This window comes from Apibacter sp. B2912, from assembly GCF_009827835.1.
In the GTDB taxonomy this organism is placed as follows: Bacteria; Bacteroidota; Bacteroidia; order Flavobacteriales; family Weeksellaceae; genus Apibacter.
In genome coordinates, this window is record NZ_WINV01000001.1 from 57,672 (window position 1) to 115,342 (window position 57,671).

The 57,671-nt window shown below is 31.1% G+C and carries 43 protein-coding genes and 1 riboswitch (1 of these 44 only partly in view); of the genes, 16 read left to right on the plus strand and 27 right to left on the minus strand.

Going from position 1 to position 57,671, the window contains the following annotated elements; translation table 11 throughout:
• Positions 1 to 389 precede the first annotated feature (389 nt).
• Together GFV01_RS00275 and GFV01_RS00280 are read left to right on the plus strand one after the other, a co-directional pair.
• Complete coding sequence (locus tag GFV01_RS00275; protein WP_160563966.1) at positions 390 to 1,343, plus strand: glycosyltransferase family 2 protein; 954 nt, start codon at positions 390 to 392, stop codon at positions 1,341 to 1,343.
• Positions 1,344 to 1,346: 3 nt separating this feature from the next.
• Complete coding sequence (locus GFV01_RS00280) at positions 1,347 to 2,378, plus strand: glycosyltransferase family 2 protein (RefSeq protein WP_160563968.1); 1,032 nt, start codon at positions 1,347 to 1,349, stop codon at positions 2,376 to 2,378.
• A gap of 83 nt (positions 2,379 to 2,461) precedes the next feature.
• Here GFV01_RS00280 and GFV01_RS00285 read toward each other — a convergent pair whose 3' ends face one another.
• On the minus strand, positions 2,462 to 2,698 hold the full coding sequence (locus GFV01_RS00285) for a hypothetical protein (RefSeq protein WP_160563970.1): 237 nt from the start codon (positions 2,696 to 2,698) through the stop codon (positions 2,462 to 2,464).
• Positions 2,699 to 2,717: 19 nt separating this feature from the next.
• Positions 2,718 to 3,050: a MerR family transcriptional regulator gene (locus GFV01_RS00290; protein WP_160564774.1), complete on the minus strand. Its 333-nt coding sequence runs from the start codon at positions 3,048 to 3,050 to the stop codon at positions 2,718 to 2,720.
• Positions 3,051 to 3,169: 119 nt separating this feature from the next.
• Positions 3,170 to 3,369: riboswitch (cobalamin riboswitch) on the plus strand.
• A 112-nt stretch (positions 3,370 to 3,481) separates the two neighbouring features.
• On the opposite strand from GFV01_RS00290, the gene GFV01_RS00295 reads away from it, so the two are divergent.
• From GFV01_RS00295 to GFV01_RS00305, 3 genes are all read left to right on the plus strand, one after another.
• Positions 3,482 to 5,518, plus strand: coding sequence for a TonB-dependent receptor (locus GFV01_RS00295; RefSeq protein WP_221411105.1), 2,037 nt, complete (start codon positions 3,482 to 3,484; stop codon positions 5,516 to 5,518).
• Complete coding sequence (locus GFV01_RS00300; RefSeq protein ID WP_160563972.1) at positions 5,515 to 6,645, plus strand: YncE family protein; 1,131 nt, start codon at positions 5,515 to 5,517, stop codon at positions 6,643 to 6,645. The genes GFV01_RS00295 and GFV01_RS00300 overlap by 4 nt, the downstream gene beginning before the upstream one ends.
• A gap of 320 nt (positions 6,646 to 6,965) precedes the next feature.
• Positions 6,966 to 8,360 (plus strand): NADH-quinone oxidoreductase subunit N, encoded by a 1,395-nt coding sequence (locus tag GFV01_RS00305; RefSeq protein WP_160563974.1) that lies wholly within the window; start codon positions 6,966 to 6,968, stop codon positions 8,358 to 8,360.
• 255 nt (positions 8,361 to 8,615) lie between these two features.
• Here the strand turns inward: GFV01_RS00305 and GFV01_RS00310 are convergent, their stop codons facing one another.
• Positions 8,616 to 9,704: an agmatine/peptidylarginine deiminase gene (locus tag GFV01_RS00310; RefSeq protein ID WP_160563976.1), complete on the minus strand. Its 1,089-nt coding sequence runs from the start codon at positions 9,702 to 9,704 to the stop codon at positions 8,616 to 8,618.
• 99 nt (positions 9,705 to 9,803) lie between these two features.
• Between GFV01_RS00310 and GFV01_RS00315 the strand changes: the two genes are divergently transcribed.
• The gene (locus GFV01_RS00315; RefSeq protein ID WP_303848781.1) at positions 9,804 to 10,262 is read left to right on the plus strand and encodes a GtrA family protein; all 459 of its coding nucleotides are present in this window, start codon (positions 9,804 to 9,806) and stop codon (positions 10,260 to 10,262) included.
• A 162-nt stretch (positions 10,263 to 10,424) separates the two neighbouring features.
• Here the strand turns inward: GFV01_RS00315 and GFV01_RS00320 are convergent, their stop codons facing one another.
• From GFV01_RS00320 to GFV01_RS00360, 9 genes are all read right to left on the minus strand, one after another.
• Positions 10,425 to 11,345: an LD-carboxypeptidase gene (locus GFV01_RS00320; RefSeq protein WP_160563978.1), complete on the minus strand. Its 921-nt coding sequence runs from the start codon at positions 11,343 to 11,345 to the stop codon at positions 10,425 to 10,427.
• 100 nt (positions 11,346 to 11,445) lie between these two features.
• Positions 11,446 to 11,892: a heme-binding domain-containing protein gene (locus GFV01_RS00325; protein ID WP_160563980.1), complete on the minus strand. Its 447-nt coding sequence runs from the start codon at positions 11,890 to 11,892 to the stop codon at positions 11,446 to 11,448.
• Positions 11,893 to 11,935: 43 nt separating this feature from the next.
• Positions 11,936 to 13,543 (minus strand): Ig-like domain-containing protein, encoded by a 1,608-nt coding sequence (locus GFV01_RS00330; protein ID WP_160563982.1) that lies wholly within the window; start codon positions 13,541 to 13,543, stop codon positions 11,936 to 11,938.
• Positions 13,544 to 13,830: 287 nt separating this feature from the next.
• Positions 13,831 to 14,937 carry a DUF3810 family protein gene (locus tag GFV01_RS00335; RefSeq protein WP_160563984.1) on the minus strand — a complete coding sequence of 369 codons (1,107 nt, stop codon included), beginning with the start codon at positions 14,935 to 14,937 and terminating at the stop codon, positions 13,831 to 13,833.
• 2 nt (positions 14,938 to 14,939) lie between these two features.
• A complete protein-coding gene (locus tag GFV01_RS00340) occupies positions 14,940 to 16,169 on the minus strand; it encodes an FtsX-like permease family protein (RefSeq protein WP_160564779.1) in 1,230 nt (409 codons plus the stop codon).
• A 270-nt stretch (positions 16,170 to 16,439) separates the two neighbouring features.
• A complete protein-coding gene (locus tag GFV01_RS00345; RefSeq protein ID WP_160563986.1) occupies positions 16,440 to 17,144 on the minus strand; it encodes a VIT family protein in 705 nt (234 codons plus the stop codon).
• A 40-nt stretch (positions 17,145 to 17,184) separates the two neighbouring features.
• Positions 17,185 to 17,838 carry a DUF2461 domain-containing protein gene (locus GFV01_RS00350; protein ID WP_160563988.1) on the minus strand — a complete coding sequence of 218 codons (654 nt, stop codon included), beginning with the start codon at positions 17,836 to 17,838 and terminating at the stop codon, positions 17,185 to 17,187.
• A 156-nt stretch (positions 17,839 to 17,994) separates the two neighbouring features.
• Complete coding sequence (guaA, locus tag GFV01_RS00355; RefSeq protein ID WP_160563990.1) at positions 17,995 to 19,527, minus strand: glutamine-hydrolyzing GMP synthase; 1,533 nt, start codon at positions 19,525 to 19,527, stop codon at positions 17,995 to 17,997.
• 497 nt (positions 19,528 to 20,024) lie between these two features.
• Positions 20,025 to 21,203 (minus strand): sigma-54 dependent transcriptional regulator, encoded by a 1,179-nt coding sequence (locus GFV01_RS00360; RefSeq protein ID WP_105297927.1) that lies wholly within the window; start codon positions 21,201 to 21,203, stop codon positions 20,025 to 20,027.
• Between the two features lie 157 nt (positions 21,204 to 21,360).
• Between GFV01_RS00360 and ribA the strand changes: the two genes are divergently transcribed.
• The 3 genes from ribA to GFV01_RS00375 all read left to right on the plus strand — a co-directional run bounded on the left by ribA (position 21,361) and on the right by GFV01_RS00375 (position 25,041).
• Positions 21,361 to 21,951, plus strand: a complete 591-nt coding sequence (gene ribA / locus GFV01_RS00365; RefSeq protein WP_160563992.1) for a GTP cyclohydrolase II — start codon at positions 21,361 to 21,363, stop codon at positions 21,949 to 21,951.
• Positions 21,952 to 22,217: 266 nt separating this feature from the next.
• Positions 22,218 to 23,465: a peptidase T gene (pepT, locus tag GFV01_RS00370; RefSeq protein WP_160563995.1), complete on the plus strand. Its 1,248-nt coding sequence runs from the start codon at positions 22,218 to 22,220 to the stop codon at positions 23,463 to 23,465.
• 19 nt (positions 23,466 to 23,484) lie between these two features.
• The gene (locus GFV01_RS00375; RefSeq protein ID WP_160563997.1) at positions 23,485 to 25,041 is read left to right on the plus strand and encodes a S8 family serine peptidase; all 1,557 of its coding nucleotides are present in this window, start codon (positions 23,485 to 23,487) and stop codon (positions 25,039 to 25,041) included.
• 58 nt (positions 25,042 to 25,099) lie between these two features.
• On the opposite strand, the gene GFV01_RS00380 is transcribed toward GFV01_RS00375, so the two are convergent.
• The 9 genes from GFV01_RS00380 to GFV01_RS00420 all read right to left on the minus strand — a co-directional run bounded on the left by GFV01_RS00380 (position 25,100) and on the right by GFV01_RS00420 (position 38,862).
• On the minus strand, positions 25,100 to 27,031 hold the full coding sequence (locus tag GFV01_RS00380) for a site-specific recombinase (protein ID WP_160563999.1): 1,932 nt from the start codon (positions 27,029 to 27,031) through the stop codon (positions 25,100 to 25,102).
• Positions 27,032 to 27,167: 136 nt separating this feature from the next.
• Positions 27,168 to 27,647, minus strand: a complete 480-nt coding sequence (locus GFV01_RS00385; RefSeq protein WP_160564001.1) for an ankyrin repeat domain-containing protein — start codon at positions 27,645 to 27,647, stop codon at positions 27,168 to 27,170.
• Between the two features lie 84 nt (positions 27,648 to 27,731).
• On the minus strand, positions 27,732 to 29,171 hold the full coding sequence (locus GFV01_RS00390) for a catalase (RefSeq protein WP_160564003.1): 1,440 nt from the start codon (positions 29,169 to 29,171) through the stop codon (positions 27,732 to 27,734).
• Positions 29,172 to 29,850: 679 nt separating this feature from the next.
• Complete coding sequence (locus tag GFV01_RS00395; RefSeq protein ID WP_160564005.1) at positions 29,851 to 32,172, minus strand: ATP-dependent helicase; 2,322 nt, start codon at positions 32,170 to 32,172, stop codon at positions 29,851 to 29,853.
• Between the two features lie 164 nt (positions 32,173 to 32,336).
• On the minus strand, positions 32,337 to 33,929 hold the full coding sequence (gene pckA, locus GFV01_RS00400) for a phosphoenolpyruvate carboxykinase (ATP) (RefSeq protein WP_160564007.1): 1,593 nt from the start codon (positions 33,927 to 33,929) through the stop codon (positions 32,337 to 32,339).
• A gap of 208 nt (positions 33,930 to 34,137) precedes the next feature.
• Positions 34,138 to 35,328, minus strand: coding sequence for an ABC transporter permease (locus GFV01_RS00405; RefSeq protein WP_160564009.1), 1,191 nt, complete (start codon positions 35,326 to 35,328; stop codon positions 34,138 to 34,140).
• Entirely contained in the window at positions 35,321 to 36,487 is a 1,167-nt protein-coding gene (locus GFV01_RS00410; protein ID WP_160542024.1) for an ABC transporter permease, read from the minus strand. Before GFV01_RS00410 ends, GFV01_RS00405 begins: the two co-directional genes overlap by 8 nt.
• On the minus strand, positions 36,487 to 37,479 hold the full coding sequence (locus GFV01_RS00415; RefSeq protein ID WP_160564011.1) for an HlyD family secretion protein: 993 nt from the start codon (positions 37,477 to 37,479) through the stop codon (positions 36,487 to 36,489). The genes GFV01_RS00410 and GFV01_RS00415 overlap by 1 nt, the downstream gene beginning before the upstream one ends.
• Positions 37,480 to 37,488: 9 nt before the next feature.
• The gene (locus GFV01_RS00420; protein WP_160564013.1) at positions 37,489 to 38,862 is read right to left on the minus strand and encodes a TolC family protein; all 1,374 of its coding nucleotides are present in this window, start codon (positions 38,860 to 38,862) and stop codon (positions 37,489 to 37,491) included.
• Positions 38,863 to 39,028: 166 nt separating this feature from the next.
• On the opposite strand from GFV01_RS00420, the gene GFV01_RS00425 reads away from it, so the two are divergent.
• From GFV01_RS00425 to GFV01_RS00455, 7 genes are all read left to right on the plus strand, one after another.
• The gene (locus GFV01_RS00425; RefSeq protein ID WP_160564015.1) at positions 39,029 to 40,096 is read left to right on the plus strand and encodes an NADH:flavin oxidoreductase/NADH oxidase; all 1,068 of its coding nucleotides are present in this window, start codon (positions 39,029 to 39,031) and stop codon (positions 40,094 to 40,096) included.
• A gap of 119 nt (positions 40,097 to 40,215) precedes the next feature.
• Positions 40,216 to 40,578, plus strand: coding sequence for a DUF1573 domain-containing protein (locus GFV01_RS00430; RefSeq protein ID WP_105297941.1), 363 nt, complete (start codon positions 40,216 to 40,218; stop codon positions 40,576 to 40,578).
• Positions 40,579 to 40,607: 29 nt separating this feature from the next.
• Positions 40,608 to 41,012 (plus strand): DUF1573 domain-containing protein, encoded by a 405-nt coding sequence (locus GFV01_RS00435; RefSeq protein WP_160564017.1) that lies wholly within the window; start codon positions 40,608 to 40,610, stop codon positions 41,010 to 41,012.
• Between the two features lie 158 nt (positions 41,013 to 41,170).
• Positions 41,171 to 42,211, plus strand: a complete 1,041-nt coding sequence (locus GFV01_RS00440) for a hypothetical protein (RefSeq protein WP_160564019.1) — start codon at positions 41,171 to 41,173, stop codon at positions 42,209 to 42,211.
• 16 nt (positions 42,212 to 42,227) lie between these two features.
• The gene (gene purH, locus GFV01_RS00445; protein ID WP_160564022.1) at positions 42,228 to 43,736 is read left to right on the plus strand and encodes a bifunctional phosphoribosylaminoimidazolecarboxamide formyltransferase/IMP cyclohydrolase; all 1,509 of its coding nucleotides are present in this window, start codon (positions 42,228 to 42,230) and stop codon (positions 43,734 to 43,736) included.
• Between the two features lie 70 nt (positions 43,737 to 43,806).
• A complete protein-coding gene (locus tag GFV01_RS00450) occupies positions 43,807 to 44,214 on the plus strand; it encodes a hypothetical protein (protein ID WP_160564024.1) in 408 nt (135 codons plus the stop codon).
• 126 nt (positions 44,215 to 44,340) lie between these two features.
• Positions 44,341 to 46,608, plus strand: a complete 2,268-nt coding sequence (locus GFV01_RS00455; RefSeq protein WP_160564026.1) for a TonB-dependent receptor plug domain-containing protein — start codon at positions 44,341 to 44,343, stop codon at positions 46,606 to 46,608.
• 87 nt (positions 46,609 to 46,695) lie between these two features.
• Here GFV01_RS00455 and GFV01_RS00460 read toward each other — a convergent pair whose 3' ends face one another.
• The 6 genes from GFV01_RS00460 to GFV01_RS00485 form a co-directional block, all read right to left on the minus strand.
• Positions 46,696 to 46,971, minus strand: a complete 276-nt coding sequence (locus GFV01_RS00460) for an RNA-binding protein (RefSeq protein ID WP_105297947.1) — start codon at positions 46,969 to 46,971, stop codon at positions 46,696 to 46,698.
• A gap of 396 nt (positions 46,972 to 47,367) precedes the next feature.
• A complete protein-coding gene (locus GFV01_RS00465) occupies positions 47,368 to 47,751 on the minus strand; it encodes a VanZ family protein (RefSeq protein ID WP_160564028.1) in 384 nt (127 codons plus the stop codon).
• Positions 47,720 to 48,097: a glycine cleavage system protein GcvH gene (gene gcvH / locus GFV01_RS00470; protein ID WP_160557215.1), complete on the minus strand. Its 378-nt coding sequence runs from the start codon at positions 48,095 to 48,097 to the stop codon at positions 47,720 to 47,722. Before gcvH ends, GFV01_RS00465 begins: the two co-directional genes overlap by 32 nt.
• A gap of 27 nt (positions 48,098 to 48,124) precedes the next feature.
• Complete coding sequence (gene sprA / locus GFV01_RS00475; RefSeq protein WP_370513722.1) at positions 48,125 to 55,213, minus strand: cell surface protein SprA; 7,089 nt, start codon at positions 55,211 to 55,213, stop codon at positions 48,125 to 48,127.
• Between the two features lie 9 nt (positions 55,214 to 55,222).
• Complete coding sequence (gene ruvA, locus GFV01_RS00480; protein ID WP_105297951.1) at positions 55,223 to 55,804, minus strand: Holliday junction branch migration protein RuvA; 582 nt, start codon at positions 55,802 to 55,804, stop codon at positions 55,223 to 55,225.
• A 26-nt stretch (positions 55,805 to 55,830) separates the two neighbouring features.
• Positions 55,831 to 57,671, minus strand: the 3' portion of a protein-coding gene (locus GFV01_RS00485) for an NADP-dependent malic enzyme (RefSeq protein WP_160564032.1). 439 nt of this gene lie beyond the right edge of the window; 1,841 of the gene's 2,280 nt are visible here — the last part of the coding sequence; its start codon lies off the right edge, out of view; it ends in the stop codon at positions 55,831 to 55,833.

Consider the following 57,671-nt stretch of genomic DNA (forward strand, 5'->3'; position numbering starts at 1 on the left):
ACTAACACCATCTTAAAGAGAATTTGTACCATGATCTTTTTATTTTTTTTCTGAATTAATTAAAACACTAAACTTTAAAAAAGTTATATTCAGGTGCACTACATACAGTTATAAAAACCTGAGCTTTAATTATCAGAATCTCTATTATATATGAACGCCCTAAATTTTTTGCTAAATTAAAAATTTTCTTTGAATTTAACTCAAATTATTAAATTAATTATTAATACTTTATCGAATTTTATTTACATTTTTAATAATCAATATTCATTTATTGTTCTGTTATCCTATAGTTGACGTAAGAATGAATTTCCAAAACCTTTTTATTAAAAAAAAGCCGCTATACACGGTTTAATTAAAAATATTTTACTTTTGTATTTATATATAATTTTATGACTCCCCTCGTATCAGTTATTATGGCTGCTTACAATGCAGAAAAACATATATCTGCATCAATTGAATCATTGATCAATCAAACGTATACAAATTTTGAATTGCTGGTTATTAATGATGGCTCATCCGATAGAACTCAATCAATTGTAGAAGAATTTTGTAAAAGAGATTCCCGAATCAAACTTATTAATAACGATAAAAACCTATTTGTTATAAAATCCCGTAATATCGGAATTGAAAATGCTAAAGGTAAATATTTGGCCATATTAGATGCTGATGATCTTGCATTACCCAATCGATTAGAAAAACAAGTTGAATTTCTGGAGAATAATCCGGATGTATTTTTAATAGGCAGCAGTGCTCATATAATTGATGAAAACAATACTATTTGTAATGATTTTATAGCTTTAACCGATTATCATGAATTAAAAAGAAACATTCTCAAAAACAATTTATTCTATCATTCTTCTATAATGTTTAGAAATGAAAAAGTTTTTTATCGAGAAAAAATGATTTATACGGAAGACTATGATCTCATTTTACGGTTATTTTCAGAAGGTAAAAAAATTGTAAATATACCTGATACTTTAATTTCATACAGACAAACCAATCATTCACTGTCAAAAACTAAAAACAGGCTGGTACAATGGTTGTTTATCAATAAAGCCCGTGAATTTTATCGAGAAAGTCTAGATAATGGTAAAGACAGTTATGATAGGTTTAATCCACAATCATTTATTAATATAGAAGATATAGATTTTCCAATTAATAAAAATGATTTGTTATATGCCATGAAAATTTGTTTTTACAGAAAAGATGCAGATCAATTAAAATTTTTAGTAAAAAAATATCGTAACAATTATTCTATTTCAATTAAATATTTACTTTATTTCCTTTTTTCTAAAAATAAATATATTTTTACTTTTTTATATAAATTTTATTCAAAATTATAAACCATGGATATATTAATTAAGTCTTTCAATCGTCCTTTTTACCTTGATAGATGTTTAACTAGCATTCAGAAATATGTTATAGGAGATTATACTATCAAAGTTTTAGATGATGGAACACCTGAAAAGTATCTAAACAAAATAAAAAATAAATATCCATTTATTAAAATTATAAAATCTGAAAATTATAAAGAAAAAGAAGAAGCAATTAAAGAAAATTTAAGCTCAGGAAAAGATATAAATGGTTTTAAAATTCCTACTCAACTTTGGATAAACTCAGTTAAAGAATCAACTCCTTATTTTATAATTACTGAAGAGGATGTTTGGTTTACTAAAAAAATAAATGTAAATGAATTAAATGAAATAATGAATAAAGAAAATATTTCTTTACTCAGACTTGGATGGTTGGGAAATCATAATTTTATAGAATATCATAAATTTGAACAATTTAAAATTAACTCCTACATATCTTCAATTTGTCCAAAACTTATAACGGCACCCTATTTTATTATGAAATCTTTTTTTTATAATAAATATAAATTTTACAGTATATTATATAGATTAAAATTAGCAAATAATAGTACTAGAGCAAAATATTGGATACTTAATTCAATTCTTATGGGAATGTATAAAAAAGAGTATTGGCTTAAAATATGGTATGATATAGATGGTGTTAATGAAAAAAAACAATTGTTAAATGCAGCAATGTATTTTAGAAAAAATAAACATAATAAAAATCTAATCGCTCAAATGAATGAGGAGGTTATGAAAACAACTTTCACTTCATCGGCAACTAATTCTTATCATAAATATGGATTTAATTTCGATGTAAATAAATATAACTATCTAATCAATGAAAAATGGTATAATGATGAATTTGATCCCATGCAAAACTTTCCTAAGGATTTTTCAGAAGATTACATCCTATCATTTTTGAAAAATGATAATAATCAAAAAATAAAACCGGAAGAATGGAAAAAATGGGCAGAAAAATTTAAACATCAATATCGAATTCAAGGTTGTGAAATTGATGATTAAAACAAAATAGATAAATTATAAAAAAATAAGCAGTGATTTAACTGCTTACTTTTTTTAATATCATAAATAAATCTAAGAAGTCATTACTCCTCCTCATCATTTTCGTATTTTTCGATTTCTGCATCGCAAAAATCAAATGCTTGTTGAATCAATGAATTTACTTCATTAGCTACCTCTTCTTCTTCTCCTTCCAAATCGTCGAACCATTCAACCTCTTCTTCTTCTACATTTAATATAAATCTAGGAAACTCTGTATGCACAACAAATAAATCTTCAGGAAAATCCGAATTGTCTGCCATTAAAAACTTAGGTAATTTCATATTGTCTTTATTTAAATTTTTATTCGTCTAATAATTCTTTTAACTTAATTAATTCTGCCTTCACCAACTCTAAACGAGTAATGATTTCAACTTTTTTGGATAAATTTTTTTGTGATTGTAAAACAACTTTTGCTCCTTCTAAGGTATATCCTTTTTCTTTTACTAAATGAAAAATTATTTTAAAATTTTCAATATCTTTTGGGGTAAAAAAACGGTCTCCTTTTTTATTCTTTTTGGGTGAAATACTATCAAATTCTTTTTCCCAAAACCTTATAAGTGAAGTATTAACATTAAAAGCCTGTGCTACTTCACCTATGGAATAATATAATTTTTCAGGAAGTTGTACGTTCATCATTCAAATCTAATGATTTTTTAATTCAACTTACTATAGTTCGTTTAAAAAATTGATCTTTTTTTAGAATTAATTGATACTACCCAAATAATCAATACGGATGCCCTAAAAATATTTATTTATATTTGCCTAAATTTGGTGATTGCTATTTACCGGTAAATAGGCAATCTTAAAAGGGAATTCGGTGAAAATCCGAAACAGGCCCGCTGCTGTAATCTTCTAGTACGTTTTAAGAGATATACCACTGAGGAGTTTCTTTCTTGGGAAGGTTCTTAAAATGAAGTAAGTCAGAATACCTGCCAAATTTAACTATAGTTTTACAAGCTTTCGTGGAACAAGGCTGAAACATTAAAAGCATTTCATATTCACTTTTCCTGTTTACTTTTCCGGAAACTAGTTTACTATATCTGTAATTTAAGATATTCGACTCCATGATGATGAACATCAATCATAAATATAGTGTATTTGCTTTTTTATTAAGCCTGATGAGTCCATTATCTTATTCCCAAGAAAAAAAAGACAGCATTACTGTAACAGAATTACAGGAAATACTGGCAACGGGAAAAAGAAATGATAAAGGAATAATTCCTTTCCAAGAATTGAAAGGAAAAGAATTAGAAAATCGAAACAGCTCTTCGGTAGCTGATGCCGTACGATTATTTTCAGGAATTCAACTTAAAGATTATGGAGGTGTAGGAGGAATGAAAACAGTTAACATTCGAGGAATGGGAAGCGAACACGTAGGTGTATTTTATGATGGAATAGCCATAGGAAATGCTCAAAACGGAATGGTTGATTTAGGAAAATTTTCCATGGATAATTTAGAATCAATATCAGTATACAACGGACAAAAAAGTCAAATATTCCAACCCGCTAAAGATTTCGGCTCTGCCGGAAGTATCTATTTAACCACCAAACGCCCTGTTTTTACGGGTGAAAAAAAAACTAATATAGGCGCTACTTATCGTTCCGGATCATTTCATTTAATTAACACATCCCTCCTATGGGAACAAAAATTATCCTCATTAATTTCATCTTCTCTTACTATGGAATATATTAATTCAGATGGAAAATATAAATTTCAACAAAAGAAAGGTAATTGGGATACTATCGCTGTAAGACAAAATGGTAACATAAGTGCTTTTCGAACAGAAGGAAATTTATTTGGCATCCTACCTCATGGTAAATGGAATCTGAAAGGATATTATTATGATTCAAGCAGAGGAATACCCGGTGCCGTTTTAAAAAATTCGTATAAAAGGTATCAGTTTGCTCAACAATGGGATCGTAATTTATTTTTGCAGGGATCTTTTGAAAAAATAATCAGCACAAAATACAGAATAGCATTAAACGCTAAATATGCTCATGATTTTACCCATTATAAAAATTTAGAAGTTTTTAATGACTCAATTTGGGGAAATAAATTTTCCAACCGTATTAACAATACTTATAAGCAAGATGAACTATATATTTCATCCTCACAACTGGTTACTTTATTTTCTTTTTGGGATATTTCTTTATCTGCAGATTACCAACATAACGGAATGAATGCCGATTTAAAAAATTTTGCTTCTCCTTCGAGAAATACAGAAATGATCGCTTTAGCTACAGCTTTTCATTGGGATAAACTTAAAATTCAAACAAGTGTTTTAGGTACATTTGTGCAAGATAAAACGAAACACATGAACAGCATGGGTACAGCTTCAGACAAAAATGAATTTACCCCCGCTGTTTTCTTAAATTACCAACCTTTACATTCTAAAGATATTAGCATTCATGGTTTTTACAAGAGAATTTTTAGAATGCCAACATTTAATGATTTATACTATACGGATTTTGGAAATTCAAATTTAAAACCGGAATATACTAATCAGTTCGATGCAGGTATTCGTATAAATAAAAACTTTACTTCCGGTAGTTTTACTCATTTTGATTTTACTATTGATGCCTATTATAATACGGTCAAAGATAAAATCATAGCTTATCCTAAAGGACAACAATTTCGTTGGACCATGTTAAATTTTGGTAAAGCACGTATAAAAGGGTTAGACTTATCTTCTAAGACTTCAATAGTAATAAAAAACGTTTTAGTTTCAACCTTTATAACCTATACGTATGAAGATGCACAAAATTTATCTTCTCCTATTTTAAATTATAAAAATCAACTTCCTTATATACCTTGGCACAGTGGGACACTTACTCTAGAGGCTGCTTACAGAGATTGGAATCTAAATTACAGCTTTATGTATACGGGAGAACGGTACAATTCTCCTTCTAATACTTCTGAAAATCATGTAAAAGCTTGGTATACTCATGATATACAACTTTCAAGAGAATTAATTTTTACTCATATCAAATGCAAAGCATCTTTACAAATCAATAATATTTTTAATAAATATTACGACATTGTAGCCAATTATCCCATGCCGGGTAGAAACTATACGATCATCATTAAATTAAACATATGAAAAAACTAGAAACTATGGTAGCAAGGAAATTTTTAGTACCAATTTTAATAATTATTACAGGGTTTATTGTTTCTTGTAGTAATGACGATTCATGGTATGAAGATGATTCAAACATTATATCCCAACCGGATGCCAAAAAAGGGTTATATATTTTGAATGAAGGTAATTATCAACAAAACAACTCTTCTCTATCCTATTTTGATTATGATACAGCTGATTTTTTTAATAACTATTTTACTAAAATCAACCCTGATCAAGGTGGATTGGGCGATACCGGTAATGATTTAAAAATTTATAAGGATAAAATGTATGCCTTAATCAACGGTTCCAATTATGTTGAAATTATGGATGCTAAAACAGCCAAGCATATAGGAAAAATAACAATTCCAAATTGCAGATACATTACATTTAACGGCGACTATGCGTATGTGTCTTCATATGCCGGTTCTACTCCCAACGGACAAGGATATGTTGCCAAAGTTGATATTGCTAACGGCACCATTGTAAATGAAGTTACTGTCGGACGCAATCCGGAAGAAATGACTATTGTAAATAATAAGCTTTATGTTGCTAATTCAGGAGGTTATTATTCTCCGGATTATGACACAACGGTTTCTGTAATTGACATGAACAGTTTTACAAAAATTAACGATATTGAAGTCGGTAAGAACTTACATAGAATACGTAAAGATAAGAATAATCATATATGGGTTACTTCTAGAGGCGATTATGCTAATTTAAAGCCTTTCGTTGCTGTTATTGATCCATCGACTGATCAAGTCATTAATAAACTGGATTTAGCGGTTTCAGACTTCACTTTTTATAAAGAAAAACTTTATTTTTATGGATCGGAATATTCTTCGGGAAAAACTATAAATAATTATGGTATTATAAATATAGATACGCAAAAAGTGATAAGTTCCGAATTAATCAAAGAGGGTTCAAAGTCTGAAATTATGTCTCCATATGGGATAATTGCCGATCCTGAAAATGGCAGCTTTTATATTGGAGATGCTATGGATTTTGTTTCCAATGGAAAAATATATCATTTCTCAAAAAATGGCGACTTACAATGGTGGAAATCAACCGGCGTATCTCCCGGACATTTTGCCTTAGTAAGTAAATAAATTTTTTAAACTACTATAGCTTTAAAAAAGTAAAAAGATTGATGAAAAACAATCTTTTTACTTTTTGGTACTATATCTTAATATCCTACCTATTATACTGATTAAAAATTGGTAAATAAATAATACTATTACTAAGTGTTAAGATAAAATATATAAATTGGCAAGGCATCTGAAATATAAAACAACTTATTATATTTCATAAATTTATCAAATATATAGGCGTTATTATAATACGATACTATTTTCATTTTTTAATTTCACAGTTTAATCAAAAATTGTAACTTTGGCAGCAAAACTTTACAAAAAATACTAAAAATATAATGAGCATCATCATCATTATTTTCGCAGCAGCCATTCTGAGTTTATATTCAGGTGTTTTCGGGCAAGGAAAATACTCTCAACCATTTGCAATTTTAGGATTACTTATCGCTTTGATCGTCTCTTTTTACGGAGATAGTCCTTTTTTCACACGATATGCCTCCATGTTTGCTTTTGATCAAACAGCCAAAATATTTACTCAAATATCTATTTTGACCACTTTGCTAATCGTATTCTTAGGAAAATATGCATTTCGTCTCATAGATCATCATCAGGCAGAGGTATATAGCTTAATGCTTTTTGCACTTTGTGGCGGTATAGTCCTTTTCTCCTACCAAAATTTAATTACTTTATTTCTAGGTATAGAAATTTTATCTATTCCTTTATATGTATTAGCAGGAAGCAATAAGAATGACTTACGTTCCAATGAAGCTTCCATTAAATATTTCCTATTAGGAGCATTTGCAACCGGATTTTTACTTTTCGGAATTGCATTAATATACGGTATAACCGGATCTTTTGATTTACAAACTATTCGTTTATACAGCATACAAGCGACTTACTACCCTACTATGTACATAACCGGTATAATTCTATTGTTAGTCGGGTTACTTTTTAAAATATCCATAGTTCCTTTTCATTTTTGGGCTCCGGACGTATACGAAGGCTCTCCTTCCCTAATCACGGCTTTTATGGCTTCCGTGGTAAAAATATCAGGTTTTGTTGCTTTATATAAATTGGTTGAAACAGCTTTTATCGGTCAACTAAACCAATGGCAATATATAATTTTCTATGCAGCAATTTTAACATTACTATCTGCCAATATTGTAGGTGTATTGCAAAAAAATGCTAAAAGAATGTTGGCATATTCCAGTATTTCGCATGCCGGTTATTTATTGCTAATTTATTTTAATACAGATGCTAATTCTATCTATACATTAGCATTCTATTTATTAGCTTATTCACTTTCAACTATAGGTGCTTTTATCAGCCTTATTTACATCGAAAGAATTTCAAATGGTATTACCGATATAAATGCTTTCAACGGGCTGGCCAAGAAACAACCCATCTTAGCTTTGGTAACTACAATCTCTCTATTATCTATGGCAGGTATTCCGTTAACTTCCGGATTCATTGCTAAATTTACGTTGTTTTCACAAGCATTATATACTCAACCGATATTAGTCATTATAGCTATTATAGGATCTGCAATCAGTATTGGATACTATCTTAAGCTAATCATTGCCATGTATTTTAAACCGGGTTATAAAGAATTAAATGAAGCTAAAAAAGCTCCAATTATTTACAATGTTATTGCTGTTATATTGGTAGTTTTAATAATCCTTTTGGGAGTTTATCCTGAACCTGTTTTTTCTTGTTTAGCTTTTGCTAATTAATAAACAAACAGTTTTTAATGTTGAGCATTATAAGATTAGTTCAACAATTTCATTTAAAAAAGATACGCATAATTATATCATACAAATAATTAAAGTCGCAACATAATTGCGACTTTTTTATTTACTTTAATTTGCTAAAAACTAGTATTTTTTTATCTCTTCATTTGTAAAATACAAAGTGTTCTTTGTTTCAGACGATTTGAGTTAAAATTAAATCGTTAAAGATATCCATTCCACTTTTTTAATTGATAGCTATTAAATCGCCGGTTCCTGTTGACTCAAACAATGGAAACTACCTAATCCCCAAATGATATCAGTGGAATCTATTCCTATTACATTTCTATTCGGAAAACATTTTTTTATGATATCCAACGCTCGTTTATCATTTTCACCATTAAAAATTGGTACAATCACTGATTTATTAGCTATGTAAAAATTTGCATATGAAGCAGGTAAACGACATCCATCGTAATATACCGGTTCTGGCATAGGTAATTCTATAACTTGTAAAGGAGAACCATCGGAAAGTTTCATAGCTTTTAATTGTTTTAGATTTTGTTGTAATATGTGATAGTTTTCATCATTTTTATTATCTTCTACCACAGCAAGTACGGTATTTTCATTTATAAAACGTACGGTATCATCTATATGACCATCTGTATCATCGCCAACAATTCCCTCATCGATCCAAAGGACTTGATTTACTCCATAATAATTTTTCAGATATTCTTCGATTTGACTTTGATTTAAATGAGGATTTCTGTTTTTATTAAGTAGACATGACTTAGATGTTAGTACCGTTCCTTTACCGTTAAATTCAACGGAACCACCTTCCATCACTATGCCCGGATTAAAAACAGGTAATCTTTCTTCTTTGGCTATATGAAGAGGTATTTCATTATCCAAATCATAAGGAGGATATTTATCACCCCAGGCATTATAATTCCAATTTACAACGGCTTTTTTATGTTCTAATGAATGGGGATTAATTACAAACGCGGGACCATGGTCGCGACACCAAGCATCATTAGTCGGATGAATATAAAAATTGATCATATCCAAATTAGCATTTGTTTTTTCTATATAATTCATGGCAAAGTCTTTCATCTCAACACTAACCACATTTATATTAACTTCTTCCCCATTAGATACTTCTGCAACAAATTGCGCATACGGAGCATAGATTTTTTCAATTTTACCTGGCCATGATAATTCTTTATGCGGCCAAGATAACCAAGTAGATTTATGAGGATAAAATTCAGCCGGAAAAATGAATCCCAATTCTTTAGGAGTTTTATTTAAAAATTCTTGCGGAGTATATTTCATATAATCTTTGCTTGACATATTCAGTCTATGTTTTAAATTATTATTTATTTAATCCAAAATTACAGAAATAAAAAAAATTAATCTATTTTTGTAAAAATTTTTAATAATTTCTATTAAGTGATCACTTCCATAAATAAGCACAAAAAACAATTAGTTTTGTTTTTTCTAGCAGGAGCCTTAAGTGCCGTAATTGAAATTTTTTGTATGAAATTACTAAGCTTGCCTAATATGCTGCCTCATTTTTTTTCTTTTGAAAACAAGTCCAACGCCTACCCATTATCCAATCTTTTATCTACCGGAGCGGGTATTTTGAGCAATTATTTTTTTAGCATTCGCTATGTTTTTGAACGAGGTAAACATTCCAGAAGAAAGGAATTTGTATTATTTTTTAGCCTTTCTATAATTACTATGTTTATGAGCTGGGGAGCATTTGCGTTTTTTCATTTCTTCGTTAACAAACCGATTAATTTTTACTTTTATACTATAGGAGATATAGTATTTTGTAAAGCTGCCGCTATTTTCGCAGTATCTATAATTAATTATGTAGCAAAAAAGAAAATAGTATTTTCTAATTAATAATCTTATAATCTAAATACAGTATAATATTTACTGTATTTAGGATTTTCATGCCTTGAGGTAAGTTTTAAGCTTACAGATGGTATTCCCTTTATATAGTGAAAAAAAGATCGTAATTCGATCTCATATATATATTTATTTTCTATAAACTATATCTATTGATTAAATTGTATTTCTAAGAAAAACCTTATCTTGTTGTATATCTAGAATTATTTTTCCTCCCATCATTAAGGCGCGTGTATCGAAAATATGTCCTCCGGGAAAACCAAATGCCATGGGAATATTGTATTTTTGAAATCGTAAAGAAATAATTTTATAGGCTTCTTGATCAAACGGTTCATCATAGAATTTGTTTTCATCTTTTGAATCCATTTTCGTAAAAGCTCCTACCAATAATCCTTTAATTTTATTAAGTACTCCCGCTCTTTTCAATCCGATCAGCATTCGATCAATATGATAATAATTTTCATACCAATCCTCCATAAATATAATTTTATCTTCCCAATGATCTAAGGATCTACTTCCTAACAGACTGTATAAAATGGATAGGTTGCCTCCTGTCAAAATTCCTTCAACTTTTCCTGTTTTATTAAAAGAAGTGCTTTCTATTTCATATTCAAGTTTTCTATTTTCTAAAGCATCCACAAGGGTTGTATAGGTTTCATCTGACTGTCCTTGCGGTAATGATTTACAAACGGTTGCATGTAAAGTAGGAATTCCTCTTCTATTAAAATGCTGATGAAAAACCGTATTATCCGAATATCCGATTAACCATTTAGGGTTTTCTTTAAATTTATTCAATTTTAAAAAATCCACTAGTTGCACTCCTCCATAGCCGCCTCGGGCAAACCATATAGCCTTAGCACGGGGATGATCTAATGCCCATTGCAAATCTTCCAACCTTTCTTTTACTGTTCCCGAATAATTATATCCGAAATAATAATGATTGAATGTATTTTTACCTATTTCATACTTCCAGCCTTGTTTTGTAATTAAATCTATCGCCGGTTGAATGTCCTCTTTTTTAACTGCTCCTGCCGGTGCTACAATTAAAATAGTGTCTCCTTTTTTAATAGGTTTCATAAAATTATGATATAAACTCATTACTATCCTGTTCTATTGATTGATTTAATTTTCCTTTTACATTTTACATCTAACAGGTATCTACAAAATGCATGCATTTTTAATTTTTTATGCTACATTGTGTCTGAAACCAATTGAGTAAAAGGACATATTCTTCTTCCGATAAATTCGCCTCTTTGTGCATCCAAAGATAACTGTTGAGGGGCATGGTTTTATTTTCAATTACTCGGTATAGGGATGAATTAATATGTTCTTTCTGATAACGATTATATTTACCATATTCCGAAAAATTAACGTATTCTTTCCCTTGATTTACATGTTCTTTAATAAACCAAGATATAGGAGCAATGGATGAATACCATGGATACTTTACTTCATTGGAATGACAATCGTAGCAGGCTTTTTTTAAAATTTTTTGTATTTCAGGAGTTGTATGTGTTATTTGGTTATAGTCTATTTTTTTGTCAACCGATGGATTTTCTTTATCTATTTGAATTAATTGGAAAGATAAAAAAATGATAATTCCATAAAGCAATACTTTTTTCATCAGTAATCAATTACCGTTTATAGTTTAAATATGGATACTGAATTTATAAAATCCAAACTTCATTAATATCCCATAAGGGTCTGACATCGATAACATTGGGATATAAATAGGTAGGTTCTGCCGGTTTGAAATTTTCCAGATCTGCCGGATCCCAAATTCCGTTATTATTCTCATCCACCAATATACGAATCAAATATTTTCCCGGTTTCATGTTTTGAAATACAAAAGTATCTTGTGATCCATAAATATTTTCCAATACTTCGTATTTTTCATTTACCAGTTGAAAGAAAAATTTTGAATCAGGCTTATTTTGTAATCTGATACTTAAATTTCCAAATTCATTATGCTTTTTGGTTTTAATAACATATGACAACGTATCTTTATTAGTTTGATTTAAAAAATCTTTAAATGATTGATCTTTGATGGTTACCTTGTATTCCGTATCATAAGCTACAGGAAATTTAATAGCAATATTTTTAGCATTTAAAGAATCTATTTCCGCATTAAAATTTATGGGTTCATTATTTTTACTAACTTCTATTCTGTTTTTGTCAATCCGATTAATGTAATTGGATGCTTTTAACATAAAACAGGTAGTGGGTGAAACTTCTTTTTCGATGGGTGTAATTGACAACTCAGACTTTAAGGTATTATCATATAATAAATTAAGCGTATCTACTTTTTGAAGGTATTTTAAAAGTAATTTTATTCTAAATTTCTTTTCTGTTTTTTTGAATTCTGCATTATTAAAATATACATATAAACTGTCAGCAAAGGGCTGATGTTCTATTTTATAAGAAGGAAAATCATGATCAACAGGAGTTATACTTAATTTATCGGGGTGTCCTTTAAATTTAACTTTTATTATGCCTTGACCCTCTTGTTCTGCTTTTAAAAATTTGTACGATTGCTTTACAGGAGACAATACTAATGAATAAGTTTCCGGATACAAGGGATTAATATCTTTTGCAGCAAATCCTACCATTTCTTTATCCGTGTCAGGAATTAAATTTGAATTTAGATCATTAAATGCCAATAATCTATACTTTCCTTCATGCAAATGTTTTAATTTGAAATTTCCTGCAGAATCTACTCTTGAAATGTAATAGGGTTTATTTTTTAAATTTACGGAATCTTTACCTGATTTATCTTTTTCAATCTTATACAAGGATACGATCGTCGGGTTTGCCAGTTCTTTTTTTAAACTTTGCCTAACCGTACCATTAACTTGTAGACTATCAATTGTATTTCCCGTAGAAAATGTATAGGAAAAATTGTTTAATTTATTTCCTTCGTTATTATCTTGAATGCTCGATCCAAAATTGATAGTATAGGTAGTATTCGGAAGTAACGGTTCATAAAAACGAACGGTTACGTATTTCCTTGCTGTACCAACCGGAGAAATGGTTGGGGTAATTGCAGGAGGTGGTGAAATTATAACCTGCTGTGCTATGTCTCTCAAAATCACATATTCATCAAAATTTAATACAATTTCCTTAGTATTAGGATTAACATTTGTAGCTAATGTATCCGGTTTAGAGCCTAAAAATTTAGGAGGTGTAATATCTTTAGGACCTCCGCTTGGACTCCCAACTCGTGCACATGAAATTATTAGGCTGCTTACTACAAGAATTTTAATTATTTTATACATATACAAAGTTTAGTATAGTGTTTACAAATATACTTATTGTGTCCCATTGTCAAGTATTTAATTCTTAATTTATCTTCATCGATGTAAATTTTTGTTTTATACTTGTAAATACCTGATTTTATTGACTCAATAAATCAGGATAATCTGATGTATGACCGGGCACTAAAGTAAAGGGAGGAACCGGGTATGATATCAATTATAACAGGTTGACTATATGCAAAGTTAATGAGATTAGTGAAGATAAAAATTTATATAACTATAAACTATTGCTTCTCTTAATTTTTATTTTACTGAACTAAAGGGTTTTCTTTTAAAAACAAGGAGGGATATTGTTTTTTATAATAGCTGACAATCATTTGAGATACAAGATTATAAGCAATAATTCCTTCTTTTTGCGAATTTGATTTAAGGTATATATTATTCATATAAGAAAATACATCTGATCCTAACCCTGACATTCCCAGATAATATTTTTTTTCTTTTTCTCGATCCAATTTCATTCCTTCCGAATAATTTCGTAAAAGTAAATGCACAAATGCAGAATCATTTACATAGATTTCTCGTAATAGATAACTTAATGCTTTATATTTAACACTATATTGAAAATCTTTATTGGGTGAAGATTCTCCCATATAAAAGGAATAAAAGTTTGCTTCATCTTCTCTCGCCACTCCTACCTGATGTCCCATTTCATGCGCTATGGTAAAGGGGATCGATGTATCGGGAATTCCTTTAGCAACTTGAGCTTCTCCTGTAAATGGATTATAATATCCCAGTATTCCCAATTTAATTAAAATGGAATTAAAGATTGATTTTTTAACGTTTTCACTTTGCCTCGGAATACCATAAAAAGCACTTTGTTCTTGATTAATTATTTGAATCATCTTTTCACGGTTGACCGTAAATTCTCCTTTTTTATTGTTGGAAACTTCTTCCTTTAGTTTAACACATTCATTCAACAAATGACCCGCAACAATTTTATAATCAATTAGAAATAATTTTTCTTGAGAATTTTCATATTGGGAGAAATTTCTATAGTTGTATAAAAGCCCAAACGACAACATAAACCATCCGTATAAAATGTTTAAAAGAAGTAAGATCTTTATAAAACATGCTGTTATTTTTTCTTTCTTCTTTTTTATAAAAAAAACAAATGCTTGTATCAAACATGCTAAGATAAATACGGCTAAAATTATATAAAATATATCTCCTATTGAAATTGAAATATTTCCGAATACTGAATTTAAAAAAAACTTTACTTTTATTATAAAACGATAATACCAACTATCCGTCGGATTTAAACTCAATTTTATAACTTGAAATATGAAAAATTGCAACAAAAGTGAAGATAATAAACCGCTTATACTTACTTTTATTTTCTTCTTATTTAACATATTTATTGAAATTTTATAGCTTTTATAGGAGATATTTTTGTTATTAAATAAGAAGGTAAAAGTAATACTATCCCGCTAATAACTAAAGAAACCAAAGATATAATAAAAATATAAAAGAAATTTATGTAAACCGGTACTGAACTTACATAGTAATTATCAGGATTCAGTTTTATAACCTCAAAATACTTTTGAATATATAACAATGCAATAGCAATGCAATTTCCCACCAACAATCCCGGAATCATTATGAAAAGAGTATAATTTATAAAAATTTTTCTAATTTGTTTATTTGATGCTCCCAACGTTTTTAACATTCCTATTGAATTGGTTCGCTCAATAATCAGAATAAGAAGCACCATGATAATATTTATGACAACTACAACCATCATAATCGACATGATTATGAAAATATTGGTATCAAAAATACGTATCCAATCATTGATTTGTGAAAATGTTGTTGTTGCCTTTTCTGCATAATTATTAAATCCGGCACATTCTTCAATTTTAGGGAAAACCGTGTCTAAATCTTCAATATCATTTATAAAAATATCATATCCTCCTATATCATCTCCGTTCCAATGATTTAATTTTTGGATATGTTGTATATCTCCTATCAAAAAGACATCATCAATTTGTTTTATATCTGTCCTGAAAATTCCCTTCAATGTAAATCGTCTGTAAATAGGTGTTTGATTTTCTCTTACAAAAAACATGACAAAGGTTGAATCAATATCCAGCTTCATTTCTTTGGCAATTTTTTCGGACAAAATCACCTCATTACTTATCGAATTTTTAGAATAATTGGGAATTTCACCTTTAATCATGAACTCTTTAAATCGTTTGCGGTCAAAATCTTCCGAAACTCCTTTTAAAATAACTCCGGCAAAACTTATATTTGTTCTAATTACGCCGCTTCGGGTAGCATATTCTTGAATATTGGAAACCTCAGGATTATTTTTTATTTTTTCAAGCTGTACATTTTTTCTATTTAGTTTGGAACTGTTGAATGAATTGTTACTGTCGTAACTTCTAATGGTGATATGACCGTTGAAATCGGCCATTTTTTGTTTAATGGCTTTTTTAGATCCAAGCCCTATAGCCATAGTTAAAACAGACACTACGATACCTATTGCAATAGCCGTTTGACCGATACGAATGATGGTTTGCGAAAGATTATTTTTATTACTTTTTGATAAAGCTATTTTTTTGGATATAAACCAGGTAAAATTCAACTCGGAAATTTTTTTCAAATATAATTAATTGTTTACTATTTTAACCTTTTTTACCCTATTTCGTTATATAATCGAGGATTTAAATTTATGTGCATATATATTTTCTATAAATTGAATCGTTCCATATTATTTTTAGTTAGTATTTTTTGTAATCATTAATGATTCAAAGGTTTAATCGTACCTTAACTAAAATATAGATAATACACTTAATTTCAGAAACATTCTATTAGATAAAAACAATTTAACAGATTAATTCTTATAAAATTTATACTATCCGACTTGAACGCCAAAAAGATGCCCAACGAAGGCTGCTAATCCCATCGAAAGAGTACCCCAAAAAGCAATTTTGAACATACCTTTTAGCATGCTATACCCTCCGGTCTTTGCAGATATGGCTCCAAGTATAATAAGAAAGATAATTGAAAACAAATATTGCATTAAAACCATATGATTGAGAGGTGCAAAAATCGACAAAAGTAATGGTAAAATTCCACCCGATAAAAAAGAAAATAAGGACGCTAAAGCTGCTTGCAATGGACGAGCTTTAGATATTTCATTAATTCCCAGCTCATCCCTCGCGTGGGCTGCTAACGCATTATGATTCGTAAGTTGTTCAGCTACTTTAATTGATAATTCCTTATCTAATCCCCGTTTTTGATAAATTTTAGCTAGTTCTTGTAATTCAACCTCAGGTGTCGCATCTAATTCTCTCTGTTCTCTGATTAAATCCGATTTTTCAATATCCTCCTGAGAACTTACCGAAACATATTCTCCTGAAGCCATAGACATGGCTCCGGCAATTATCCCCGATACGGCAGATAAAATAATAAATTCTCTATTGGTACTAGCTGCTGCAACTCCTATTACTAAACTGGTTGTAGAAAGTATGCCGTCATTTGCTCCTAAAACTGCTGCACGCAACCAACCGATCTTATGAACATAATGTTTTTCTGAGGTATAAGATTTTTTTTCCATCATAATGAATTAATCATCAATCATTATACCTTAATTGGATTTATTCGTGCGCGAATTCTTCTAAAAATTCATAAATCGGATGCATAATTTTATATAGATTCGTAGTATATTCTATAAAGCTATTAGAAAATAATTTTTCTTGGGCGAAGGGTTTGGTTACATAAAATCGTTTTAACTTCAAATATTCAACAGCCGGGCTTTCTATATCAAATCCTGCAGGTACTCTTTTTAAAACATCGGAATCTCTGGATAAATCGCCGATTTCTTTTTTGAATTTGCTTTCAGATAGAATCGATTTAAATTCTTCAAAATTTTCTTCAATACCTTTTCGAACGTTCTTTACTTGTTTCGAAGTTAAATCATAAAATCCGCAGCTTAGAAAATTATTATTCGGTTGTATGTGTATATAAAATCCTGATCCTTTTTTTTCATTGAATACCGCTCCAAAATGAGTTTTATATGGAGTTTTGTCTTTTGAAAATCGTATATCTCTATAAATCCTGAATATACATTTTTTAGGATTTAAATATCTAGTTTGGATATCAAATTGAGAAATTGATTGAAGCAGCTCAGTCACTAATTGCTCAAAATCTTTACGTGAATTTTCATACCGGTCTTTATTTTCAGTGAACCATTCTCTATTATTATTTTTAGTTAATTCTGATAAGAAATTTATAGATTCTTTATGTAACATGCCATTTTATTTACTATATACAAATATATCAATAAACATTATATTTAATTACAAAAATAAGAACATTTATTTATCTTGTCGTTTATGCATGAAATGTTAAAATAAAAAACGTCCTGAATTAAATTAATTCAGGACGTTTTTTTATATATTATTTTATTATTCCCATTCAATAGTAGCCGGTGGTTTAGAAGAAATATCATAGGCCACGCGATTTATACCTTTAACTTCATTGATAATACGATTAGAAACTAATTCTAAAAATTCGTAAGGAAATTTTGACCAAGTAGCCGTCATAAAGTCTACAGTATTGGCTGAGCGTATCACTGCTGTATATTCATAAGTCCTTTCATCCCCCATAACTCCAACCGATTTCACGGGCAAAAGAACTACAAATGCCTGACTTACTTTATTATATAAATCGTGTTTATTTAATTCCTCTATAAATATATCATCTGCTTCCTGTAAAATTTTTACTTTTTCTTCATCAACTTCTCCTATCACACGTATTCCTAAACCGGGTCCGGGGAATGGATGACGGTATACCAATTCTTTTGGAATGCCTAATTCAATACCCACTTTTCTAACTTCATCTTTAAATAATTCTCGCAAAGGTTCTAATAATTGGAGATTAAGTTCATCGGGTAATCCACCTACATTATGATGTGACTTGATTACTGCTGAAGGTCCTTTTATAGATTTGGATTCTATTACATCGGGATATATAGTTCCTTGAGCAAGGAAATCTATATTTTCCATCTTAAAAGCTTCTTCTTCAAAAACTCGTATAAATTCATTGCCTATAATTTTTCTTTTTCTTTCCGGCTCATCTACACCTTTAAGTTTAAAGAAAAACCTTTCTTCTGCATTTACTCTTTTTATATTCATATGGAAATGCTCTCCGTACACTTTCATCACTTTGTCTCCTTCATTTTTACGCAATAAGCCCGTATCTACAAAAATACAGGTAAGCTGATTTCCTATGGCTTTATGTATTAAAACAGCTGCAACAGAAGAATCTACCCCTCCGGAAAGTCCGAGCATTACTTTTTTGCTGCCAACTATCTCTCTGATCTTTCTGACTTCTGTTTCTATAAAATCAGAAATCTCCCAGTTTTTACTGCATTGACAAATATCAAAAACAAAATTTCTTAATATATGCTCTCCATAGTCACTGTGGGAAACCTCAGGATGAAATTGAACAGCATATATTTTTTTATTTTCATGAGCAATACATGCTATAGAATTAGTGGATGTTCCAATAAGTTCAAAACCCTCGGGTAATTTAGTTACTTCATCAAAATGACTCATCCATACTGTAGAGTTTTCAGGTAAATTAGTCAGTAACGGAGTATTCTTAACAATTTTAAAATCAGACTTCCCATACTCTCCTTTTATTCCTTCCGATACTTCACCTCCTAAAATTTTAGCCGTAACCTGCATACCGTAGCAAATTCCCAAAACGGGTATATTTTGCTCGTATAATTCCTTTTCAACCAGATGAGCATCCTTTGAATTAACGGACGAAGGTCCTCCGGAAAGTATAATTCCTTTAGGCTTGTGTGATAATATTTCTTCTAATGGAGTATAATAGGGTAAAATTTCAGAGTATACACCAAATTCGCGGATTCGACGTCCAATCAATTGATTATATTGGGAACCGAAATCCAAAATGATAATTCCATTTTTCATTAAGTATCGTATAAATATATTTTTAATGCCACCGATGAACTTTATTTAAATTAAAAACCTTATGATATGTATGTGTACTTAAAATCAGTTTATACTAAACTGAAATTAATGTATATATTTTTGAATCATTGGTTTAAATATTTCAAAATGAGTTCCGGCTGAATTTTAAATTAAACAGAGTTTTATTTTTAAAATTTTGCAAATTTAAAAAATTTATAATTGATCTCTACATTCAGCATTTATGGCTTTATAACATATTTACTCCATATAATAAATATATGTTAAATTATGGTAAAATGCATTTAATTAATAGTACTATTATTTACAATTAATTAAAACCAAATAATTATTTAAAATAACATAAATAATTCAATATTCAGCCCTATTAAATATATTTATATAAATATATTTTAATTTATATTATACAATTTAAAATTAGTAAAAGAAAATAAAATTATAGATTTTATAAAATAAAAGTCTTTTTAGCTTGATTAGTATTAACAAAAATTTATAACATCTTGTTTAGTGATTGTATCTCCTCCCAAAATAATTAATCTCTCCACAACATTCCTTAATTCTCGGATATTTCCGGTCCATTCAAAAGTTTTTAATAATTCAATAGCTTCTTTATCAAACTTTTTAACTTTAGAACCCTGTTCTTCTGCAATAATTCCTGAAAAATGTTCAATTAACAGAGGGATGTCTTCAATTCTGTCTTTCAATGCAGGAACTTTTAGTTCAATAACAGACAATCTATGATATAAATCTTCTCTGAATCTGCCTTGTTTAATTTCTTCTTTTAAATTTTTGTTCGTTGCAGCAATTACACGAACATCTACAGAAATTTCATTATCACTACCGACTCTGCTAACTTTTCCCTCTTGTAAAGCTCTTAAAACTTTTGCCTGAGCTGATAAACTCATATCACCTATTTCATCCAAAAACAGGGTTCCTTTGTCAGCTAATTCAAATTTACCTTGCTTATCTTTTACTGCTCCCGTAAAAGATCCTTTCATATGACCGAAAAGTTCGCTTTCAATTAATTCAGAAGGGATAGCAGCGCAATTTACTTCGACGATAGTCATTGCGGCTCGATCACTTTTTTCATGTATGGAATGAGCTACCAATTCTTTACCTGTACCATTGGGACCGGTAATTAATACCTTGGCATCTTTTGCAGCTATTTTATCAATTATTTCTTTAATTTCGTTTAGCTTTTTAGAATTTCCGATCATTTCATACTTCTTGCTTACTTTCTTCTTTAGTATTTTATTCTGAGAAAATAACTTTTGGTTTTCAGTGATCAAATTTTTCTTATCCAATGCGTTTCTTACTGCACTTAATAACCTGCCTAAATCCGGGGGTTTAGGAATATAATCAAAAGCCCCTTTTTTAATACAATCAACTGCAATTTCAATAGTACCGTGTCCCGAAATCATAATAAAGGGCAATAAAGGTTTTTCTTTCATGACCTGACATAATAATTCCTCACCGTCCATCTTTGGCATTTTGATATCACAAATTACGAGGTCATATTCATTCTTGTCAATTAATTGCTTAGCTTCCAATCCATCTTTAGCCTCATCAATCTCAAATTTTTTATTTTCTTCAAGCAGTATGTTTTTTAAAACTCTTCGTATAGTTTCCTCATCCTCAACAATTAAAATTTTTGTCATAAATTAATTTATTTGTACATACAAAGATACTGCTTTTAGGTTAAAAATTGATTGCTATATAGTTACTCATTTAGATTTATCCTAAATAATGTTAATAAATACTCTCAATTTCACATATCAATAATTGTATTAATTTTGCTATTTGTAAATAATGAAGATGAAAAGACAAGCGGAAGCTAATTTACCCACCGAATGGGGAGAATTCGAAATAATAGCATATTCGGAAAATGAGAACGATTGGATGCCTCATCTGGCAATGATCAGTAAAAATACGGATTTAAGTAAAACCGTAAATATTCGTATACATTCTGAATGCATTACAGGGGACTTATTTCATTCGAAACGATGTGATTGTGGAAAGCAATTAGATGCGGCCATGAAATATATCCATGAAAATGGAGGGGTTCTCCTTTATTTAAGACAGGAAGGTAGGAATATCGGAATTATTAACAAACTTAAAGCATACAATCTTCAAGATAAAGGTCTCAATACTGCTGAAGCTAATATTGAATTAGGATTTCCAGCCGATGCAAGAGATTTTAAAATTGCCGTGGAAATTTTGGAGGACTTAGGTATTCAATCTGTAAATTTATTAACTAATAATCCGGAAAAGATATCGTTTATAAAAGATAGTTCGATTAAATTTATCCATAGAATCCCTCTTGAAATTAATCCGGAAAAAGAAAATTTAGAATATTTAAAAACTAAAAAGGATTTCTTCGGTCATTTTCTGAATAATATTTCTTAAAAAAATATATTTACTCCATTAAAGGAAAATTATTTTCAACGTGAGTATTTATATTATTTTTTATATTTTATACTAAATTTTAGGGAATATGGGTTTTCATTCAAATTAAAATCCAAAGATTTTAATTAAAAATATAACTAATTAAATGATTAAATTCCATTAGACCCAATAAAAAGTTTAGAGTTCATCTATATCATTTATTAAATCTTTTAATAACAAATATATTTTTTTATAAATTTGATGAAATTATCACTATCTATTAAATAATGTCAACAAATTTAACCTCACATTGGGAAGATAAACTTCTTAATCGTTTTTTAAAATATGTTAGCTTTCATTCAACCAGCGAAGCAGGTATAGAAAAAATACCCAGTACTGAAAGACAATGGAATATAGCCAATTACATTTTCAATGAATTAAAATCCATAGGATTGGAAAATGTTTCCATTGATGAAAACGGTTATGTTATGGGTTTTATTCCTTCAAACAGTTCTCAAGAAATACCAACCGTGGGATTTATATCTCATTATGATACTTCACCTGATTTTTCAGGAGAAAACGTGAAACCTAAAATTTGGAAGAATTATGATGGTAATGATTTACTTTTAAATGAAGTCACCGGTTTTACATTAAAAGTTACTGAATTTCCTGAGCTTAAAGATCACATGGGAGAAACTTTGATAACTACCGATGGAACCACCTTACTAGGAGCTGATGATAAAGCCGGAATTGCAGAAATAGTTACTGCTGCGGAATATTTATTACAGCATCCCGAAATTAAACATGGAAGAATAGCCATTGGATTTACTCCCGATGAAGAAGTTGGAAAGGGTGCCGATTTATTCGATGTAAAAAAATTTGGTGCTAAATGGGCGTATACTGTAGATGGCGGTGAAGTGGGTGAACTGGAATTTGAAAATTTTAATGCCGCAGGAGCTGTCATATCAATCACCGGTAAAAGCGTTCATCCCGGATCTGCTAAAGGAAAAATGATTAACGCGGGCTTACTGGCTGTTGAATTTGCAAATGCCATGCCTTCAGAAGAAACACCGGCAAACACCGATGGCTATGAAGGATTTTATCATTTGACAAAAATTACCGGTAACGTTGAAAAAGCTCAATTGCAATATATCATTCGAGATCATGACTTTAAAAAATATGAATCAAGAAAAGCCTTTATGAAGGATGTTAGCACGAAACTTAATTCCAAATACGGCGAAGGAACTTTTAAAATTGAAATTGAAGATCAATATTTCAATATGAAGGAAAAAATTGAAGATAAAATGTACATCATTGACATTGCAAAAACCGCAATGGAAAAGGTAGGAGTTACCCCTAACATTAAAGCAATCAGAGGAGGCACGGATGGTTCTAAACTTTCCTATATGGGATTGCCTTGTCCGAATATATTTGCCGGAGGTCTTAATTTTCACGGACCTTATGAATTTGTACCTTTAGAATCTATGGTTAAAGCAACTCAAGTAATAATAGAGATTTCTCAAAATATAAAGTAAAAATTAAAATTCACTCCGTATGAAAAAAAAATATGCTGTTCTTTTTTACCTTTTTTCTCTACTTTTTATAAATGCTCAAACAGGTAACAAAATTATTGTTAAGCTGAAAGATAGTTCTCATGGAGAATTGAATCGCGCGAATAAAGTATCCGGCATAAATAGATTATTTTCGTCGAGTAAAGCAGAGAAAATCGTACTGAGCGAAAAAGACCATAATACCATTTACACCGTAGAATTTCCGGAACATTCTGATTTAAAAAAAATTATTGAAGAATATTATAAAACCGGAGAAATTGAATACGCCGAACCAGACTATATTTACACTACTCAAGTTCAATCTGTAACTGTTCACCCAAATGATCCGTATTATAAATATCAATGGGGATTACATAATGACGGATCGATTTCAACCGCTATAAATAATTATCCTTCCAAAATAGGTGCGGATATAAATATGGAAAAAGCCTGGGAAATTGAAAAAGGTAGCGATTCTATAATTGTGGCAATAATTGATACAGGATTAAATGTAAATCATCCGGAACTTAAAAACCGATTCTGGTCTAATATAGGTAAAAATTTTATCGAGAATCAAAACCCAAACGACTTATCTTCCACCAATGACCATGCAACCAATATAGCAGGTATTATCGCAGCAAATGCTAATGATGGTATGGGGTTTGCCGGAATTGATTGGTATTGTAAGCTTATGATTCTAAAAACTTTGGATAACGACGGTTCCGGGTATACAACTGCTATTGCCAATGCAATACATTACGCCGTTGATAATGGCGCAAGAGTAATAAATTTGTCATTGGGAAGTAGAAATTATTCCCAATTAATGAGCGCGGCTATTGAAAAAGCCATAAAAAATAATGTGGTCGTAGTAGCAGCTATGGGAAATGATAATAGCATTCAAGAAAACTATCCCGCAGCCTATCCCGGTGTAATTGCGGTTGGAGCTATAAATGCTGAATCTAATCGTTCTAAACCTTTTTTTCGCACATGGAATACCGGAAGTAATTATGGAAATCATATTTCTGTTGTAGCTCCCGGAGATGTTATTTGCAGTATACATGATAATTCAATATTTAATCTAAATAATTGCTTAAGTGGCACTTCACAGGCTACTCCTCATGTAGCAGGATTGGCTTCTCTACTTTTGGCTCAAGATTCACGCAGAACTCCTGCCGATATTAAAGCTATTATTGAAAATACAGCTGACGACCAAATGGGTAATCCTCTAGAAGATACACCCGGTTGGGATAAGTATTACGGATATGGAAGAATCAATGCTTATCGTGCTCTTTCAGAAAAAATTATTGATGAAAATGATGATTTAAATAAAAAAAGCGTAAAAATATATCCCAATCCGGCTAAATATAAATTTACTTGTGATTTTCCTTCAAATACTACACAAATTACCATTTTTACTAATTTGGGACAGATTATTCAATCTAAAACTATTAACGGATTGACTAGTGATAGCTTTTATATTTCCCAACCGGGAATATATTTTATACATTTTCAATTAGATGACGGTAAAAAAATTTCCAAGAAAATAAGTATTATAAAATAAATCCTAAGAGATAATGGATTTAAAAACAACTTTCGGTAGATCACTGAAAGTTGTTTTTTTATTCTATTGGTAAGAAAAAACGAGCCGGATTTTTTATAAATAATTTTAATGCTGAATAAAGTATTTTTCCCATTTCTTTAGTCGGCACATTAACGGATTTCATAGCAACCCATAATGATAACGAAAAGCTTACCAGAAAGTTAAATAATCCTATCCCGAAAATTCCTACAAATCCTAAAATAAAGTCTCCACATGAAATATCAAAGTTAAAAAATGATAACGCCATTGCATAATTACCTCCTGAAAATGTAATATGGCGAATATCGAAAGGCACGCCTAAAAAGTTACCGATCAGAAATGCGCTCCCCAAACAAAAACCTAAAAAAACATTTCCCGAAATACCTCCTATTTTTTTATTATACCAATTGGCCCAGCTCCTTCTTCTTTTTTCTTTGACAAAACGTTTTAGTAAAGGATGATTATAAAGCCTTTCCGGTATATTGTGATAACGGGTATAATTTTCTGTGATTCCTGATATTAAACCGGATATAAACAAAAATAGTCCGGCAATGGAAGCAAACCAAAAAATTTTAAAATCAAGGTGAACCACTTCATCTCTAAAATCGGTTGCTTTATGCAAGTTCAATAGCTGAATTCCTGTAAAATACGACAAAAAGTAATATAATCCTACGCCAACAATAAAAGCTGCAAAAACATTACCTATAAAAGCGATAAACTGGCTTCTGAATATTCTTGAAAATAACAATCCGAACTCTGTATAATCATTGGCAGATTTTTCATCTTGATTTAGAGCATGAGCCAATGTTGCCGCTGTCATGGCGGGTTGTTTGGTTGCTAAGGTCCAATGAATTAAATATATAGAAGCAAATCCCCAGGAATAATTTAGACTGTACAATAAGGCTTGGATAAAAGGCGTATAAGTACGCATACCTATTTGAGCTTTTATAAAACACAAGATAGCCACCAAAAAGCCTCCTCCCATTGCAGAATAAAGCATTTGGATGTATTCTTTTGATGTATTGGTTATGTATTTTTTTCCCGCTTGTCTATTGTGCCATGTTACTAAAGAAGCAACTACATAAAGTGTACTTTGAAATGAGTTTGTAACACTACTTTTTGTTGAGTATATACCCAATAATTTTTTAGTAATGTTAGCCATTGCAAGGGATAATGATTTATTATCCAGTAGATACAGAGCATTTAAAAGTATAAGTATACGATCCAATTGTTGTCTTAAACAGGTTACTTTAATCGTAATCGGTAAAGATATACCTTTACTTTCTTTTTGATCAATGATATTATCTAAGTAAATTTTACATAATTTTATTTGATCGGATAAAGTATCTATTTTTTCTTGATTTATAATTTCATGATCTTGTAATATCTTTATAAGACTGCTGGTTAATTTTTGAAATGGGTTTTCTTCAATATTTCTTATGTAACTCATTTTAAAAACTTCAGTATCCGCAGCTCCTCCTATAACCCTATCAATTAATATGAGTGCTCCTTCTCTGATTTGTTTAATTACATATCCCCTATTACAAATAATTACATCATCGTTAAATAAAACTTCATAAAATTTTTCCCATCGGTCCAGCGGAATCAATTTCATGAAATTATGGTTTACATTAGAATAAAGAACTTCATTAGCTAATGAGAGCAGCGTTTGGTCATCAGAAATTTGAGGTAAAATTTTGTTACCTATTTGTCTGAAAAATAATGATATCAGTTTATCATTAGTAAATATTCCAAAATCCGTTAAAAATTTCTGCATGTATATATTCCTGAATAAAGGAATAAGACGCCCGATAAATTTTTCTTTTATGGAATCATTAGTATATAATAAGTTGGTAATATAGTCTATAAAATCAATAGAGTTATCAAAATTTTTTCTACCGTATTTTAGTAAACTTAGTAAAAAATTACGCTCTTCTCTATTATTTAAAATCTTAATTAATTTTTCTTCCATCTTTATCTTCCGACTAACTTTAATATCTCATTTTATATATTGTATTTTTATCTGTATACTATATGAACAAGTGCATATCGTCATAAATTAATTATAACGATATACAAGTAAAAATAAATATATTGAATCTATAAAGTTAATGTATCTTTTCCAATAAAGCGGATATTTCTTTTAAACCTTGAATTTTTGCATGAATGGCAGGAGTATTTCCTCTTAAATCTGCGATCGATGGATCTGCCCCACTTTCTAATAATAATTTAACTATAGAAGGCCGATTAAACGATGCCGCATACATTAATGCAGTAGCTCCGCTATAATTAGTTTCATTAACGTTTGCGCCTGCATTTATTAATTTATCTGCAATGCTATCAAACCCCTTAAAACATACTCCCATTAATGCGGTATTACCCGAAGCATCTTTTTCATCTACCCTAGAATCAAATTCCAATAAATAATCAACGATTTCCTCATGACCATAATAAGTAGCTAAAAGTAAAGGATTATAACCGCGTCTGTCTTTATAGGTTAATAGAGATAAATCTTTTTTCAAAATTTCAGTTACAAGATCTAAATTGTTATCTCTTATTGCTTGAAATAATACTTCTGGATTTCCCATATAAAAAATATTAAAAAAAATCTGCCGAATAGTATTTCGGCAGAGTAAAAGTTTATTAGTGAATATTAATTTTTAGTGTATATTTTAAATTCCAAGTGCTTTTCTAACACCATTTCCGTATTCAGGATCTGCTTGATCAAATAATTTCAATTGTCTCTCAATTATTTCTCTGGATACACCTTGCATAGCATCTTTGATATTATTAAAAAGCCTCTGTTTTTCTTCTTCCGTAAATAATCTAAATAAGTCTCCGGGTTGCTTAAAATCACCATAAGTATCATTTTCCTCAAAACGATTTATATCACCATGGATTTTATAAGGCGGTTCTTGAAACGAGCGATCTTCAACCGGTCCATTTTTAGAATTTGGCTCATAATAGGCATCCGGATTTTCGTTTAAATTTTCAAAAAAACGCATTTGTCCGTCTTTATAATAGGGATTGTTCTCTGATAAAGGATGATTTGCAGGTAAAAACTCATAATGAGTTCCTAATCTATAACGGTGCGCATCAGCATAAGAGAAAATTCTGGCTTGTAAAACTTTGTCCGGTGAAAAGGATATTCCGGGAACTATATTAGATGGTGAAAATGCTGCATTTTCAATGTATTGAAAATAATTGCTCGGATTTTCATTTAATTCCATAACTCCAATTTCAATTAACGGATAGTCTGAATGAGGCCATACTTTAGTTAAATCAAAAGGATTATAAGGAGTTTTTAAGGCGTCTTCTTCCGGCATGATTTGAGCATAAACGGTCCATCTAGGGAAATCTCCTTTTTCGATTGCCCCGAATAATTGTTCTTGATAATATTCTCTGGTTTTACCGGTAATATCTTGTGCTTCTTGATTAGTTAAGTTTTGTATCTCTTGTTGAGTTTTGAAATGAAGTTTAAACCAAAAACGTTCTCCATTATTATTCCAAAACGAAAATGTATGTGAACTGAAACCATGCATATGCATCGGGCTTTTAGGTATACCTCGGTCTGACATCAATATAGTAACTTGATGTAAGCTTTCCGGAGTCAATGACCAGAAGTCCCACATGGCTTCACTTGATCTTAAATTTGTTTTAGGGTGTCTTTTTTGTGTGTGTATAAAATCAGGAAATTTATAACCGTCTCTAATAAAGAATACCGGTGTATTATTTCCAACCATATCCCAATTTCCTTCTTCTGTATAAAATTTCAGTGCGAAACCTCTAACATCCCTATCTAAGTCTGATGCTCCAGATTCACCTGCAACCACAGAAAAACGTGCCAACATTCTGGTTTTTTTCCCGATTTCTGAAAAGATTTTTGCCCGTGTGTAGCGGGTAATGTCATGAGTCACCGTAAAGGTCCCGAAAGCCCCCCAACCTTTAGCGTGAACTACTCGCTCCGGTATACGTTCTCTATTTTGATTGGCTAATTTTTCAATTAGTTGATAATCTTGTATTAGAACCGGACCTCTTAAGCCTGCCGTCAATGATTTTTGATTATTAGCTATCGGATTTCCAGCAGTAGTAGTCAACTTCTCGTTGCTCATTTGAATTGCTCTTTAAGTGTTAATAAAGTTTTTTTTGAGTGTTTAATAAACCTTTACATCAAATCAATTGATTGATTTTAATATAGTATAAATATTCCTCATATTATAATATTTATATGCAATATAGCTATTACTATGCCAAATTACAAATTATTATCCAATATTATTTTCACTTTTAAATTTTAACATTGTGTATATAAAAAAATATTAACAGTATAATTAACACATTAAAACACATATAACAAATATTATATTGATTATAATAATAAAACATGATATTATAGTAATTAGTAAAAATTATATGATTTTTGTTAGTAATATAAAATTTTAACGTTTAAATAAATCAATTTTTCAATTTCCTTTAAAAATTAAAAAATAATTTTTTACAATCTTACCCATTTTTATACAAGATATTTCATTTTTAATATTTTATAAAGACATAAGAATAGGTAATGTGAATAATTTAGATATGAAATTTTAAAATTAGGTAAGTCAACATTCATAGATATTTTATTGAAATCCGCAGCTTTAAATAGAGTTGAAATAATTCAAAACGATTAAACAAAAAAAACGGTTTTATCAACCGTTTTCTTTAATTACATATTATTATTAATTTTTCTTTCTTTATGGTGTGAATTTTTTATGCAAAAAGATTAAATATATTTTTGAAAATAGTTATTTATTCTAAAACCTTGAGTTTAGCAAATTTTAACAATAATTTTTTATCTCCCTCATTTTCAAAATTTATAAGTGCTTTAGCATTTTCGGGATCTCCTTCAATTGATACTACAGTACCTTTTCCGAAACGGTCATGCAAAACATGATCTCCTATTTTTAAATTGGCAACAGAACCTCCTACCGGATTTGCTAATTTTGCATTAGATATGGGCTTTAAGTTTTGTGGTGATTTGATCGGATCTTTCGACTTCTGATAAATAGGATTGGGTCCTTTAGGATATCTAGGTGCGAAATCATCGGCAAAGATATCCGAGTTCAATCCCGAATTATTTCTTATCGAATTCGTAAAACTGATATTTAAAACTTCCAAATGTTTTTCACTGATTTCTTCCAAAAATCTACTCGGCTCTCCATCCACTATTTTACCCCATCTGAAACGTGTGGTAGCGTACGTGAAATAGGCTTTTTCTTCAGCTCTGGTTAATGCTACATAAAATAATCTTCTTTCTTCTTCTAATTCCTGACGGGTGTTTAATGACATTTGAGAAGGAAATAAATTTTCTTCTAAACCAACTATAAAAACCACCGGAAATTCCAACCCTTTGGCTAAATGGATCGTCATTAATGAAACTTTATCATCGTCTTCTTCACCTGAATCTAAATCTGACGCCAAAGCTATATTTTCCAGGAAAAAATTCAAACTAGGATCCCCTTCATCCAACTGTCTTTGTTCATCTACAAAACCTTGTAAACTGTTTAATAATTCTTGTATATTTTCTACTCTTGAAATTCCTTCAGGTGTGTCGTCTTCTTTTAATGTTTTTAGAATTCCTGAGGTAACGGCAACTTTCATGGCAACTTCATATACGTCTTCTGTCTTCAATAAAACCTGAAAACTTTTAATCATAGTCCAAAAGTTGACTAATTTATCAATGGTTGGTTTATTTAATCCTAAAGAATTTCCTAAAAACTCAATCTGTTCCAGAATTTCATCCAAAGACTTTTGCTGTTGATCTGCTCCTACAATTAGCTTATTGACAGTTGTATCTCCTATACCTCTTGCAGGATAATTTATAATTCTTAATAGTGCTTCCTGATCTTTTGGGTTCACTAATATTCTTAAATAAGCCAAAAGATCCTTAATTTCTTTTCTTTGATAAAAAGAAAGTCCTCCAAATACTTTATAAGATATATTTTTCTTTCGTAAGGCTTCTTCTATAGCTCTTGATTGGGCATTGGTGCGATAAAGTACGGCAAAATTTTTATTTTTTTTCTGTTGAGACATTTTTAATGAAAATATCTCTGATGCTACATAATTTGCTTCATCCGCATCCGAAAGCGCTCTATAAACAGGAATTTTATCTCCCGAAGGATTTTGCGTCCATACATTTTTTTCAAGTTGATCCCTATTTTTGGCAATCACCTCATTCGCTGCTTCCACAATAATTTGAGTGGATCGATAATTTTGTTCCAAAGGAATTATTTTTGCATCCGGATAATCTTTTTTGAAATTTAGGATATTTCTAATATTTGCTCCCCTAAATGCATATATAGATTGCGCATCATCTCCTACCACACATATATTTTCAAATCTGGATGCAAGTGCTTTTACAATTAAATATTGAGAATGATTCGTATCTTGATACTCATCCACCATAATATAGCGAAAACGGTCTTGGTATTTTGCTAAGGATTCAGGAAAACGGGTAAGCAATTCATTGGTTCGAAGCAAAAGGTCATCAAAATCCATTGCTCCCGATTTGAAACAACGATCTACATAGGCTTGATAAATGTGACCAATTTTTGGTCGCATAGCAGCAGTATCTGCTTCAATTAATTCCGGGTTATTAAAATATGCCCGAACCGTGATTAAATTATTTTTATAACTTGATATGCGTCCTAAAACCTGTTTGGGTTTATATATATCAGTATCAAGCTGTAGTTCATTTATTATTTTTTTTATAACATTAAGACAATCCTGTTGATCATAAATAGTAAAATTAGAAGGAAACCCTAATTTATTTGCTTCTGCACGTAAAATTCTAGCAAAAACGGAATGAAATGTTCCCATCCATAAATTTTTAGCTTCAGTTCCTCCAATTAATGCAGCTATTCTTTCTTTCATTTCTCGTGCTGCTTTATTCGTAAAGGTAAGCGCAAGAATATTAAAGGAATCTACTCCTTTATCTATTAAATGAGCAATTCTGTAAGTTAAAACCCTGGTCTTACCTGAACCTGCACCTGCTATTATCATTAAGGGCCCTTCTGTAGTACTAACTGCCTGTTTTTGAACTTCGTTTAAATCTGCAAATAAATCTTTCATACGAAGTCAAAGTTAGGAATTATTCATTAAATTTCTATATAGTGATTTTGATGGTAAATCAAATTTCAACGTTTTTCAATTTATAATGTTAACAATTTTAATTCAAAAAAAATTCTCTGATTTTAACTAATCAGAGAATTTAATAATGTGATTATATTTGTTATTTATAATTTCGGTCCTGCTGCTACTAATTTTTTACCTTCTTCAGTATCCGTATATTGTTTAAAGTTTGCAATATATTTAGCTGCTAAGTCTTTAGCTTTTGTTTCCCATTCTGATACATTAGAATAAGTAGTTCTTGGGTCTAATATATCGGATACGTTTGGTAATTTAGTAGGGAAAGTCAGATTTAAATATGGGATTGTATTAGTAGCTGCTTTCTCAATAGATCCATCGATAATGGCATCTACTATTGCACGCGTATCTTTTAAAGATATACGTTTTCCTGTTCCGTTCCATCCGGTATTTACTAAATATGCTTTAGCTCCATGTTTTTTCATTTTAGAAACCAATGTTTTTGAATACATGGTTGGGTGTAACGAAAGAAATGCTTCACCAAAAGCCGGTGAGAAAGATGGTAAAGGTTCTGTAATTCCTCTTTCAGTTCCTGCTAATTTGGAAGTATATCCACATAGGAAGTGATATTGTGCTTGTTCTTCATCTAAAATGGAAACCGGAGGCAATACTCCAAAAGCATCTGCTGATAAATAAATTATTTTTTTAGCATGTCCGGCTTTAGAAGGAAGAACAATCTTATTGATATAGTAAATAGGATAAGATACACGGGTGTTTTCTGTAATAGATTTATCTTTGAAATCTACTTCTCCATTTGATTTTACAACTACATTTTCTAATAAAGCATCTCGTCTGATAGCTCTCCAAATATCCGGTTCTTTTTCCTCGGAAAGGTCAATTACTTTTGCATAGCAACCTCCTTCATAGTTAAATACTCCGTTATCATCCCATCCGTGCTCATCATCACCGATTAGATAACGTTTCGGATCAGCAGATAGAGTAGTTTTTCCTGTACCTGATAAACCAAAGTAAATGGCTACATCTCCGGCTTCTCCAACGTTTGCTGAACAGTGCATAGAGGCCATTCCTTTTAATGGTAAATAGTAATTCATCATGGAGAACATACCTTTTTTCATTTCTCCTCCATACCAAGTTCCTCCAATAATTTGTACTTTTTGGGTAAGGTTAAACATAACAAAGTTTTCTGAATTCAAACCTTGTTCTTTCCAGTTTGGATTGGTAACCTTAGACCCGTTCATAATGAAGAAATCAGGCTCTCCATAGTGTTCAAGTTCGTATTGAGATGGACGTATAAACATATTGGTAACAAAATGTGCCTGCCATGCTACTTCCATAACAAATCTGACTTTCATTCTTGTATCTTTATTGGTTCCACAATAAGTATCAACCACGTACAATTTTTTATTAGATAGTTGTTTAGCTACTAAACCTTTTAGATTATCGAAAGTTTGTGGAGTTGTTGGTACATTAATTTTACCATCCCACCATATAGTATTTTCGGTTACTGAATCTTTTACAATATATCGGTCTTTTGGCGAACGTCCGGTGAAAACTCCTGTTTTTACGGCTACGGCTCCTGAAGTAGTTAATTCTCCTTTTTCATACCCCTCATTTTTAGGATCCATTTCCGCTTGATATAGTTGTTCATAGGTTGGATTGTGAACAATTTCTTTAATACCTGAGATCCCATGTTTCTCTAGTGATTTTATTAAGTTTTCCATAATTTAAAATAAATTAATTTCTTTTTTTTGTATATACAAATCTAACAATATAAATCTACATATTTTTTTCTCTTATATATGATATAACTCACTAGTCGAAAAAATGTAATTATTAAAAAATTAAAATTTATGGCAAATTATCAGAATATTAAAATAACAGATCCCTTCTTAATTTGAGTATTATGTTCTAAAGTGGCTTATTTTTATCTTATTTGCTTAAATTCACATAAGCTAATCTTTTTAATGTTAACGCAGCAATTACGAAATAAATCAGACACATGATCCACATTTGAAACCATAGTTCTTTTATTTCTATAAGTGAAGCTCCCGATTGGGTTATTTCCAAAAAGCCTTTTACGGCTAACGTAGTCGGAAATATATAAGATATTACTTTTATCCATTCAGGAAATGCCAATGTTGGCCAAGATACCCCGCATAGAAATAATGAGGGGATAGAAAATATAGTGACGATCATAATGGCATCTTCTCGTTTTTTAAAAAAATTCATCGAAAATATTCCTAAAAATGTAACGGAGAAGATAAAGGGAATTAAAAATACAAATACCTCAAATGGATTACCCCGTTGTGGAAATTTAAAAAGTCCCATAACCAATCCTACTTGTATTACCATCAAGATCATTGATATTAACAAATAAGCACCTGATCTACCCAACAATACCGGAATAGTTCCCAACGGCTTTTTAATAAAAGGGTATAATTTTGTATATGATTTTCGTTCTCTTTGTGTTCCTCCCAAAACTCCCATAGCAGAAATTTGCAGCGTTTGTATGGCAATTAAAAATACAACCGGCATAACAAAAGTTGCATATCCCGAATCTATGTTAAATAACGGAACAGATACCGTATCAATAGGTCTTCTTGAGGCAACTGCTTGTTTTTGAGGCGTTCCACCCGCCATCAATTTATTAACTTCAATTTGAGCACTATAAGTTCCTATAGAAGCGGTTACAGAAGTTAAAAACTGTTTGTAATAAAGCATGTATGATGCATCACAATAAACAGAAATGGAAGGTACTTCCCCTCTTTGTATTTTTCTGGTAAAATCTTTAGGTAAAAGAATAATACCTTTAACCTTTCCTAAATTAAAAAGATTTTCAGCTTCTAATAAGCTGGTAGCAGAATGATCTATTTTTACCTGTTGAGATGAATTTAACATTCGTGTAATGGTATGAGTCATCTGTGACTGGTCCTGGTCTACAACAGCTATAGGTATTTTAGTAACTATTTCATTAGAATAAATATATGAATATAAAAAGCCAACTATTATGGGACTAATAAGATAGGATGATTTTACGGCTGCATCTGAAAATATAAGACGAATTTCTTTTACAAATGTTTTGCCTATTACCGATATATATTCTACTAAATCTTTAAACATAATATCCTCCTTTTTTTAATAATCGATTATAGCCGGGCATGGACGCAAATCCTATCAAACAAAATATCATAAAAGCTATTATATAACCGAAGTTAAGACTACCTATCGCAATTCCTCTAACGGCATAATCAATAATAAACCGCAAATAAGAAGTAAATGGAAACGTATAACTCAAATATTGTATCACATCCGGTAAGCCTTCCTTAGGAAAAGTATATCCGGTAAAGGAAAATGCTATGGCTGAATAAGAACCGCCTAGGGTCAAGGCCGAACGCAAATCTTTATTAAAGCTGACGTAAAATAATCCAAATAACTGACAAACGATTACAAATACTATAAAATAAATATTCACAATAAGAAAATTACCTCTTAAAGGAATTCCTATTTTATAGTACAATAAACTATTCATAAAAAAACCGATTAAAGAAAACAAAAGGGTATACGGTAAAGTTTTGGCCCAAAATGAAACCCATACATTTCCTCTACTTTTTACATATAGTTCTCTGCCTTTTCGGTCTTTCAGTACTGATCCTAACACATAGATTGATACTACCATGACTATTATTTGCAAGGCCATAGGCATTAAAGCAATAGTAAGATAATAGGAATAGTTTGTGTAGGGATTAAACAGTATATGTTGTTTTGAATTTATGGGAGATGTAGCTGCTAAAGCTTGTTTTTGAGTTAGTCCTTTTTGTGTTAAGCCACTGATGTGAGCTCCGGCAGCAAAAGATCCTACCGTTGATTGAAAGGCTTTATTAATCAATCCACCGGCTAAGAGATAGTTATTATTGTAATAACAAGCTACCTGAGTATCGATGTTTCTATAAATATCATTTTCAAAATTTGCCGGAATAATTATTAAGGCAAAAGCCTTATCCGTTCGTATCATTTTCTCCCCATCTTGTTGATTCTCCACTTCAGCCACGATATCCATAGAAGATGTAGCATTGAGCATCCTTCCCAATTCTCTGGATGTATTCGATTTGTCTTGATCTAATAAAACAACGGGAAATTTTCGTGGTACTCCTTCCTGCAAAAGACTAGCATAATATAAAAACAATCCACAAGGCAAAATTACAGCCAAAAACATTAATCTTGGACTGGTCAAAAGCCTTTGAACCTCATTTAAAAATATGGAAAAAAAGCCTTTTTGCATTAATCTTTTTTCAATGATTTTTCATCAACTAAGGCACTCATACCGGGTCTTAAGCCTTCCACTTTTTCCATGGGATATGCTTTAATCTCAAAGGTTTTCATATCAAAATCGCCTTGAGTTTTGGTAGCACTCCATGTAGCAAAGTCTCCTTGAGCGGCAATATATCGAACTTGTAATTTTATTTTTTTATTGTTTAACGCGGGAATTTGTGCTTCGAAAGTGGAACCTTTTTTAAAACTTGACATTAAATTCTCTTTGATGTTAAACACCACCCAAACATCATTTAAATCAACCAGATTTACAATTGGATATCCCGCACTTACAACCTCTCCTCTATTCGGAATTATTTTTAATACTTCGGCATTTGAAGGTGAAAGTACTTTAGCTTCTTTTTTATAAGCTAATACCTCTTCTATTGCTCCTTGCGCTTGGTTAACTTGTGCAGATGCTGCTTCTTTATCCTCACTTCTTGACCCATTTATTGCCATTTTATAATTTGCATAGGCTGCTTTCTCTAATTCTCTGGAAGCCTTACTTTGAGTATAAGCTTCATCTCTTTTTTGCGCAGATATTACTTTATCGTTATATAAATTCTGCATTCTTTCATAAGTCTTATCTGCTAGCTCTGCTGATGCTTTTGCTTGTTGCCATTGATTGTAAGCTCCTTGTATTTGTTCTGTTCGAGTTCCTTTTTTGGCTTTTTTATCTTGAGCTTCTGCTGCAGCTTTTGCAGATTCTGCTTGTACTAATTTAGCATCTAACTCCGGTGTACTTAAGACAGCCAACAAATCTCCTTCTTTTACCATATCTCCTTCTTTGATTAGCACCTGTTCAAGTCTTCCCGCAATTTTAGGTGATACATTAATTTGAGTAGCATCTACTTGACCTTGAATGGTTACTTGGGTCGGTTTATTCATAAACCATATAGAAAGGCCTATTATGGTTACAATTATTATGATACTTATGATGGAACTTATAAGTTTACTTTTCATATAAAATGATTATTGATTCGTATATTTTATAAAATCTTGACTTAATCCGCTATATTCTAATAAAGACGCTAAATCGACCACATAATTATAACTGGCTTGTATTTTTTGCAACTTTATACCCGATAAATTAACTTCAGCATCGACCACATCTGTTGAGGTTTGAACCCCTTCTGAAAATCCTTTTACTCTCACTCGAAGTAATTCTTCTGCTTGAACTATTTGAACATCTAAGTTTTGTATTTGTTCTTCTTGTTTTTGTATGTCTTGAAATATTTTTTCAATCAGAGTCCGAATGTCTTTTTTTGCTTTATCTTGAGAATATAATACACTTTCTTTGGTTGCTTTTGCTGATTTTATTTCATTTTTGTATTGCAGACCGTTAAAAATAGTATAGGTCATTCCTAAACCCAAAGACCAGGGTTTTCTATTTTTTTTCATACCTCCTATCGGGTTATTATGAATTAAAATTGAATTTCCTAGAGCTGATATGGTTGGATAATAGGTTGATTTTTTGGATTTAATTGATTGTTCGGTTAATTCAACTTGAAGTTGAAGCTTTTGTAATTCCGGATAATTTTCAACGGCGAAATCCTGGTAATAATCTAACGGATGTAAATAAGGAACAATAAAGAATGGAGTTGTTAATTCTTCATTAACTTGATCTATTCCTAAGGTATTTGCTAATGCTACCCTTGCCAATTCAGCATCTTTTTGAGCGGCAAGATATTGTCGATTAGCTTCTGATACGGCAACATCTGCTTGAAGTTTTTCAACAGGTGCTATCAACCCTTGTTGTTCCATTTTAGTTGCATTATACAAATGTTGATTCATTCCGTCCAACACTTGTTTTCTTACTAAAAGTGCATCTTCAGCTAGTTTAACTTGAAAATATCTTTCGGCTAATTCCGAAATCAGCTTATTTTTAGTACTTACTAACTCTTTATTTCCTATTTCTGCCTTTAATTTTGAAGCTTCAATTGCGGCATTAATTTTTCCTCCTGTGAACAATGGCCAAGTAAATTTAACTCCTCCTAAGGCTATATCTCTTTTGAGGAGATTTACATCCCAATTTCCTAATTCCTCAGGATCAGAAATATTTAAAGCATCCGCAACTTCTGATCTGGCACCATTTAAATTGGTTCCAATTTTTTTATCTCGGTATATACCGGCTCCAAAAATGTCTAATTGAGGAAAACGTAATCCTTTGTAAGATTTTAAGTCAAATTGATAGGCTTCTTCTTGCTTCTCGGCTGCTTTAATCAGATTATTTTCTTTATACATAATAATCTGAGATTCAGAAAATGATAGTGATTGAGAACAGAGTCTTAAAGATATGCTAAAAGCTAACACTAATGTCAAGGAATTTCTGATATATCCTATCATACTTTTATAAATATTATAATTACAAAAATATAATATTTTTTAATATAATTTATTTTTAATTGGGGTATCCATTGTAAAGTTATTAACTTTGATTTGTATATATTTTAAAAACAACATCATAGTTATTATATATTATCTAAAAAAACAATAAAAACCTAAAAATAGTATGTCAAAATTATTTAAACCTTTATCTTTAGAAGGTAACACGCTAAAAAACAGAATCATAATGTCTCCCATGTGTCAATACTCTGCTCATGATGGTTTTGCCAATAATTGGCACTTAATACACTATGGAACCCGTGCGGTGGGAGGAGTTGCGGCAATTATTCAAGAGGCCACTGCCGTTTCCCCTCAAGGTAGAATTACCTATAAAGATTTGGGTATTTGGAAAGACGAACATATTCTTAAATTAAGTGAAATTGTACAATCAATTCACGATAATAACTGTTTAGCGGGTATCCAATTAGCTCATGCAGGACGAAAGGCCAGTACTCCTATTCCCTGGCTTCCTAATGAAAAACTGGATGAAGGATATAAGAAATGGGCTATAGTAGCGCCTTCTCCTGTTCCTTTCGACGGCAATTCACAAAAACCAAGAGAACTATCTATTGATGAAATAAATATCATTATCAATGATTTTAAAGAAGGAGCAGAAAGAGCTGTGAAAGCAGGTTATGATATTATTGAAATACACGCTGCTCATGGATATCTTATTCATGAATTTTTATCTCCTCTTAGTAATGTAAGGAAAGATGATTACGGAGGTAATTTTCAAAATAGAATTCGATTGTTGGTTAGAATTATAGAAGCAATTAAACAAATACTTCCTAAAAGAATTTCTCTATGGGTTAGAATTTCTGCTACCGATTGGATAGAAGGCGGTTGGAGTGTAGATGAATCTGTAGAATTGGCCGAAATAGTAAAAAATTTAGGTGTAGAGGTTTTAGATGTCTCATCCGGTGGTTTAACTCCCCATGCTAAAATACCCAATAAACCTAATTACCAGGTGCCTTTTGCCAATAAAATAAAAAATAATTCTGCCATAATAACCGGAACGGTTGGATTGATAACCCAAGCTGTTCAAGCAGAAGAAATACTCGAAAATAACGAAGCTGATTTAATTTTCCTGGGTAGAGAGCTGTTACGTAATCCATACTTTGCTTTAGAAGCCGCCCATATTTTAGAAAAAGACACCTTATGGCCCCTACCCTATGAAAGAGCTAAATTTAGATAAGACCTTCTTTTTATGATTTCAAAAAATTCATTTTTATTACCAATTATATTATTAGATGGTATTATTTTTGAAAATAAAATTAAGCTAAAGTGAATTTAAAATTTTATATCTTTACAAGTATGAAAAAAACTGCTATATTAGTTTTTCTCCTATTTTTAGGAAGTTTCATTTCCGCTCAATCTATAACATTCAGTCAAGATCAGATAGATTATGGAATAATTAAAAAAAATTCTGACGGTAATCAAATTTTCAAATTTACCAATACAGGTGACAAACCTTTGATTATTTCCAACGTTAAATCATCATGTGATTGTTCTGTACCTTCATGGACCCGAACTCCTATTTTACCGGGTAAATCAGGTGAGATAAACGTTAAGTATAATACAAAGAATCTTGGTAAATTTTCCAAATCAATTGAGGTATTCAGTAATGATCCTAAAATTTCAAGAAAACTTTTAAAAATTAAAGGGGAAGTTCAATAGTTAAAAAAATAGTTAAATATATATCAAACATGAAAAAGTTCGTTTTAAGTTCGGCATTCCTATTGGGAGCATTCATTTTCAGCAATGCTCAGGAAATTAAAATTACCAATTATGAAAATAATACGGTAGATTATGGGAATGTAAACAAAGGATCTAATGGCAAAAGAATTATAAAAATTCAAAATGTGGGAGATAAACCGTTAATTATTTCCAATATAAACACTTCTTGCGGATGTACGGTACCTCAATGGACTACAGAACCTATCGCTCCCGGAAAAAAAGGAGAAATTACGGTTACCTACAATACTTCTAATGTAGGAAGATTCAGCAGAACCATTACCATATCTTCTAATGATGAGAAAAAACCTAATTTACCGGTAAGAATAGAAGGTGTTGTTTTAGCTCCTGAAACCAATCCTGATAGCGATAAATAATTGTAATAATTTATAATACTTAAAGTAAGGACATTGCATAGTTCAGTGTCCTTTCTTTTTAAAATTAATAGTCTTTTTATACGTCTGTATATATGTTTTTTGTAGCTTTGTGTTTTCACACTAAATTCATTATTTACGTCTAATAACTTCTTATTTACATGAAAAAGATTGTTAATATTTTTCTTTTTTTAGTTTTTTTGATAATTATTGCCGGATGCATAATGCCATCTTTTCTTCCCAAAAAAATAGAAATTATAACTACTAAAGAATTTAACAATCCAATGAGTGAAGTCTTTGCGGAATTTAATGATCTTGAAAATTACGCTTCTTGGGGGTTATTAATTAATGAAGATTCTGTAAATACACGTATTAATTATTTTGCCCCTTATAAAGGTACAGGAAGCAGTTTAACTTGGAATAATTCTAAGGATCATTCCATAGGTAAAGGAGAATATAAAATTTTAAAAAGTAAAATAAATAACACCATAAAATCTCAAATAATTTTTGTAGAAAACGGTGTAGTTTGTATCGAGGATATAAATTTTCAATCAAACGGAGGAGTGACCGATGTAACCATCCACCTCACAACAGAAAATTTTACTTATTTTACTCGCATTTTTGCTTATTTATATTCTCATAAATTGGAAGAAAGCTTAAATAAAAGTCTTGATAAACTTTCTATATTATTGCAGAATGGACGATCCAATAAACAACTCCACGAAGGTGATGCTGAATATATTGATTTCAAAGGGATTCAATTGTTAGCCATTAAAAATGAAACTTCCACAAATGCCGAGGATGTCTATAAAGCTATGTATAAATCTTTACATGAAATATCAAATTATTTAACAGATAGTTTAAAATATTCTTATAAAGATATTGATAATCCTATTGTTTATTACAGTACTTATGACACATTGGCTAAAAGTACTATTTTCTATACTGGTTATCCCGTGGAATCCAATATAAACCCTCCTAATTCTGCTATGAGCTTGATAACTCTACCTGCCGGAAAAGCAATCACTACCCCTATAAATGAAAACGTACATACCCTTTTTAAAACCCGTTACATTTTAGATAAATATGCTAAAGAAAACGGAGTTAAACTTAAAAATAGTTACTGGGAAGAATATCAGGATATCCCTCAATCTTTAGATGATGATGTAAAAGGAAAAGCCTTTTATTTAATTACCGAATAAATGTAAAATCATAGTAATGAAAAGAGCTTTAATAAGTGTTTCAGACAAATCCAATATAACTGATTTTTCAATTTTTTTACAATCTCAAGGGTATGAAATTATTTCAACCGGTGGAACTTATAAGCATCTAATATCCAACGGCCTTAATGTCACCGAAGTTAGTGAATATACCGGTTTTCCTGAAATATTGGATGGAAGAGTTAAAACGTTACATCCTTCTATTCATGGAGGGATACTGGCTTCCAGAACAAAAGAAGAACATTTACAATCCATTCATGATCTTAAAATAAAAACTATAGATATGGTTATTGTAAACCTGTATCCGTTTTTCGATAAATTAAATAAAGGATTATTAGAGCAGGAGATGATTGAATTTATTGATATAGGCGGACCAACTATGCTACGATCTGCAGCAAAAAATTTTCACTCTGTAACGGTTATATCTCAAATTGAAGACTATTCTTTAGTAATAGAAGAGTTAAAAAAAGATGGAAATACTTCTTTAGCTACACGAAAAAAATTAGCCGGTAAAGTGTTTAACCTGACATCTTCTTATGATGCAGCCATATCCAGCTATCTTTTGCAGGATGATTATCCTAAGTATTTGAACACTTCTTATGAAAAAGTTGAAAATTTAAGGTATGGAGAAAATCCGCATCAAAAAGCAGCTTTTTATATAGATAAAACCAAAAATGGAGCTATGAAGGACTTTGAACAATTACTAGGCAAAGAACTTTCATTTAATAATTTCCGAGATATGGATATGGCCTATAAAGTTGTTAATGAATTTTCAGAAATTTCCTGTTGTGCGGTAAAACATTCTACTCCCTGTGGAGTAGCTCTGGGAAATACTATAGTTGAAGCTTATCAAAAAGCATTTGAATGTGATCCAATTTCAATTTTTGGAGGGATCATCGCTTTTAATCGAACAGTTGATGAGGAAACGGCTCGTTTGTTGATTACCGTTTTTTTGGAAATAGTTATTGCTCCATCATTTACGGGCGAAGCTTTACAAGTATTATCTTCTAAAAAAAGTTTGCGCGTTATAAAAGTAAACAACCCTGTATCGGATTCAGTTGAATTCGTTAAGGTCGATGGCGGTTTATTAGTTCAGGACGTGGATCATGCTGCAGCTACTGATTTTACACAAGTAACAAATTCAGCTCCTGATAAAAAACAATTGGAAGATTTGATTTTTGCTCAAAAAATAGTAAAACATGCCAAATCCAATGCTATTGTGGTTGCTTCTGATTTCCAAGCCCTGGGTATTGGTTCGGGACAAACTAATAGAATATGGGCGGCTCAAGAAGCAATTGAACGCGCCAAAGAAAAAAGAACCGATCATTTGGTTTTGGCTTCTGATGCATTCTTTCCCTTTCGAGATGTAGTAGATACCGCCGCAAAGAATGGTATAACTGCTATTATTCAGCCCGGAGGTTCCATACGTGATAAAGAAAGCATTGAGGCTTGTAATGAATACAATATTCCTATGATATTTACGGGAATACGTCATTTTAAGCATTAGTATCATTGATATTTATATCATGCAATTAATTTCAACCGGCTAATCCAAATATTTTTTTTATCTTTACTTGATGAAATTAATTCAGTCTATACTTTTGATTTGCTTGGTTTTATTTGCAAATCTTAATCTCTTCATATACCAAAATTGGTGTCATGGAGAAAATATTGGCTATACCATTAATTTCAAAAAATTTTCCAACGAATTAAAACATTCTGAGAAAAAGGATTATCCTTCTTTTGAAAGAGATTTTTGCTGTAAGGACGTCCTAATAAAATCGAACGAAAACAGCTTTTTTTCATTTGATTCCAATTTTCAATATTTAATTTTTACATTTTTAGGAATTATTCCCAATGTAAATTGGGATCTATTTAATTGGGCGTCTTCTCAACAAGAGGGTATAGCACAACTTTATTGTAACCCTCCTCCCCCTGTTTATCAATTATATAAATTTTATTGTCGTTATACCTACTACGGATAACGTATATTTTTTCATGGTTCAGCTTATTCTATTTTATATAAGATAGGATAAGATGCATTATTGTATGTAATCCATGTTCAGTAATGCGGGTTTAAAAATCAATTTTTTATAACTAAATAACAAAAAATGAAAAAATATATAAGTATGTTTTTGCTCGTTTACGGTCTATTGGCTGTAGCCCAGCATAAAACATTAAAAGGTCGTATACTAACTACTTTGAAAAACGGAGAAAATATACCCGTTCGGGGAGCTGATGTAAATTGGAAAGAACACCCGATTATGAAAACTGTTACCGATAGCTTAGGCAATTTTGAGCTGATGTACCACGACGGTCTCTATACTATTGAAGCTGAAAAGGACGGCTTTATTTCTCAAGAAAATAAAATCGATGATGTTGATCATCCCCTAGATATTTTTTTAGAACCCAAACCTTCTTCTTCAGAGAAAGTATTGGATGAGGTTGTTGTCCGACAAAGAGCCAAGGCAGTAAGTATAAAAGCCAATTCTGCTGCTCTTACCTATACAATTAATAAAACGGAATTGTTGAAAGCCGCCTGTTGTAATTTGGCTGAAAGTTTTGAAACAAATCCTACTGTGGATGTTTCTACAACCAATGTAGTAACGGGTTCAAAACAAATTAAAATGTTAGGACTAGATCAAAAATATACTTCCTTAACCGTTGATAATATGCCGGAGGTTAGAGGATTGTCAAGCGCCAGTGGAATAAATTTTATACCCGGCACATGGATAAACAGTATTCAACTTACTAAAGGAGGCAGCACTGTTACTAATGGCTACGAGGCTATAACCGGTCAAATAAATACTGAATTGATGAAGTATAAAGATAAAAATTTTACCACTATCAATTTTTTTGCAAATCAAAATGCTCGTTTGGAATTTAATGTTGTCAATGCATCTTCTATTTCCAATAATTGGAGTAATACCACATTAACTCATTTGAGCGGAAGGTTTGCTAAAGAAGATATGAATCATGACGGATATCTTGATAGTCCTCTTTCCAAACAACTAAATGTAATGGATATCATCCATTATGACGGTATTAAAAAAAACGGATGGGGTTCTCAAATAGGTATTCAGGCGCTTTATGATAAACAGATCGGAGGTCAAAAAAAATTTAGAGAATCAACTGACCGTTTGACCCAAAATCATTATGGACTAGGTATTGAAAATACACATTTTGAAATCTGGAATAAAACCGGATTTGTCTTTCTTACTAAACCTTATCAAAGTATAGGTTTACAAACTAAATTTATTCATCATACTATTGATAGTTATTTCGGTCAAAGAGTATATAATGGAAATGAAAATTCATTTTTTACCAATTTATTATTTGAAAGTATCATTGGTAACACAAATCACAAATATACCTTAGGTGCAAGTTATCTTCATGATGCTTTCAATGAGGATTTTGAAAATTCCAATTATAAAAGAACTGAAAATGTACCCGGGATTTTTGCCGAATATACTACAACTGTAATTAAAAATGTAACTTTAGTATTGGGCGCCAGAACTGATTTTCACAATTTGGCGGGAAACCAAGTGTTACCAAGAATTAATATTAAATATTCTTTCTTGCCTAAAACAACCCTTCGATTAGCTGCGGGAAAAGGCATGAGAACAGCCAATATATTTTCTGAAAATATACAGTATTTTGCTTCGTCTCGTAAAGTACACATTCAATCAAACCATGGCGATATTTATGGTTTAAAATCTGAAATTGCATGGAACTATGGAGGTAGTTTAATTCAGGATTTTAAAATTGGAGCTATCAAGAATACATTTACAATCGATTTTTACCGAACGGATTTTAAAAAACAAGTTCTCATAGACTTGGATCGATCGTCTCAAGCGCTTTGGTTTTATAATTTAGATGGAAAATCTTTTTCAAATACTTTTCAGGCAGTATGGGATATTATTCCTATTTCTAATCTGGAATTGCATTTTGCTTATAAATGGTATGATATTAAAGCCGATTATATGGATGGCAGGCGACAAGTTCCCTTTACTTCTAAAAACAGAGGCTTATTTTCTATATCATATTCTACTCTAGAAACTGAAAACAAAAGTAAATGGGCATTAGACTTTACATTGCAATATATAGGAAAACAAAGACTTCCGGATACTTCTAAAAACCCGATAGAATATCAGCGAAAATCGTTTTCGCCTAATTATACTTTAATGAATGCTCAACTATCCAGATATTTTACAGATAAGTTTAGATCTTATCTAGGAGTGGAAAATTTGGGAGGCTATAAACAAAGAAATCCTATTATAAATCCGGAAAACCCTTTTGGTTCTTATTTCGATACTTCTTTAATTTATGCTCCTATTGTATCTTCAATGTTTTATTTGGGATTTGATTTTAAATTATAAAAATTATTTACATTGACCTGTAAACAAAAAACGACTGAATTTTATTCAGTCGTTTTTTATTTTACTTATTAATTAGTGAATCCATAATTAATAACTTCTTCTAAAGTTATTTCTTGGCTTTTCATCTCTTGGTCTAGCTTCTGAGACATTAATAACTTTACCGTCAAATTCTTTTTGATTTAATTCCTGAATTGCCGTTTTAGCTTCTGCATCTGCCATTTCAACAAATCCAAAACCTCTGGATCTTCCGGTTTCACGATCTTGTATTATTTTTGCTGATTCAACTTCTCCGTACTCTGAAAATAAGTCATGTAAATCTTCGTTGGTCAACCTGTAATTCAGGTTTGAAATAAAAATGTTCATATAAAAATTTTAAAAAATTGGTAAAAAATTAATTGAGAAGAAATCAGACTAAAAACTAGCTATTCAAATTAAAAAGTAGAAGGAAGTATAATAACAATCTCAACGTGCTAATTTACACAATTTTATCAATAAACTCTAATTTTATTTTTTATTTTTTATAAGAATAAAAAAATGCTTTTCATACTTAGTTTTTACACTTATCTTAAATTTTAAGAGTATTTTATTATAAAATTTAAATGCAAAATATTTTTATTTTATCTAATTTAGAAGTAAATCTGCTATATGTTGCGAACGGGTGTATTTTTAAAATTCTAAAATTTCTATTGATTTATGAAATTTTAACTTTGATTGAAATTATATTTTCGAATAATCATTGATTTCAAGTAAAAAAATAGCTTATAATATTTTAATCATTTTTTTTGCCATATAATAACCAAATATACAACCTATGCAATCCGCCACCATATCAGAATATTCAAAGGTTCTTCCCAATTTCATATATTCTTGTAAAAATTCGATCAAAATTCCATATAAAGTACTTGTTCCTATTATTAGCAATTGATTTTTTTTAGGAAATGAAATTTTAGCTAGAAATGATAAGCCAATAAATGAAATGACATGAACTACTTTATCATTTAGTTGTGAAAAAAAATTAAAAAATTTAACTTCATTTTGAGGAGCTCGTAGCAATAACCATGTCAATATTCCAAAATATAAGAAAAGTATAATACGTACATTTTTATACCGTTTAGGTAACCAGTTTTTTATAGTCTTCAGCATTCAATAGTTGATCTAATAAAGTATTATTTTGTATTTGAACCTTTATAATCCAACCTTTTCCATATGGATCGGTATTTACTAAATCCGGCAAATGTTCAAGCTCAAGATTCATTTCAAGTACTTTTCCATCAACAGGCATAAAAAGGTCTGATACAGTCTTTATAGCTTCCACAGTTCCAAAAATTTCACCCAACTTTAGTTGATTGCCGAGGCTATTTACATCTATATATATAACATCTCCCAATTGTTGTTGTGCGTAATCAGTTATACCGATAAGTGCTGTGTTACCTTCAATTTTTATCCAAACATGATTAGAACTATAAAGTAAATCCAATGGAGTCTTCATATAAAAGTTTAATCTTTACAAATATAATTAATTTCCAAAAGTAAATGTAGCACTTAATCCTGCTCTTATCGTTGAAAGCGGATATGCAGTTGAAACCTTATATTTAGTTATCATTTGCTCATAGAAGAATTTAAGATTAAAATTCTTAGTAAAGCTATAATCTGTAGAAAATTTCAATGAAACTAGCTTTTGTCCTCCCGTTACCTGTGAATCCAACTCTACCAATCGTCTAATGGTAGTTTTGTTATCTCTAATAGAAACGTCTCCTCTAATATTTAAATCGCCCGTTACCGGTTTAGTAGCTCCTCGATAACGCAATTTTAACTTAACATCTTTTACAATATATCCCAGACCGAAAACTACTTCATTGCCATAATCTTCTTGTAGGGTGTAATTTGTTAATCCTAATGAATAGATTCTATCTTTATTGTAAGCTATTCTAATTTGGATATTATTTCTCATAGTGACATCTACTCCTGCAAGTGGACTGAACCCTTCTGACATGACTACTGTTCCATAGGTGTAATAGTTGTATCTGTTTCCGTTTAAATCTCGTTCAGGTGCTGTTGAATCGTTTTGTGCCAAATAATAATCGGGATTAGTTTGTACCCCATTAACGGTATAGTTTGAAATATAACTATGATTAATTCTAAATTCTTTGAACCAATAATTAATAAATGGAATATTTTTTAATCCTCCATAGGTAATTTTCCAATTTGGAACCGGCATACTGCGTTTATAACCTAACTTTTGACTTCCTGCACTTCTTCCTGAAAATGCAGATACAAAAGAAGGTAATAAAACTTCTGAATTGGTTAACCCATAACCATCAACATATCCGTCGTTATTGGTATCGACTATAGGTTGACCTTGTTTTGCAGCCACTCTTTGTGATAAAATCATTGAATTGCTAATCATTTTATTATATACATAATCTCCTGATTTGAATGCAGTCGCAAAAGATATAACTGAAGAACTGAACATAGCAGATCGATTGACGAATGTATTAGCAATTTGTCCTGTTAATGGATCTATAGAATTAAACCCTGAATGAGATAATGTTTTTTGATGATTACGCATGATATTTAAATCAATTTGTAAATGGTTAATCGGTTCTAATTGCAGGGTAGCTGACAATTGCGAATTATTTGTTTTCACATATGGATTGGTCATATATTCATTTAACGAAACCCAGCCTTCTGTTACTGCTTTATTCCTTAAATCGAATTGAGAACCAAATAAAAATCCGAATGTAGGACCACTTGTTGAACCGGCATATCTACCTACTCCAAAAAAACTTGGTTCAGGCAAGAATCCCGGCAAAATTGTTCCTTTATTCTCGTTTACCTGAATTTGACCTCTTTTAAAACTACTTGCAATCATCCATAAATAATCTGTAGCCTTATACTTATTTTTAATAGTATATTTTTTAAAGGATTTAGGTTTTTTTAAGGCAAAATTTGTTTCATAAGCCCTATTTAAAGAATCTATTTCTCTTTGTCTCTTACGTTTTTTTTCTTCAAATTTTTTATAGTTTGAAAAATAATTATAGAATTTACTGAAATCAACATTTCCTATGACTGTTATAGTTTGAGCATTTTGTGCAGTATTTCCCAAACTTCTTTTTCTTGGATCGGCATTTGCAGGATCGTATGAAGTTTGGAAATTAGAACCCGCTTGCCAATCGTATTGACCTGTATATCCTACTTCCATAGAAGTGAAATCTAAATAAGGAAGTAAATGTATAGGTACTCTATAATTTAATTGGAATCTTTGATTAAAATTGATAGGTCTTCCCGCAGTAAACAATCCATTCCAGATCATTCCGTCATCCGGTACTCCGTTTCCTATATCATCTAATATGGTTCTTGTTCCTGAAGAGAAATCTAATTTAAGCGAACGTGTTAGATTAAATCCTATATTGTATTGCCAACCGAACAAGAAATTATTGGCAAAAATAGGAGTATAACTGTTAGGATTATTATTGAGATAAGCATTGATATCTCTGTATTGGAATTCATTATAGGTTCTCGCAATATCAGCTTTAAAAGATAAACGAGAAGGAACCGGATTAAAGTTAACTTCTTTTAACCATTTTAAATATTTAGCAAATCGGCTGGTATCTTGCACCGCTCTCATTTTTTTAAATGGTTGATAATAAACACCTTTAGGCGAGAAGTTATAATCAATATAGGCTTGTAAATTTTGGTATATGTTATAAGTTGTATATATATCTCTAAAATAATCCGTGGAATAAGAAAAAGAAGCCGATAAGTTTTCTACATCATAAAATCTAGGTGTTTTACCGGTGGTTCTGTCTTTTCTTAAATTCGAAATAGAAATATTTTTTTGTGAGGAATAGCTTCTCACCACTTTTTTAAGTTCATTTTTTCTTGGATCATTTTTTAACTTCACATCATTATCCAACGGATTATATTTTGGATCTATAAATGTTTCAGACATACTAATGCTAACCGGTATTTTCATTCCCCATTTATCCGGAAGAACTCTATCTACATTTACGGCAGCACTTACCATATATTGTTTGGTTTCGTCTTGGCTTCTTTCACTCGGTTTACTATCGATTGCTCCAAAACCAACCGATTGATACGTTCCGGATGCGGATACTTGAGCAAAATCAGCCAAATTAAAATTGATACTTGCATTGGCTGCATATCCTCCTTCGTTATCAATATCAGATAAACGAAGTTCATCCAGCCATAAAACAACATGCTTGTCTATGCTGGAAGTATTTCTTACCCCCATCATTATGGAATTAACATTTCCTATGGAAGGTCTACCTTTAACATAGATGATATTATCATCACTACCGGTTACATAACTACGATATCGAACAGTACTATTATATAAGTTATTCTTATCTTTTTCATTTTTTGCAGCTACTAAATCTTTTAATTTTAATTCAATCGTATTTTCAATCGGCCATATATCAATAGCAGACGTAGCAGTATTCGGAGTGTATTTTAATGGGAATTCATATTCATAGTAATTATCTGACAAATCACTACCGATACGGATGAAAAACTTAGCTTCTTTATCTACAATATTACTTGAGGCATCTTGCATATTTTCAGCGTGTACAAACATTTTTAATGTTTTGTAACGTCTCATGTCTAATGCAATATTTTTATAAATACCTCTAGGTTCTGAATTTTTTAAATCTTTTATTTCTAACTTTAATGAGGATTCATTTTGCATTTGCGTTCCGGTAGTATTACCTAAAATTTCTCTGCTTATTCCCGGAGGCAATACATATGGTGGTCGCGATGTAGAATTTTCTTCTAAGTTAACAGCGCTGATAATGACATTTGATACAGGTAAAAGGGTTGCATTTCCTTCGTCTGTATCTTGTTTGCTTTCTCCACTAACTGAGGAAATATTTTTTTCGTATTTTCTCCAATCACTTCTAACTAAATCTAGAGTTGCAAAACGTAACGTTGCAGTATTGGAAAATCCTTTCATTAACATACGTATATATCGTACGTTATTTAAAATTTCAGCGGAACCAAATTCATATGCATTCACCGGAATTCGAACCAAATACCAAGTTGTATTTCCTTTTTTTCCGTTGGGTAGTGATACTTCAACCTCTTTTTTATCAACAACCAATGGATTTTGATTATTTCTTAAATCGGAATCTAGTAAAGAAAGACGATATTGTGTATAATTTTCTGTTTCATCTAAGTTAAAATCTTTATTCAAGTCTTCTGTATCCGGAGACGCTGAAGAAGCATCCATAGAGTTTGAAGGTGAGTTGCCTTCTAAATTCCTGTAATATTTATATCTTCCTATGATTGAATTTTTTTCATTAGATGAATCCCATGCGCCATGTAAATAAAATACGTAATCATCTGCAGACGGGTCAACTTCACCCGTTATAGGATTTACATAATTGGCGTTACTACCTATATCGTATCCTTTATTTTTATAGTAATCTGCTTCTTCAAAACTTGTTAATCCGTCATATCCAACGTCTTGTTTTCTCCTGGCCTCTCCTTCTGTGTCAAACGCATATACTAACGGATAATTTTTAGGTTGTTTCCCAAGATTAGTGGTTGTCATTTGACTTATATCGTCAGTGATACCATTTTCATATTGCATAAAGCCGTCTTTTAAAACATCTTCAGACACATTTCCTAACTGAAGAATTAATTCAGGCTTATTTCCTAACGGATTAGATCCCGGTGTTTTACTGTCAGCATACGGGTCCATCATCCAAAATTCAAGATATTCTATATTCGCTTCAGCAAAATTTGTTACCGATATGGGTCTCATTAAACCTCCCCATCGTTCTGATTCAGGATCTTCATTACGTGTATTAAAATTATACGGCCCTCTTTCTTTGGGATAAAAAGATACATCAAACGTATTCATGTATAATTGTTCTCCGGCTATGTAGTCTCTATCCGTGAATATTTCTTGATATTTAACTCTTCGTTGTAAATGTAAGGATAATGCATTATTATCTATACCCGCCGGTTGACCTCCACCAATTCCAAAAAATCTAGGGTCAATATTATACCAACTAATCAATGCCCTTCCATCGCCATTTCTTATATCATTCATATAAGTATTACCAAATCCACCTTTTTCGGGTTTACTTGCGATTCCCCAATAGCCGGGTTCTTTGAGACTTATTTTTGATGCAGTTGTTTCAAAATCATCAATGTAAGAGTTATCATTTATTGTTTTATTTTCACCCGGTAATAAAGCTGCTCCTTCTACTTTAAAACTTACATTGGATTCTGCTTCCGTTTTAATTCCCGGAATCCAGTTGGTAAGCTTTGTTAAAAAAGGAAATTCTTTATTCAGCATCATATTAAATCCGATCATTGAATTATTAACCGGTTCAGAACCAAATTGTACTTTTTGCGTTAATGGTCTTTCTTTATAATTAAGAAAGGTCGCTCCCACTATAAATTCATCACTGAATTTATGTTCCACATTTAATCCCATGAACCTTTTTTTCTGCATATTGAATGCAAATTGATTCTCAAGACTTATATTGATTGGAACACCTGAATTTTTGTAGGTTTCATTAATAATGGTTACCATTCCCATTTGGTAGTCCACTACATAATCAATTCCTTCATTTAATGTTTGACCGTTTGCCGTAACTTTAACTGACCCTCTCGGAACGTTAAATGCTCCCAGGGATATACCGTTACCTATACTTCCTTTGAATCTACCTTCAATAGTGTATCGATTGGCTAGAGGATCTGATGTGACTATATTACCTCCTTTTAGATTTTTGTATAAATTTTCAAATATAAATTTTTCTTCTACTGATTTACTTTTTAAGAATTCCCCGAATGGTTCTACTTTAGTAAATATCAATTTACCTTTCTCTGAGTTTATAGTAATTCCTTCTACAAAGTCAAATATACCATCTCCTTTACCTGTACCGGTAGCATCGTTATTTTGATTTAACCTGTCCCAATTTAATAATTGCAATAACTGTAAATTTCTTACATTGGGATCCGGTAAATAATTGATTTTCCCTTGAGAGGCGTCTTGGTACATAACATTAACCATAAAACCATCAGGAGAAATTTGAGATGCATCCATTGAATAGATGTTTTTCATCATTAAATCCCACATAGGTGATTCGGGAGAGACGATTTGATTAGGTTTTAGCAATTTTAAGATCAATACTCCGGTAACTTCATTGGAAAATTCCCCAACTTTATATATTTTGCCCGGATTTTTAGAATCTGTATATTGAAATGCTACCGCTAAAAGTTGATCATTATTTAGTTTTTGATTTAATGATATATATCCTAATTGTGGATTATAAGTATATTCTGATTCAGAAAGTTTTTTTACTCTTTTATGAACAACAAATTCTTTTCCACTTTCATAATTCTTCATAGTTGCTGAAGAAGTTGAGGTGGGTACAACCGGTAAAGAAACACCATTCACGCTATTGTATGCTGTGGAAGCGTCCCTGATTCCAGATAAATTTGAAATGGTACTATATAAATTTAAATTTGAATTATCGGGAAGTTGTCCCGTGGTACTTTCTCCTAAGTCTCTTAATGCTATAACGGGATGCTGCTCTTGAAGGTTTGAGTTTCCCAAATCGATTCTCCACACTTCCATCTTAGTGATATTAATGGTTGAACCAATTACCGGATAATTCTCCAGAGCTTTATCGTAATTGTTTCTGAAATAGTGCGTTAAGAAATAATGTTGATTTTCATCGTAATCAATTGCTTTAATTTTAAATGTATTGATTACTCCTCCTCCTTGAACTGTTATATTTCGTGCTTCGGATTGTTGTTCTGAAAATACGGTAGTCAAAAATGTTCTCCCGAATTGAAATTCCCCTTTGATTCCAAAAAGTGATTCAGCGCCTGTAATTAAACTGGTGCTAAGGGGCATATTTACATTACCAAATTCAATTTTCTTAATTATATTATCCTCTCCACCGCTTGTCCCATTGGGTAAGTTCGCCCCACTTCCCGAGCCCGGAATCCATGCTAAATTTAATTTATTTTCGAAGTTGAAACCTGCCTGAGTATCATAGTTTACCCCTAAATGTACATTATTACCAACATTTCCTATAAGACTCATTTGTATTCTTTGCCTTAAATCGATGGTAAAGTTCTTTCTGTTTTGTGGTAAAATTTGCGGATTGTCTATTTTTTGATGCAATATTCCTAAATCAAAGGATGCAAATCCTGAAGGTTTTAGTTCAATTTTATTACCTCCGAATATTTGCTCAAATAATTTGGATTTAACCGTAATTCCCGGAATAAAGCCTTTTTTTTCTACTTCTCTTCCTTCTTTTTTCGCTCTTCCTATTTCATCTTGTAAACGTGAACGTTCTTTGTAATATTCATCAAACTTTTGTTGCATTACATATTTAGTATAGTCCTCGGCTGTCATAGTTATCGGAGTACCGACAACTACACCTCCCAGCTTGGGATATAATATGTAATTTCCACTTTTATAATCATAATACGCCTCATATTTTACAGGGTCATCCAATTGCAAAACTTGTTCATCATCATTTTCCTGAGCAAATAAAACACTACCACTTAAACAAAATATGGTTGCCAATAGCAAATAGTCACGAATATACCTTAACACTTTCAACGTTTATAGTTTTTTTAAAGTATCCTTGATAAGCTCTTCTACTTCGATATCCGGATTATCCTTTAAAATTTTATCAATTATTTTTTCGGTAATTTTTTTAGAAATACCTAACACCTCCAATGCACTTAACGCTTCAGATTTGTTTTTATTGCCTAAATTATAATCTAATATTTCAGACGTTTCAAATATAGAAATTTTATCCCGCAAATCAACTATTATTCTTTGAGCGGTTTTAGCTCCTATTCCTTTAATTTTTTGAAGTGCCAGGTTGTTTCCGCCGGAAATAGCGGAGGTTATTTCCGATACAGACATTGAGGACAACATCATAATGGAGGAAGCCGGACCTACTCCATTAACACTTATTAAAAGATTAAATAAGGATCGCTCGGTTTTAGTTGAAAAACCATATAACGAATGGGAATCTTCCCGTATAATTTCTTGAATATATACTAGGGCTTTTTTTTCGTTTTGAATGTCTTTATAGGTTTGTAAACTTATAGTGGCAAAATACCCCACTCCATTGCAATCTATAACTACACTGGAAGGGGATATTTCAAAAATAATTCCTGACAAATGGGTTATCATTTTTGTTTATTTTACGGAAATACTAATTATTTTTTTTCTTGAGCAGCAAGGGCAGCAAGGGTTGCCAGATTTACTATATCTTCTACCTTAGAATTTTCTGTAATTATTTGAATAGATTTATCTAATCCTAATAGAACCGGACCAATAGATTTTATAGACCCAATACCTTTTGCTAAACTCGCACTTAAATTAGCTGAGGTTATGTCAGGGAATATTAAAACATTTGCCGATTTACTTCCTAATTTGCTAAAAGGAAATTCACTTATTAATTGTTCATTTAATGCATATTCGGGCTGAATTTCTCCGTCAATCAGCAAATCAGGATTTGTTTGGTTAAGTTCCTTAACCACTGCATCAGCACTTTTAGATGCAACTGAATTTCCAGCAAAATTTTCATTAGATACCATAGCTATTCTAGGTTCAATACCCATTTTCTTTACGAAATCGGCTGTAATTTGAACTGTTAAATCTAAGTCATTACTGCAAGGATTTCTGCTTAATGAAGTGTCCGAAATAAATATCGGTCCATTTTTAGAAAGAAGAACCATAGCAGATGCTACTTTTATATTTGATGATTCAGAATAATCTACCACTTTTATAATTTGATTTAAAGCTTCTGTATAATCTTTAGTAAATCCGGTTAAAAATGAATCTGCCTCACCCATTTCAACAGCAATGGCTCCTAAATATTCGCTGTTATTTAATAATTGAGCAGCTTGTTGTTGAGAGGTTATTCCTTTTCCATTTTTTTGCTTTAGATCATAAAGATACTCTACATATTTGTCAAATTTATGAGTAGACGAAACTGTATCTATATCCAATATTTCTGCCTCAATTTCTAAATTATAGTATTGCTTTGTTTTTTCAATAAGATCTTTTTTACCTAACAAAATTGGTTGAGCGATCTTTTCCTCAGCAATGATTTGCGCAGCTTTTAATACATTGTATTCTTCAGCATTGTCGAAAATTATTCTTTTTGGATTACTTTTGGCCTTTGCCTTAAATTGTCTTATAATTTTTTCATCGTTACTTCCCATTCGATCTAACAATTCTTCTTCATACGCATTCCAATCAGTAATAATGTGTTGTGCTACCCCGCTATCAATTGCAGCCTTAGCCACTGCCATCGAAACTTTAGTTATTAATCGCTTATCAAATGGTTTAGGGATGATATAATCTCTTCCAAACTTCATATTTTTAACATTGTAGGCTTGTATCACCTGCTCAGGAACGTTTTGTTTAGCCAAATCAGCTAAGGCTTTTACTGCAGCTAATTGCATTTCTTGATTTATGTCAGTTGCTCTAACATCTAATGCTCCTCTGAAAATATATGGGAAACCTAAAACATTGTTTACCTGATTAGGATAATCACTTCTACCGGTAGCCATAATAACATCTTTTCTAGTTTCAACCGCCAAATTATAATCAATTTCGGGAGTTGGATTAGCCATGGCAAAAACAATCGGATTTTCATTCATAGACAAAAGCATTTCAGGAGAAACCAAGTTTCCTTTAGATAATCCAATAAATACATCGCTGTTTTTCATAGCATCTTCCAAAGTTCTATCCGGAGTATCTACAGCAAACTCAAGCTTTTCTTCATTCAATCCGGTTCGTCCTTTATAAATCACCCCTTTACTGTCGCACATTAATATATTTTGTGGGCTGGCTCCTAAAGCTTTATATAATCGAGTACAAGAAATGGCCGCTGCACCCGCGCCACTGACTACAATTTTTACCTCTGCTATATTTTTTTTGGAAATTTCCAATGCATTTAATAAGGCAGCGGCTGATATAATTGCTGTTCCATGCTGGTCATCATGCATTACCGGAATATTTAATTCCGCTTTTAATCGTTTTTCGATTT

Coding starts and splice junctions, on each gene's coding strand:
- GFV01_RS00275 (WP_160563966.1), top strand. CDS start 390: ATGACTCCCCTCGTATCAGTTATTATGGCTGCTTACAATGCAGAAAAA.
- GFV01_RS00280 (WP_160563968.1), top strand. CDS start 1,347: ATGGATATATTAATTAAGTCTTTCAATCGTCCTTTTTACCTTGATAGA.
- GFV01_RS00285 (WP_160563970.1), bottom strand. CDS start 2,698: ATGAAATTACCTAAGTTTTTAATGGCAGACAATTCGGATTTTCCTGAA.
- GFV01_RS00290 (WP_160564774.1), bottom strand. CDS start 3,050: ATGAACGTACAACTTCCTGAAAAATTATATTATTCCATAGGTGAAGTA.
- GFV01_RS00295 (WP_221411105.1), top strand. CDS start 3,482: ATGATGATGAACATCAATCATAAATATAGTGTATTTGCTTTTTTATTA.
- GFV01_RS00300 (WP_160563972.1), top strand. CDS start 5,515: ATGAAAAAACTAGAAACTATGGTAGCAAGGAAATTTTTAGTACCAATT.
- GFV01_RS00305 (WP_160563974.1), top strand. CDS start 6,966: ATGAGCATCATCATCATTATTTTCGCAGCAGCCATTCTGAGTTTATAT.
- GFV01_RS00310 (WP_160563976.1), bottom strand. CDS start 9,704: ATGTCAAGCAAAGATTATATGAAATATACTCCGCAAGAATTTTTAAAT.
- GFV01_RS00320 (WP_160563978.1), bottom strand. CDS start 11,345: ATGAAACCTATTAAAAAAGGAGACACTATTTTAATTGTAGCACCGGCA.
- GFV01_RS00325 (WP_160563980.1), bottom strand. CDS start 11,892: ATGAAAAAAGTATTGCTTTATGGAATTATCATTTTTTTATCTTTCCAA.
- GFV01_RS00330 (WP_160563982.1), bottom strand. CDS start 13,543: ATGTATAAAATAATTAAAATTCTTGTAGTAAGCAGCCTAATAATTTCA.
- GFV01_RS00335 (WP_160563984.1), bottom strand. CDS start 14,937: ATGTTAAATAAGAAGAAAATAAAAGTAAGTATAAGCGGTTTATTATCT.
- GFV01_RS00345 (WP_160563986.1), bottom strand. CDS start 17,144: ATGGAAAAAAAATCTTATACCTCAGAAAAACATTATGTTCATAAGATC.
- GFV01_RS00350 (WP_160563988.1), bottom strand. CDS start 17,838: ATGTTACATAAAGAATCTATAAATTTCTTATCAGAATTAACTAAAAAT.
- guaA (WP_160563990.1), bottom strand. CDS start 19,527: ATGAAAAATGGAATTATCATTTTGGATTTCGGTTCCCAATATAATCAA.
- GFV01_RS00360 (WP_105297927.1), bottom strand. CDS start 21,203: ATGACAAAAATTTTAATTGTTGAGGATGAGGAAACTATACGAAGAGTT.
- ribA (WP_160563992.1), top strand. CDS start 21,361: ATGAAAAGACAAGCGGAAGCTAATTTACCCACCGAATGGGGAGAATTC.
- pepT (WP_160563995.1), top strand. CDS start 22,218: ATGTCAACAAATTTAACCTCACATTGGGAAGATAAACTTCTTAATCGT.
- GFV01_RS00375 (WP_160563997.1), top strand. CDS start 23,485: ATGAAAAAAAAATATGCTGTTCTTTTTTACCTTTTTTCTCTACTTTTT.
- GFV01_RS00380 (WP_160563999.1), bottom strand. CDS start 27,031: ATGGAAGAAAAATTAATTAAGATTTTAAATAATAGAGAAGAGCGTAAT.
- GFV01_RS00385 (WP_160564001.1), bottom strand. CDS start 27,647: ATGGGAAATCCAGAAGTATTATTTCAAGCAATAAGAGATAACAATTTA.
- GFV01_RS00390 (WP_160564003.1), bottom strand. CDS start 29,171: ATGAGCAACGAGAAGTTGACTACTACTGCTGGAAATCCGATAGCTAAT.
- GFV01_RS00395 (WP_160564005.1), bottom strand. CDS start 32,172: ATGAAAGATTTATTTGCAGATTTAAACGAAGTTCAAAAACAGGCAGTT.
- pckA (WP_160564007.1), bottom strand. CDS start 33,929: ATGGAAAACTTAATAAAATCACTAGAGAAACATGGGATCTCAGGTATT.
- GFV01_RS00405 (WP_160564009.1), bottom strand. CDS start 35,328: ATGTTTAAAGATTTAGTAGAATATATATCGGTAATAGGCAAAACATTT.
- GFV01_RS00410 (WP_160542024.1), bottom strand. CDS start 36,487: ATGCAAAAAGGCTTTTTTTCCATATTTTTAAATGAGGTTCAAAGGCTT.
- GFV01_RS00415 (WP_160564011.1), bottom strand. CDS start 37,479: ATGAAAAGTAAACTTATAAGTTCCATCATAAGTATCATAATAATTGTA.
- GFV01_RS00420 (WP_160564013.1), bottom strand. CDS start 38,862: ATGATAGGATATATCAGAAATTCCTTGACATTAGTGTTAGCTTTTAGC.
- GFV01_RS00425 (WP_160564015.1), top strand. CDS start 39,029: ATGTCAAAATTATTTAAACCTTTATCTTTAGAAGGTAACACGCTAAAA.
- GFV01_RS00430 (WP_105297941.1), top strand. CDS start 40,216: ATGAAAAAAACTGCTATATTAGTTTTTCTCCTATTTTTAGGAAGTTTC.
- GFV01_RS00435 (WP_160564017.1), top strand. CDS start 40,608: ATGAAAAAGTTCGTTTTAAGTTCGGCATTCCTATTGGGAGCATTCATT.
- GFV01_RS00440 (WP_160564019.1), top strand. CDS start 41,171: ATGAAAAAGATTGTTAATATTTTTCTTTTTTTAGTTTTTTTGATAATT.
- purH (WP_160564022.1), top strand. CDS start 42,228: ATGAAAAGAGCTTTAATAAGTGTTTCAGACAAATCCAATATAACTGAT.
- GFV01_RS00450 (WP_160564024.1), top strand. CDS start 43,807: ATGAAATTAATTCAGTCTATACTTTTGATTTGCTTGGTTTTATTTGCA.
- GFV01_RS00455 (WP_160564026.1), top strand. CDS start 44,341: ATGAAAAAATATATAAGTATGTTTTTGCTCGTTTACGGTCTATTGGCT.
- GFV01_RS00460 (WP_105297947.1), bottom strand. CDS start 46,971: ATGAACATTTTTATTTCAAACCTGAATTACAGGTTGACCAACGAAGAT.
- GFV01_RS00465 (WP_160564028.1), bottom strand. CDS start 47,751: ATGCTGAAGACTATAAAAAACTGGTTACCTAAACGGTATAAAAATGTA.
- gcvH (WP_160557215.1), bottom strand. CDS start 48,097: ATGAAGACTCCATTGGATTTACTTTATAGTTCTAATCATGTTTGGATA.
- ruvA (WP_105297951.1), bottom strand. CDS start 55,804: ATGATAACCCATTTGTCAGGAATTATTTTTGAAATATCCCCTTCCAGT.